Below are 53,538 nucleotides of genomic sequence, written 5' to 3'. Positions count from 1 at the left end.
GGCCGGTTTCTTCTTGCCCCGCGCCGGCTTTTTTTTCGGCCCCGCTTCCGGCTTCGATTTGGCCGGTACAGCCTTGGGCTTTGCGGTCGGCTCCTTCACGCTCGACTTGGTCTTGATCACCGGACCACTCGCGCGTGTGAGTGTTCGCATTGTTCGGGATGGCCCTTTTTTTCGCTCCCCAAATCCCACCCCATGTAGACCGGGCCGAGAGGGGACGAGATGACTGCGAAACCATCCTGCAAAGCCTTGCCGGGCTTGGCGTTGGTCAACCAGCGCAAATGCGCAAACTGACCGAGAATGCTTGCTGTTGCGACCATGCTAACCACCGACACTGCGTTACACACACACGAATGCATGCCGATCACACGAACAGGACGCGTGCGAGACACACGAGGAAGCCGAACGCGAACAGTGCGCCGACGATGATTGCGGGCGTGGCGGAAGCGGGCGCGGCCGGCGTTGCGCTGGGCTCGGAGAACGCGCCGCGCAGATTGGGAAGCTCATGCCGCATCAGGTTTGTCCTCCGCTTCGGCTTCGAGTTGATCGAGCCGCTCGCCGGCCAGGCGCGCCATGGCTGCGAGAGCAATGCCCGAGTTGACGATGTTGAGCCCCTGCTTGGTGCGCACGATGGTGTCGAAGAAGTCGTCGAACCTCGACTGCGGGGCGGCATGAATGCGGAAGCGCTTCGCCCTTTTGGCGATGGCGTCCATCTCGACCTCGAACTGCACGCGGTCCTCGGGGAGGAAGGCGAACAGCAGCTCGTCGTATTTGATGTTGGCGCCGCCGAGTGCAGCAGCGCCTGGTCCCTTGTCGCCCGAGAGCACGCTGTCATCGAGACCGGAGAACTTCTTCGCATCGATGTCGAGTGAGGCGTAGAGCTGGGCCAGCAGCGACTGGTCGTCTTCGCCGTTGATCGAGTTGTGGCTGAGCTGGATCGCGACCTTGCGCTTTTCGCTCAGATGCGAGGTGATCACGAGCGCGTCGACCAGCGGCAAGCCGGCCTCAATCGCGGCGGCGGTGCGGTGATGTCCAGACAGGATCTCGAGAGAGCCGTCCTTGTCCTGGCACACCAGGACCGTTGTGGTCAGTCGGCCGTCGATTTTGACGTTCTCGACAAGGCGCTTGAACATGGCAGGCGCCATGTAGTGCGCGTTCTTCTCGCGGCGCCGGAGCGCTTTCGGATCAACCTGCCGCGCCTCGACGTCGAGAGACTTCCAGTCAACGGTTGAAGTGCTTGCCATACCACCACTCGAACGCTTGTTGCGGCGTCTCATCGATGCGGGCGCCGACGTAATGCAGTCTGAATTTGCCTTCCGGCCCGTCGATCTCTTCGCGCTTGGTCTGCTCGAAGATGCCGCGATATTTCATCGAGACCGGATGCTCCGAGAACGCTGACGTTTGCACCTTGTTGAAGCGGTCGACGAAGCGCTTGCCCATATCGCGCAGGATCTCGCCGTTGCAGGCGAGCCTGGTGACAAGCTTCGACAGCCTGCCCTCACGCGAGATCGAGAAATCCGACAGCAGGTAGATCGACTGGCGCGCGAATTTGTCGAGGTTGTAGATCAGGCCGCCGACCAGCATGTCGTCGACGCGCACCAGGTAGTTGACCATGCCGGGCGTGTGGGTGATGCCCTTTTTCAGGTAGACGTCCTTGAGGAACGTCATCTGGGCGGCATCGGCCCGAGCGATCGTCACCACCGAATCCGGCTTGATCTTCTCGACGTCGATCGGCTTGTAGCGGAAGGGAGCCGAGCGCGGCACGAGCTGCAGGAAGGACGACTTGCCAGTCGACACGTAGCAGTAGTGCGGGTGGCCCCGGCCGGAGACGAACTCCAGCTCCGGTTTCAGATCGTCGTAAATCTGGTCCGAGAGGATGCAGTAGGGGACGCCAGCCTGCCGCACGCGCTCGATGAGACCGCGCAGCGCCTTGGGGTCGAACAGCTCATATCGGGGAGCGTCCCATTTGATGTTCTCGGCCAGAAACTCGAACATCTTTTCGTAGCCGCCCTTGTAGAACGGCGGGTAGGAGAAGATCGCGGCCTTTCGCTCGATCGCCTCGTCCAGATGCTCGATCCAGTCGCGCGGCGAATAGCTCTTGATCGGTATCATCCCCGGCAGCTTGCGGACCTTTTCCAAGGTGCGCTCGACATAGCCGGCGAAGTTCGCAACCAGGTGGTTGCGGTGGCTGGTCTTGTAGACGTTGGCCTTGCCACCAGCGAAGCGGCCGAGATTGAAGGCGACGGCCAGCGCTGCGAGGCGCTGATCAGGTTCCCTGAAATCGAACTCGTTCACGAAGTCGAGCGCGCCGTGGAATTCGTAGTCGATCGGCTTGCCCAGCACATAGCCGGCAATCGCCGAGGAGTAGAGGCTGACGTCGTTGGAGTGCATCTCGACGCCGGGGAAAGTGGCCAGCGTGATCTGCTCGAACCGGAACGTCCCGGAACAGCAGTTGTAGACGCGGCCCCACTTGTCGACCTCAGACACGCGAAGGATCTGCGCGATGCATTCCTTCGGCACAACACCCTGAAACATACGTCCGAAACCCCGATTTTTTTCTTGCAATAGGGGTGTAACCGCATAAGTTCACCTTGTAACCAAATCGGTTACATCACTTCTGCGAAGGACACCCGCCATGAGCTTGGTCGCAATCACCGAAGGGCTTCACAAGAAATCCGGGTTCACCGGACCTCGCCTCCAGGCCGTCACGTTCGCGACGGCTCTTGCCATGGCCGACTATGCCGGCTCCGAGCATCAGGATTACTTCCGTCGCCGCTTCCGCCAGACCTTGGAAACGCTGGAGAGTGAAGGCGTCAGCGACGTCGTCGGCTTCATCGCCGGCCAGCTCGGCATCAAGCCGGGACCGATGGAAAACGCCATCTGATTTGGGGGAGCAGCCCGACGCACACAGAAGAATCAGGCTGCATGTTTTTTGCCTCGCCCCCCCGGCTTCTGTCAATAGACTTTCTGCAACCATTTTGACACCACCCCTACCACGGAGACCAAAGACCATGGCCAGCTACCTATCGCCAACGGGCAGCCCGATCACCGGAACCCTGGAGCGCCTCACCGGGCGTGCGCACCTCCTCGATATCGATCCGGAGACCGGCGAGCCCGAACACTCGGGCGGCACCGAAATCTTCTGGAACGACCAGGAGACGGCCAAGCGCGACGGCAAAATCGTGTTCCTCGACGAGGACGGCGCCGAGTGGACTTTCGACCAGCTCGTTCGCGAAGACGCGGATGAGGAAGACGAGGAGGCCGCGTGATGGCTCGCTACCTCATCACATGGGAGATCGACTACGAAGGCGAAGGCGATGCCGAAGCCGCTGCCCGCTGGGCGTGGGATATCCTGCGCAAGCCGCACTCCACCGCCAACGTCTTCACGATGATCGACGAAGCCGGGAACGAAACCAAGCTCGACCTGGCCGAGATCGACGAAGAGCGGCTTGAGACGTCCATCACCAGCGTCGGCGACGTGCTGCGCAGACTGACCGGGGAGCCCGTCGATGCCCATCGGTAGTCATCATTCCGCTGCGGCCGGCACCGACGTCTGGCTGACACCTCCCGCGATCCTGGCCGCGCTCGGCGGTGCCGAAAGCTTCGACCTCGATCCCTGCGCGCCGCTCGATCGGCCGTGGGACATGGCGCGCCAGCACTACACCATGGCCGACAACGGTCTGGCCCGGTCCTACACGGCCGCCTGTGGCTCAACCCGCCATCCCGCTAGCCCACATTATGAGAGTATTGCTAGCTATTCGCTTTGCAGATGATAACGTTGATCTATCGAGCAGCAATCTAGCCGGAGGAAAAGCGGCATGAAGCGTTCCTGGGCATGGTTGGGAGCCAACGTCAATCAGCTAACGTCTATCGCAGCCGCCGTCGGGGTGGTTGTGGCGGCAGTCGGATTTGGGATCACTTGGTATCAACTGGCCGCGACAACTGCGGCGCTAAAAGCTGCGAATACCTACACCATTCAAAATGATGGTCGGGAATTGCTCGATACTTTAGAGCAGCGCGGCTTTGTTCGCGATCTGGTCACGGGCAAACTGACACCCGAAAATGAAAAGAGCGCCAAATTCGATCTCTGGAAGATGTTTAATTTCTATCTCTCCGTTTATCGTCAGTCGAAAGCTGATGGCATAACCGACGAATTCCGAACATCCTTTATCGCGGACTACTGCGGGTTTGTCGCTCTCCCAGCTGTCGACACCGCATGGAAAAAGATGGTGGCTGACAAGTCCTTGAATGAGGAGCAAGCCAAAATGAGGGGACAATGGTGTGCATAAAAACAAGCTGATTTTCATGCTGACCGCGGGGCTGCTGTGCTGCTCCTCAGCCCACGCCGCCGAATTTGGAAACATCTTTGGCAGCCCTGAGACTGAACAGGCGTCCCGGGCGGCGAGCGCAACCGCCCTTGAGGCGATTTCAGAACTGATGAAAGGCCTCCAGGCCCGCGAACTGCGGAGCAGCGACGGCAGTGAGTCATTCCAGGCTGCGGCTCAGGCGTTCGGGAATGCAGCGGACAAGATGGACAAAATACTCCTCGACATCCCTGACAACCCATTATCCGACGCCCAGATCGCAAGCCTGAAGTCACGGTTCATACCCGGCACAGAAGCCTATGCATTTGTACAAGGGTCGAAGTCGGTACGAGACCTCTATCAGGGGTTCGCCCGCAAGACGCGGCAACTCGGGTCCATGGTGGCCGGCTTGGCCGGACGCTCAAATGCCTTCGCTGCTATTTCTCCGGTGTTGATTGAGTACTTTGCGCTCGCCGATGGGATCGTCGCTGCTCGGGCCAGCTGATGTCTTGGACCGCAAAAGCCGTTGAATCGCGTCCGCTTCGGGGCCGGATGACTTGCGGCACGGCATAGCGATCGGAGGTGGCGAGGCGGAATTCTAGCGGTCATCCTTCCGGGCTTCGCGAAGACAAAGGCCGGTCGCCCCCCGGAAGCATCGCATGCCGGCTTCCGCAGCCCGTCTCGTGGGGCGGGACGGGCTGTTCGAGCTGTATCATTGGGTGGCGCGAGGCTTAGGTGGCGTCTTCGGTCACCATTTCCAAGAATCTGATCTTGTTAGTGTCAAAGGTAGCCGTTTCGCCGTCGAAGGGCTCGTGGCCGGTTCGGAAGATTTCTCGGATGCCGGACGTATAGCGAGCGTGGCCACCCGTTGGGAGGCCGTAGTAAACACAATAGGCCACCATCGGTCGAATACGGCTTTCGTCGTCTTCGGCTATCCCGTGCAGGATGTCATCCCTGGTTACGGTGAGAGTCCACTTTTTAGAGCGGGGAACGGCGGGGAACAATGTTTCTCCAAACATATTCACGACCATACTCTTGGCCATGCCTTCCATTTTGTTTCTCCACTCGATTGCCTTCTGAGTGCAAACAAAAAATTCGACGTAAGGTTCGGCTCTGATGGCCGGCGACCGCCCATGATTAGTAATCGTCATCGCCAATTTGATGCTGCAGTTATCGGCGGTGAAAACCAAAGGGCCGACGATGTCGAGATCGACCCCCACCCATGGCCGATCATTCAAGATCATGGTGCGTTCGGCGACTTCGGCGGATCTACCAGCGGCTTTGGCAGCGTCTTCCGCAACCTTGATAGAGGCCTTCATGTCGATGGATTGCTGCGCAGCGTTTTTCTCAATCACTTTCATCTGCTTTTCGCCCGCCAGCCAGAGCTTGTTGGTGGAGCGCCAAAGCAGGCCGGTGAATACGCAAAGGACAAAGGTGAAGAAGGCCACAGACCAGTCCGGCGCGTGTTCAATAAGGCTTTCGCTCCAATCTTTTTTGCCGCCGCCTTGCTCGCCAACGTCGGACCTCTCGTCGGCGACAACCTGCCTAAGCTCCGGCGCGACAACTGGGGCGCTTTCTTTTGGACCTTGGTTTTCAGTAGCAGTTAGTTGCGGGGGTCGGCTGTGCTGATCTGGTTGGGCCTCCTGTGACCAAGAAACGCCTCCACAAAGCGACAGACATGCCAGCACCACAAAAGGCGACCAGTGGAAGCAAGGCCTGCGGATGGTCATGACGCAAAAGCGGATGAGAGCCGCGCCCAATGTACCTGGCGCAACAACCCCGATTAATCGCGCCAACCGTTTCAGAGCACCCCCCAAAGCCATCCTCTAAATACGTAGATATTCTGAAAGATACGCCTTCGCGACCAATTGCAGCAAGTGAGGCAAGGAACAATTGCGCAGGCATAGTTGCGCGGCCGACCGCTTCCACCGCTACGCATCTAGGCGCCCAATAGCTTTTTCTTTGTAACCCACTTGTAACCATTTTGGTTACAAGCTAAGTTCTTGTGGTTACAACGTAATTTCTACCACGGAGTCTTAGATGTCCTTTTACTGCAACGAATGCCTTGAGCCCTGTCGCTGGCACGATTCCGAGCTTTGCCCCAACTGCCGCGAGCGCCGCGCCGAACGCCTCGCGGCCGAAGAAGCGGACTTCGCTTTCGATCTCAACGAAACTCGCAAGGGAAAAGCGATGCACGACAGGGCCGAGAAAAGACACCCCTTTTGATACGTCGGCGGGAGTCGTCCCGCCGACCGTCCCTAGCCCCTGCCACAGAGACCTAGACCAATGACCAAGCCAACCGAATACGAGTTCACGCTGCCCGATGGCAGCAAGCGCTACGAGATCGTGATCGATCGCAAAGACGTCTTCGCCTTCCAGAAGATGCACCGCGCCGTCAGCGCCAAGCCGGTCGAGGCGAAGCAATGAACGCGCTGATCCCCCGCAACACCGTCGAGCAGATCGTGGCCTATCGCGATGCAGCGGTGGCCGCCTATCACGGCGCATTCGCCTCGATCGAGCAGGCCGATCGAGAGTTGAAGAAAGCCGCGTCGCTCTGGAAAGCGGCCGCCGGCGATCATGCCTCCTCTCGCTACGGCGAGCGCGACAACCACGAGGTCAGGGCCTTTTTCGAGGCAGTCGATCTGCCAGACGCCGAGCAGTGGAAGCGGACCGCCATCCGCCTGATCGACATTTCGTGCTGGAATTATCTGGTCAAGATGACGGACCTGGAAGTCCTGATGGACAAGCAGGCCAAGGACGAGCTGCGCGACACATTGAAGTGGGTGCCGGAGCGCTACAATCATCGGCACGGCGACGGCAAGGAACTGGTCAATCTCGACGAGATCATGGGGATCCCGCCGGTCACGGTCGACAACGTGTATGCCACCATCGACAAATGGGCCGGCGAATCCGAAATGATCTTCCGGCGCGGCATAGCGACGGCCTTTTCCAAGCTCGACCGCCGTTTCCGCTCCCACGACGGTTTCAAGGTCGGGAGCCGAATGATCCTGACCTATGCCTTCGACCGCGACCATGGGCACGTGTCGTATGGTGGCACATGGGAGACCGTTCGCGATATCGAGCGCACCTTCTCGGTCCTGGACGGCAAGAAGCCGTCGTACAACAGCATCGAGAACGTGGTGCGCGCCGAGCGCAAGGGATTTGACCCCCAGCAGTCGGAGCATCACGGCGAATATTTCAAGATCCTCGCCTACAAGAACGGCAACGCCCATCTGTGGTTTACCCGCGACGACCTTGTCGTGAAGGTCAACAAGATGCTCGCCGAATACTACGGCGAGGTGATCGGCGACGGGCAGACCCAAGAGCCCGATGACCTGTTCCGCAACCGGAAGACCACGCCGGCGCGGAACTTCGGATTCTTCCCGACACCCGACGGCGCGGCCGAGGAAGTGCTTAAGGGCGTGCCCCTGTTGCAGCCGATCGAGAAGCCGCGGCTGACCGTCCTCGAGCCCAGCGCCGGCACGGGCAATCTGGCGCGGCGCTGCGTCTCCAGCATCAAGGACTTTTCCGACCATTACGGCTACGGCCAAGCTGACCGGATGGACCGGTGGCGCAAGGAATACCGCTTCGACAACCAGGTCGATTGCGTCGAGCTGCAGGCGCCGCTGGCCGCAGCGCTCCAGGCCCAAGGCATTTATCGCAAGGTGTACGCCACCGACTTCCTGTCGCTGCGCCCATCAGTCACCGGCCTTTACGATCGGATTGTGATGAACCCGCCCTTCGACATGGAGCGCGATATCGATCACGTCGTCCATGCCCTCGACTTCCTGAAAGACGACGGTTGCCTTGCCGCCATTATGTCAGCCGGAACCGAGTTCCGCGAGACCCGCAAGGCCATCGCCTTCCGCGCGCTGATCGAGAAGCTGAACGGCAGTTTTCACGATCTGCCTCACGGCTCTTTCGCCGAAGTCGGGACCTACGTGAACACAGTCACCGTGAAGGTCTGGAAGAACGGCCGCCGAAATCACTTTTAGGTTGGCCTAATTGTAACCATTTTGGTTACACTATAGATCATATTTGGCACCACGGAGACTTGCCCCATGATCCCCCTACGAACCCCACCCGAAAGCGAGGAGGACCGGCGGCGCCGGCTTCCTTCCATCACGCAGGCCCTCGATATGTGGTCCTCGTGGCACTGCGACTGGTCGCCTCTCGGAGCCACCGGCATTTACAGCCTAGACATGCAGCTCGGCGACGCGTTTCGCCATCTGCTCTACCGGCCCGTGCTGCGCGACAGGCTGGCATGGATTGAACGCCAGCTGCGCCGGCCGCGTCGCCGCGATCGGGACGATCGCTACCAGGCCGAGCTGATGAAATGGTGGCTCGACCTTTTCGAAGCCGAGAAGGCGCCTGCCATCGATCGGCGTTCGAGCGCCAGGAGGTTGCAATGCGCTTTATCCTGATCGACGCCGGCATTCGCAAGGTCTTCGACATGATGACCCCGCACCGCATAGACCAGAATTTCATCGCTCGAGCCCTGCGCCGCGATACCGTGGAGCGCGTCGAATTGGCCGATGATCTCGATCTGTGGGTGTCATCCGAGCCGGTCAGACAACGGTTCCGATTCTTCCACGACGGGCCGGAATATGTCGGGAGCGGCATGCTCACTGGTCGCACATGGCTCGGGGACTTCAAGAGCCTTCCGCGCTGGTTGACCTATGAGGCAATCGACGGGTGGGTGGTTTGGCCGCGCTGCTACGACGTCCCCCAGGCACGCCGGAAAATACAACGGCCGACCGGGTTGCCCCTGATCGGCCTGCCTCTCGACCCCTACCACAGAGTCTTGCCCGAAAGCGCGAGAGATAACCTCTACCTAATGCAGATGTACGGGTAGAGCAACGCACCAAATCGGCAACAAACTGGTCTATTTTTGGTTGCTGCAGAGGTTCCACAAGTTTACAATTGGTCCTGTCCAAACCCCTACCACGGAAGGCGATTAGATGCGCATTTTTACCTCAAGCTGGTTCCACCCACTGCCCAGCACCATCCAGAAGATCGGCGTTTCGAGGGGAACCCCGCGCGGCTACCCCGCCGGCTATCGCAAGATGCCGGAGCTGGCTCCAGGCGAATGGTTCAAGACCGCCAGCGAACGAGATTATAAGCAGCTCTATTTCGAGAGCCTCGCCAAGCTTGATCCCGGCCGGATCGTCGCCAAGATGGAGGATCTCTCGGCCGGCAAGGATTGCGCGCTGCTCTGCTACGAGGCCCCGACGGACAACCAGTATTGCCATCGCGCCTACATCTCCGTGTGGCTGAAAGACCGGCTCGGACTCGAGGTCTTCGAATATGGCTTGGAGGCCCAGGGTTGCGCCTGGCAGCATCCCAAGCTGCCGGCGCAATACCGCCAGCGCGAGAAGCCCCAGCCTCTCCATGTGGCCGCCTACCTCGGCGCCATGGCACCCGACGCCCAAGGCCGCACATGGACCGTGATCGGCGTCAATCCAGAGCATGTCGACCAGGCGCTGGTGCAGTCGGGAGACGACAAGCGCTCGATCTCCGTTGAAGTCCTGCAGAGCCGGTTCCAGCCGGTCAGCTAAAACCGCGAAGTGGTTGAATTTATTGTCTTTTTTCAGTTGGTGCCACTTGTAACCGATTTGGTTACAAGCTAAGTTATTGAAGTAACTTAGAAATCTGGACCAATGTCGCAAAGCCGCTTCCTTTCACCACTGCAGTCTTTGTCAAAACAACCCGACGAATGCGGGCTGGCAACTGGTGACTTCTCGCTCATTCATCCGGCGGCCGAAAGCCGCTCGGGAGCGCGGGCCGGGCTTAGCACAAGCCGCATGCGCGACGTCGGTTCATCCCCTACCACGGAGACCGGAAATGATGACCCCGACCACCACCAGGATCGACTACATCGGCGAGCTTTCAGAAGCCCTCGCCGACAACCCGAACAACATCGCGATCAAGATGCATCTTCGCTCGGTAAGCGCCATGGACGACAGGGCTTTCGCGGCGCATCGGGCATCCATGATCGCCGCCGCACCGCAGCGCTCGCAGGCGGCTCGTAGCCTGGTCCTCCAGCTCGTCCGCTGATCAATCCCTACCTCGGAGACCAGAACAATGTTCATCGTTACCGTCAATCACAACGGCGAGAAGTGGCCGTTGCGCGGCACCGTCTGGGCTTACAGCATGGACCGGGCCGAACAGTTCCCGAGCGAGCAGGCGGCGCAGACCGCGCTCGACAAGGCCAAGAAATTCATGAAGCCGGCCATTTTCAAGAAGGCCCGTATCGAGCCGGTGGCGGCATGACCGCGGCCCGGTTCCACAACGCGCTGCGCATCCTGCTCAGCCTGGACGGATACGACCTGATCAACGCCGGCGTCGCCGACCAGAATTGGGGAACGGCCGAGGCCTCCGAGCGCGACCAGATGGGGGCGTTCCTGGAGGATCCTGCCCGGGAAGCGCTCCGCATGCCGGATGCGAATTTCGACCGGCTCATGGAGCTGGTCGAGAGCCGCCAGCCGCCGGCGCCGGTCGCCACCAATCGCCCCGGCGATCAGGCCTCCGTCTATGCCGAAGAGACCGGCATCGACTACGCGACCGCGCTTGTTCACTGCAACATGGATTGAGAGAGCTATTGGCAAACAACAAAACGTTACGCGCACCTAATAGACGGCCGGACCAGGACGGCAGTAGACCTGATCGCGTCAGGCGTCCGTAATGAAGATACCAGCGGGCATCGATCAACAGCAGAGAAAGTGCTCTATCGCCATGAAACTCATGAAACTCCCAGCTCTTCTCCCCGCCAGCCTTCTGGTACTGGTGCTTGCATCGTCAGCGCACGCGGACTCTTGCCCATACCGACTGCGTTTCAATTTCGGCGCAGACGCCACCGGCAGCGGCATGGCCCACAGCGGCCAAAAATGTGTATTCCCCATCTTCGTCCATGGCTCTGGCAGCAACTCAAGTATGAAAATCATTTCCGCGCCTGAGCATGGCGTCGCCACAGCGCCGAACCGCTCAAGCATCACCTATCATTCCCAAAGCGGCTACAAGGGTGCCGACACCTTTGTTTTCGCCGTTACGGGCAAAAACGCCGAGCGCTCTGGTACCTCGAAGATTACCATGAATATCACGGTTGATTGAACCGGGGTGCGATCAACGCGAATTTCACTGCGCTGTTAGAGAAAAGAGGCGGCCCGTTGCCGCCTCTGATCGGCTCCCCAACCATCACACCTTTTTCTGGGCGCCATCGTGGAGAACATTTCCTTGTAACCCACTTGTAACCGTATTGGTTACAGGCTAAGTTATTGTTGTTACAAAGGAAACTTCCCTACCACGGAGACCAGGCCCATGAAAAAGCGCATCCCCCTCGACCAGGTTATCCCGAACCCCGAACAGCCGCGCAAACACTTCGACCCGATCAAGCTTCGCGAGCTGGGGGAATCGATCCGGGAGCGCGGCCTTATCCAAGCCATCACGGTTCGCCCGGTCGACGGCAAATTCATGATCGTGGGTGGTGAGCGCCGCTGGCGCGCTCACCAGATGATCGAGGCGGCCGACATTCTCTGCGAGGTCGTCAAGATCGACGACAACGAAATGGCGCTGCAGGCGATCGTGGAAAACCTAGCCCGTGCCGACATCAAGGCGATGGAAGAGGCCCGCGCGTTTCAGGCGATGCTTGACCGCGGCTGGACGATCGAGAAGCTGGCGAAGGATATCGGCGTGCAGCCGGCGCGCATCACCGCCCGCACGGCGCTGCTCAATCTGGACGAGACCATCCAGTCTCTGGTCGACAGCAACCAGTTCCCGCTCGGTCACGCAAACTATCTGGTCGACCTCCCCAAGCGCGATCAGCTCCAGATCGTGAAGCTGTTCACCAGCGGGAAGCTGAAAGACTGGTCGGGCGTGAGAGCTGCCGCGCAGTCCGCACGCGACCGCGAAGAGCAAGGCGGCATGTTCGACGGCGAGCAGCGCGCCGAGCCGTCGAAGGACGATATCGCTGCCATGAGCAGGATGGAGAGGACGGTCGAGCGGATCATCACCGCGATTTCCGGCGGCTTCAAAGACGGCGAGTGCGTCGCGCTGAAATCGGTCGACCCGACCAAGGCCGACAAATGGGCCGACACGCTGGCGGCAGCGTCGCGCACCATCCGCACCATGGAGGCTCAGCTGCGCCAGGCGCATGCCCGCTCGATGTTGATGTAGGATGCCGCCAACTCCTGACAATCAAGGGTTTTCTGCGGTTGCTAAATCAGAACGTTCACCGATCATTTCGTGAACGAAAGCCTGCCGCAGCTAGTGAGAGCGAGCGACGGGCCTCAACGGCTACACTCCGAAAGGAGATCGACCGTCAATGACACAACTCACGCAGGCGTGATGGGTTGCAAACCTAACCATGAATCCGCTCCGCCGGCGGCTGTGGTAGGGAGGGGCAGCGGATTGGTCTCCGCTGCCCCATTTTATGTCGAGTGTAGAGGCACCGCCAGCGCGCGTTTGTCGCCCGCCTTCCCGTCACTCATGCGACGGTCGTATCGCTCGTCCTTGCCCGCCTCTCGCGGCGCAGCGTTCCCTTTCGAGAGTTCCTTATCTCTCAGCTTGGCGCAACGCTCGCAGCACTGCGAGTTGATCTCCGGCGACAGCCAGCCCGCCGGCGCGTCCTGGGCACCGCAAAGCGAGCGAGCGAGTCCAACTCCAATGCGGCGAAAATAGTGAGGAGTCCCGGCGACGCCCCTCTTTGCCCACCCCTCGGTGAAACCTTTTTTGTCAGTCATGGCTATCGATGCTCCACCGGAATCATCCTGCCTTTTCGAAAGATGCGCTCGGCCGCGTCGCGGGCGCTGGTGATGGTCTCGCCATCGCGCCGCAAATGCCCATTGAAGTAGCGCAACAGGTTCTCAGTGACGGCCTTCCACGCCTCCAGCTCGGTCGGGAAAACTCGAGGCGCGCCACAGGGGCCAAGCACCGGCTCCGCTCGACCATCCTCGGCAAAGCGCAGCATGGCGTGATGACCGCCGACGACCGGCGTGGTGAAGCCCGCGAAATGATTCAAAGCATGCTCTCCTGGCGGACAGAGTTCGGGTGTGCGGGAACGATCTTTCGATCGACGAAGATGGGCTCGTCAGCCTCGGCGAACGTGCGGGCGCGGAGCTGCTTGCAGACGGCGCGCTCGATCTCTCGGCCGTTCATCAGCTGCGAGAGGTCTTTCGCCAGCTTCGACCCAGACGTTTTCGACGTGCAGGCGATTCGATGCTCGCCGGCAACGGAGCGGATCTCGTCGCTCCAGAGCAGGTGAAGCATTCGGTGGTACCAAGGCACCTGGACGGAAAAGGGTGCGCTCCAGTGGCGCCCGCTGTTCAGCACCGGCTCGGGATAGGTCCAGAGGTCGTACAGCCGACGGCTTACGCCCGTGAGAGAGTCGTCAATCTTGCTCGGAATCGTCGTGCGGTAGCCATGTTTCGGGTGCGGCTCCGACATGCCGGGGCTTGTCGTCCATTTCGCGTGCGCGGCGATGATCAGGCCGTGACAGGAAGGCCCGAAGAACTTCACCTGGTCGGGCAGCCGTGAGAGCGTGTCGCGCTCGGATTTGATCTCGCAAATCCAGACCCGGTCAGGCTGAACTGCGACGACGTCAGCGCGCGCCGCGCCGCCCTCCACGTTCATCTCGTGAATGATCCGGGCGTCGGGCCACAGCTCGCGGAATCGAGCGACGACCTTCTGGCGGATTTCGATTTCGGCGAGGGACCGGGTGTGCTTCATGCGGCAGCTCCCGGCTGATAGTCCTTCCAGTCGACGCGATTAATGACCGTCGGACCGGCATATTCGCCGACGAGGTTCTGCTCCCAGACGAACCAAGCCGTATTCATCCGGCTATTGGCCTCGTTTCCGTCCCAGCCGTCGCGATGCATCATTGGCAGGCGGCGGGAGAAGACGTGGACGCGCGCCGGCATGCACTCGTCCATGGCGTAGTTGCGGTCCGGATCGTCGAAGCCGCAGAGGAAATTCAGGTTGAGCAGCAGCGCCATTTTCGGCGGCCGATGGACGCGCAGCGCGTGCGCGACAAAAGCGTTGAGTGCCGAGCCGTAGGGCGGGTTGGTGGCGATATCGTCGCAGTCGTCGCCTGCCTCACTGGTGACGAAGTCCTGCACGGTCTGCAGGACGCCATGGCGATCGTGCGTACCATAGTCAACGAGATCGGAGAGTACGACGTCATAGCCGGCCGCCTCCAGCATGCGCGAGATCGCGCCCCGGCCGCACGCCGGTTCCTTGATGCGACCGCCGAAGGTCTCCAGCGCCAGGAGTGTGTGCATGGCTTCCGGGCAGGTCTCGTAGAGATTGTTGCCGCGCTCGGCGCCGCTGGCGCTGTCCGTGCCGATCGCCACGCGCAGGTTTGCCCGGCTCGGCTCGAGTCCAGCAGCGACACGGCCGGCGATGGCGCGCTCGACGATGCCAGGATCCCGGCGTTCCGCGTCGGCCAGCTTGCGGGCCTCGTGGATTTCCCTTCGCGTCAGTCCTGCCTCGGCCGCTGTAAAACCGTTCTCAGATGGAACGGTTTTCTTCGGTCGCCCGCCCTTCGACGCCTCGCCCGATTCCTGAGCGGCCGACCATTCGGTGGCGATCGTGATCTTGGCGCGGGCCTCGATGATCAGCGCGTCAGCCTGGAGCCGCCGCGCCTTGGTGATCAGGTGTTCGCCGGCATGAAAGCGCGTAGCATAGCTGCCTGCCGCCTTCGCCTGGTCATAGGCTCCAGAGGCCAGCATGCGCGCCGATGCGACGTCGCCGTCGTCGAACAGCATTCGAGCTCGCTCGATCACCTGAGCGAGTCCGGAGGCGTCAAAGGGGACAACGGCATCCATGGCTTATGCCATTTCCGCCAGCTTGGCCCGGGCGGGATCGAGTACCTCGAGTGTCGTCCTGATCTGGTGAAGATCGGCATCGGTCTCTTGGTGGCTATTGTCGCGCACCAGTTTCGCCTGAGCGATGACGCGCTCGAACTCAACCGTCGCGGCGGCCTTGACCGCCTCCAGCTCGGTTTCCTTGGTGCGCATCTGATCGACAAGGCGTTTCAGCGATATGCCGGTGTTGGCGATCATGTTGCGAACAGTGGGCTTCACTTCGCTCGTGTCGCGGGCCAATTCCTCGTCGACGGCCTGCGAGAGGTCTTGCTCCACTTCCAGCACCTCGCTACCGGGAATTTGTACGGTGGGCATATTGTCCATGTCAGTTGATCCTCAGGTGAATGCCGCGACACGAGACGCGCGGAATTGCGCGGCCGCGAAGACGGCGGATGAAACGGGAGAGGCGGACGATCATCGGGCTTGCTCGCCGTATTGCTCGGCGACGACGGCGCCGACGATCTCGTCGATCCAATCGTCACGCCACCACGCGGTTTTGCGGTATGTCGGAAGGTTGCCAGGCGCAGCCGCCATCCCTTTGCCGTAGCCGCAACATCTGGCGATCCCGATCTTACGAGCGTCGGGGAACGCTTCGGTCAGAGCTGCGAAAGCCAGATGCCGCCCGCGCGCCTCGCGCTGCGCGACTTGGCCGAGCGCCGTCAGGACTGGACTCGTCTCAGCAAGCCGGCAGGCCGTGACGATGGCCAGGGCGATCTGATCAGCGGTCGGGAACATCAGATGACCCCCGCCGCAAACCGGTCAGCTTCACGATCGGCCTGCGCCTTGAGACGTGCGAGCAGCTCGGCATGGGACCAGACGGTCGAGCGGAGCGCGGCAGCCTCGGCCAGGAGCACGGCGGTGAGCGTTTCGAGGCTGGAGCGATACCAGTGCTGCCCGAGATGGACGTTCGCGAGGAACCGCTCGGCCGCCAGCACAAGGGTGCGCGCCACCGGCAGACCCGGCGTCCAGACGACTTTCGCGAAGTGAAGCCTCTCCCATCGGCCGGGTTGCAGCTGGGGGAGAAGTGCTTCGATATTCTCGGCCGGGGCGAGACGGAACACACCAGGATCGGCATCGAAGCCGACGGCACAGACCGCGGCATAGCCGACGTTCTTGCGGCGCTCCACCAGGTTGCGTGGCATGGCGATATCAACCGGCATTTTCTTGCGCCTCGCGCCGGCGACGGTTTTCCTCGCGCTTGCGCTCCTTCCGGCGCCGCTCGATTTCCCGGACCGTCAGACGACGGAAACCACGGCTTGTGCGGACCAGCCCGAATTCCTGCTCGATGCCGGCGAGGATCTGCCCCAGAACCCGGCTCTTGATGTCGTGCAGCGACTGCCTCGACATGATGTCAACGCGGTGCTTATCCCAGACGCGGGTGCAGAACTCCGCGCCATTGCCGCCGGCATGAGCCAGGAATGTGCGCTTGTAGCGCAGCGCGTCCTGGCCCTGCCGCCCTGCCCGCACGAAGCGCAGCAGGTCCATGATGTCGACCATCCGGTCGGCGCCCGACTGGTGAACCACGATCCGAACCTCGGAAGTGTCGTATTGGGGCATGCCGTCTTCAAGGCGCGACCGTTCCCGGATGAAGGCTTCGCCCTCGGTCTCTCTCGATGAAGGCATGGCCGACCCGACCCGCGACACCATGCGACGCTCGACGTTCTGCATCTGGCGTTGCGTGTCGACGGCATCGGCGAATAGCAACCAGAGCAGGTCGCGAGGCGATGGCAGGCCTCGCTTGTTGCTGGCGAAGAAGACGCCCTCGGCGTGCCGCATGTGCTCGATGAAGCGGTCGATCCGCTTCTCCATGTCCGCTGGGGTATCGAGAAAAAGACGTCCCATTCAATCAACCCCGATCTGCCGAAGCAGGTGTCGTTCCAGTTACAGATGTTGCCATTTCGGTTACACTTTGGGCAAGCGAAAGATCGCTCGGCCACCGTGTTTTCCGCACCAAGCGACGATGCATAACGGTGCTTTCCACCCCTCTGTCGCCATATTGACGACGGATCGAGCCCAGCCATTCTCCCCACTCGGGCCGGTCAGGCGTGATGACGAAATCGCCGTCCTTGTCGATCGGCGGCCCGCCATGAAATTCGAGGAACAGCTGCCTTTTCAGGAAAGGGATCATGTGGGGCTTTTCCTTCCGTAGGATCATGGCCGTTCGATAGGTCTCAGCTGTCGCAATCGCCATCGCCCTGTCGTCAGCTCCAAGGTTGGCGAATGTCTTGGCAGCCGCTTCCCGGCTATCCGGGCGCATCTTCTCCGGCCATGAATCCCACAAAATATCGAAATCCGCCCCGCCTCGCGCGTCAGCGCGCCCTGGAGGTTCTCTTACTGGTTCTCTTACAAGGTTAGTGTCCGGAATCCGGACACGGCTATTGGCATTTTCCGGACACGGCTTTGCCTCCTTTCCGGACACGGCCCCGTGTCCGGATTCCGGACTCGGCACCACCACATCTTGTGCCGGCTCGAACGAGAACCGGTAGCGCGTGTTCTCCTGCTGCTTGGTGCGGGGGTTGATATTCTGCTCGCGGCGGATAAGGCCGATGCGCTCCAGGATCTTGAGATGCTCGTTGAGAGCAGAGCGCGACATCTCGCAATCGTAGGCAAGTTTGTCCTGGGAGGGGAAGCAGCCAAGATCGGGGTTGTGGCGGTCGCAGAGGTGCCACAGGACGACCCTGGTCGCAGGCTTCAATCCGCGCTGAGTTATGGCCCAATTCGTTGCAGCGTGGCTCATGCCCCGGCACCATGGGTGGACGGCGCGCAGGCATATCCGCAGCGCCGCCACGGATTACCTGACCCTGCTTCTTTTTGTTTTTCCACGTACATGTCGCTCTCTCAGCGTGAGGAGCGGCAATGCCTACAAGTTACAAATGGTATTGCCGTTCAGTGTTATTTCAGTGTCTACCCAATTGACGCAATCACAGCCGACAGGATTTGCTTGGTGATAGCAGGGCCGACGGTCTCTCCGAGATATGCCGCTGCAGCCACCAGTTGCACCGTTGCCGCCCGCTCCGCTGCGGCGCTTCCGATACTTCTGGCCGTGGTGCAAAATTCGGCCATCACAACCTTTATTTCGCCGTTCAACCGAGGCCCGACGTCCGTCTGCTGCATTTTATTTAATTCCTCTCCAAATGTTTCGGCTTGAAACATTGGCGCGACTGCATAGGGCCAAGTTATTCCGGGAGGAAATCAACAGTGCGTCACTCGGCTTTCGCCGTCGTCCTCGTCGCATCGGCCAAGGGATCGTTAGCCGGCACCAGCGTGGAACCTGCCTTCTGGCAGAGCCGGTTGTACCTACCGAGAAGTTCGAAAATGGCTTTGCCGTTCCAGTTGGAAGCATTGCCATACCAGGCCTCTCGCACGCGCCAATGGCCGCGCGGATAGCCCAGGTTGTCGCAGGCGGCATTGATCTGCGCTTTTATGCCCATGCCCGGTTTGATCGGACCCGCGGCCTTGAAGACCACGTCTTGTAGTTCAGCTGCAATGTCTTGCATCGATTCCTCACGAACAACAGGAGAAGGAACGACGAACAGTCGGGATTCTCGGATGCCCTGTCGGACACCTCCAACGATTTCCGCGTCATAGTTGCCCCCGGTGTAAGGAGGCTGCAGATGAGCGACGAGGACGATACCTGGATACCCATAGGCCTCGCGGCCTGGGGCGTGGTCGAGAATGCCGACCGGCTTCGGACGGATAGAGGCAACTTGTTGATTGTATCTCGGGCTAGGCCGAAGCCTGTCGCTTCGCAACGACATCAGCAGCCTCCTTGCCCAACCAGTCGCTTGCCGTCACCGCCCCGTCGGTCATAACGACGATGCGGTCCAGATATGGTTGCTTGGGCATCCTGCCGCTTTCGTAGCGGTCGATGGAAAGTCGGGTACAACCGATTTTCCGCCCAACCGCGGCAGCACTCAGATCGCGCTCGACGCGCCACTTCTTCAAGGGATGATCAGCTTCCATGTGCTCGACTTCGCACCAATCTGGTTACACGTCAAGGTTTGTAACCAGATTGGCACAGTTTCGCCGCCAATTAATTTGCGGTACCGACTCGGTATGAGCAATGGCATCAGGCATTTCCGCGAGAAGAAGGGCATCAGCAAGGCTGAGCTTGCGCGACGCGTTGGCGTCACCCGTCAGCACCTCGGCCGCATGGAAGAGGATGAGCGGAAACTGTCTGCAAAGTGGGCTGAGAAAATAGCTCCATATCTCGACTGCACGCCGCAAGAGCTGTTGTTTCCGGAGCTTGCGCAGATTGATCTGGCTAAGTTCAACAGCGTGTTCGAGATCCTCAAAGGCAATGAGCCAAGGCCGGAATCACCCGCGCTGGCAATCGACACCAACTTCCTGGAGCGGATGGTGCCAGACGTGTCGGCGCACAACCTCCGATTCATGATGGTCGACGCGTACCAAGCCAACGGACTTGTAACCAAAGGGGATGCGCTTGTCATCGATACGGATGACAAACAGCCGAATCGACCGGGCCTTTATGCCCTCGATATTGCCGGCGTAGTGCAGTGGCGGTACCTCTCCCCCATGACTTCTGGCACCGTACAGGTCCACAGCGACACCAGCGCTGCGAACAATGAGACCGTTAATCCGACGGATTTGAAGGTCGTTGGCCGCGCCCGCCTCAGGATTTCTACGTTGTGATCTGATTTTTTTGCCTGCGTTGTAACCATTTTGGCTACAACCTCTTGCAAAGCGCACCAAATCGGTTACGATCACTTCACGCAGAAGGATCGCTAGACCGATGGCCCAGTCCCCCCTGGTTGTATTTCTCCATCATGGCTCGCGGTCTAGTGTCGAGTATCTGCGTGTTCCCGGCCGGGTTGGTGCCCTCACCCCCGCATACCACGATCAGCACCAACTCGGTCGGGTCTCCCCAATCTGACCGCAGACCGCACCCACGACCGCTTTGCTGCGCCCAAAGTGGTGCCAATATGGTTTCACGTGTAACGCAAAAGGATACAAACGGATGACGGCGGACCAATATGCATGGTGGCGTCAGGCTTTGAAACTGGCCGGCGGATATCGCGAGCTGACCCATGATCAGCTGCTTCTGCTCGCCCCCTCGGCCGATAGCCCGGAGTCAGGATTTTTCAGGAACCGTCCGTACAAGGACGCGCCCCTGGTTCCCGTTGCCATCTGGCGCGACGCGTCGGGCAAGGTCATCTGCCTGCAGGGCGACAAGGAAGCGGAGGCCGACAAAGTCTGGAACTATGCCTGCCGCAACCCGATCACCGAAACGCTCTATCATTCGGTGTTGGCCGGTGGCGCATGGCCAGATGAGCCGCCGTCGGTGGCGAAGGATCACAACCTTCCGGCCAAGACCGGGGACCTGCACAAGGACCTGGCCGCTGAACTCTCGGCCGAGAAGGAGACGGTCGAAGGTTTCCTCAAGAAAGCGATCGCCACTCAGGAGCAGGCCGATCAGGCCGGGGTTTGGGCAAAGCGCCTCGCCGGCATCGCCACCAAGGCCGATGAACAGTTCAACGTCGAGAAGCGCCCTTGGCTGGATGGTGGCAACGCCGTCGACGACAAATGGCGCGACGTGCGCACCGATGCAAAGGAACTCGCCAAAAAGCTGAAAAAGCACGGCGAGGCGTGGCTGAAAGAACTGGATCGGCTGGAGCAGGAACGCCAGCGCAAGGCCCGTGAGGATGCCGACCGCGTCCGGCGCGAGGCCGAAGCGGCAGCGCAGCGCGTGGCGGATGCCGCCCGCGCCGCCGAGGAAGAAAGCGCGCGGCGCAATGCCATCGCTACGCCGCCCGGCCTTGCGGCTTCATTCGAACAGGAGAGCCAGCAGGAGGCCGACCTTATCGCAGCCGAGGCCGAGGCCAAGCGGCTGATCCAGCGGGTAGCAGACGCCGATCGTGAAGCGCAGGCCCGTCCGGTCTTCTCCGGCAGGACCGGCGCCAAGGTGTCGCTCCACACCTTCTGGGTCGCGAACATCACCGATTACGACGCGCTGGTCGCGGCCTTGAAGGACGAACCAGAGGTGCGGGAGGTGGTCGAGAAGATCGCCGGCCGCATCGCTCGCAACAAAGACGCCATCCTGCCAGCCGGCATGGATCGCATTCCCGACAAGAGGGCAGCATGACCGACCAGAAGATCGTCGCCGTGAAATTCGGCGAGAGCGACAAAACCTATGATTTCTTTGCCGGCGCCTTCGACGTCGCCGTCGGACAGCGCGTCATGGTCCCCATGCGCGGCCGGGAAGTCAGCGTCACGGTGGCCGAGGTTAAGGACCACTCGGACATGGCAAAGGTGGCAGTCACCCGCCCCGACGTGCGGACCGACGAGCAGCGCACGGCCAAGCATCCGAACGGCCAGCACCAGTGGTCGCCCGACGGCACACTGCTCGACGAGAACGGCAACCGGTCGATCTTCGACGACGTGGACAAGTAGCCATGAGCTGGGTGCGCCTCGCAATCGTCGCCCTCTGGCTGCCGGTAAGCCTCGTGGCCTTCTTCGGGACGCTACAGCGCGAAATCCGGTCCGCCCTCTGGTTCGCATGGAACGCCGTGCGGATCGAACACGACGCAATGGGCCGCACCTGGCGCGTCAACCACTGGAACCCAGAGGATTGGAAATGAACGAACGGGCACAGATACCGGCTCTTATGGTCGGCGGCGCGATCAGCGCCATCATCCCTCAGTCGATCGAGGAAACGTGGCGTCTCTCGACCATGATCGTTGAGGCCGGGTTAGCACCACAGGCGCTTGTCGGCAGAGAGCCGGCCGAGGACGCCGGCGACGACGCCTGGAAGCGTTGGGGCAAGAAGGGCACGAGCGCCGTCGCGATCGTCATCATGTCGGGCGCGGAACTCGGCCTGCCGCCAATGGTGGCGCTTCGGTCCTTCACCGTCATCGGCGGCAAGCCAGCGCTCTACGGCGACGGGCTGATCAACGTCGTTCGCAAGTCGGGCAGAGCGAAGTCGGTGGAGCTGGGCTACCTGCGCGACGCGACGAAGGAAGCGCTCCTCAATCTCGGCCTGTCGAAGGACGTGGTCGCGCAGATGAACACCGTCGACGAACGAACGATCGGCTGGTGCAAGGCGGTGCGCGCCGACACCGGCGAAATGAAGGTCGAGGCCTATTCAGTCGCCGACGCTAAGCAAGCCGGCCTTTGGGACGAGCGCCCGACCCGTCGCGGCACCACATGGATCGACGGCAAGAAGGTGTGGGGCGAGGTCCCCAACGATTCCTCGTGGTTCCGCCATCCCAAGCGGATGAAGCAATGGCGAGCTGGTGGCTTCTGTCTGCGCGAGCTATTTGGCGACGTTCTTGGCGGGGTCCGCGACGAGTTCGAGGCCCGCGAGATCGCCGGCGATCTGATCGAACACGACGACGAGCCCGCACCCAAGGCGAGGCTCATACCGCCATCGCCTCCCAAGCCGCCGAGCCCGGATGCGCCCACCGGCATCGACACCATTCCCGACAACGGTTTCGACAAGGACGTCGAGGGGATGCACGACGGCGCCGAGGTGGCGGAACGCGAGCCATTCGACTACGGCCAAGGCAAGGCATTCAATTACGGCAAGTTCTTCGAGGACTTGCAGATCGGGCTCATCAGCACCCAGAGCGAAGCCGAGGTCGAGGATATCTGGACCGAGTTCGACGTGGAAGCTCGCTTCCAGAACGACGCGGACAGCCGCAGTTTGGCGGACCAGATCAAGGCGCGTCGCCTGACTGCCATCTCCTCGCACGGCGGCTGACATGGCCGGCCGCATCGCAACCCTTGCCGACCACGGCGCCCAGGTTCTCGGTCCTCCCGTGAAGTGGCGGCCGCGGCAACTTACGACCAAGGAAAAGCTAGAGATCGTCGTGCGCCAGTTGGGCAAGGAACCCGGTGGCGCCCGGCTCAATCCTCTCGACGGCGTTCAGTTCGATCACGATCCTGCGCTCCAACGGCGACGGTGGGACGAGCAGGCCAAGGATACGATCCCGCCATCGTGCGCCCTGGATTTCATCATCGCCCTCAACAAGCCGACCCACGGCATCAAGACAGCCAAGGTCGACGTGCCCGAGATCGCCAAGCTCAAGCGCCTCGAGGGGCGCGCCGGCCAGAAAAAGCCGAAGAGGAAGATCCCCGGTCAAAAGCTGCGGTCGAGGCCACTCCTTAAGCTCAATCGAGGGTTCCGGTGATGCGCTCCTTTCCGGCGATGCTGGCATGAAGGTGATCGACTTTGCACGGCGCTGCGCCGGCATCTCCCTGGTGCCCCCCTGAAATGGTCGCACGACACCTTGTCGACGGCTCCGGTGGACGTCGACCAGAAGGAAGACCCAGACACCGTCACAAGGTTCATCGCCGAAATGCGGGAACGTCTCAACTACATCGAGGAGAAACTGAATGGCTGACCAAATCACGCATCCCCCGCGCCTTTCCGACCTGCAGATGCAGATAGTTCATGCGCAGACGCAGGCGAAGATGGACCTGCTTGAGCGCACCAACGAGAAGCTGGCGAGCCACCTGCAAGCGATCTTCGACGGGATCGGCCGCAACGAGCAGGTCGAGCTGGTCTATCCCGGTGGCGAGCTGGTGCTGATCACCAAGGCCCGGCCGCGCAGGCTTGGCGAGGGTGGCGAGTGATGCCCGTCATTTCTCTTGTCGACGAGAAGACGGCAGCTACATGCGCTCTATTTCGACCGAGAAAGGCCGGTCGATCGAGGAGCTTGCAGAGCGCGCAGTCTCCGAGGCCGCGCTCGACTATTTCAGGCTCGCGCCCCTCGCCTCGGATCCTGGTCGCGCCGACGGCGGCGCGAAAATCGTCACCACTCACACCAACATCGCGGGGCAGTGATGGATAGCGCAGTTGGACATGTCCCAAACGCAAGTTGATCCCCGTGACGTGGCGTTGATGAAGCGTTGGGTGAGGCGGACATAAGTCCAGGGGTAGCCAGAGAAGGCCGGGCCGCGCGTGCCTTCCGGTTCGAGCTTTCCCTTGTGGCTCTCCGGCAGGTAGGTCTCGAGCAGGCCGTTTTTCTTATCCAGCAACGCCGTTATGGCTCTGGCGATCACCGGGTTGGCGGACGCCTCGAAGCTGCTGAATCGGCCCTCGCGTTGGATGCGCTCAGGGGTAAACTGCTTTCGCGGGATTTCATCATGCCCGACTGACCACACATCGACGAAGAACATTCGGCAGACTCCCGTTGGTGTCAGCGCCCGAAAGCGCCCGGCTGGTCGGCAAACATGATCTCGATTCGCCGATGTCGAAGCAGCCTGTGCGCCGCGCGTCGAAGCGCCTGCAGGCACTTTTGTTCGAGCCATGGCCTGTTCACCAGGTTTTCCGGAAACCGAGGATCACTATGGACGGCGAGCGCCGGCGCTTCGATCAAGCTGGACCCTTCGGGATAGAAGGTCTTTGTCTGCACGCAAAGGGCTGGGATCAACTGGTAGGATTTCAGACTGGTGGCAATTCCGCAGGCGGGGTTGAATTTCACATGATCAACCGCATCCGAGAATACTCTTGTGACCGCCAAGAGGCGCTCGGCCGCCGCTCTCGAAAGAATGTATCCGCCGGAGCCAAAATGAAAGCTGCGCAGAAGCGCCAGTTTGAAGGCGCCGGTCAGGGGAGATACCACGCGGTCAAGCCACACTCTTCCGCCGACTGTTTCAATCTTCACAATGTCCGCGTCCCGGGGAATCCAATCGGTGCCGCCACCAAGAAACAGAGCGGCTTGCTTGGATATCAACATGTCGTCTTCGAAAACGCAGCCGTAGGCGTCCGTGCCCGATACGATCCGCTCCCAGCACTTGCGGTGGCTCAGGAAGCAGCCGACCTCTTCTGGGGTCATCGCGGCCGCACCAACGACGGGGCTGTAGACGTCCGATACCTCGGCTTCGCTGAGGAGACGTCCGTCCACCGCCGGAACCCGTTCGAAGTCCGCTCCAATTGAGTAGAGGCGGTCAGCCATCCGCTGCATCCTGCCGGGGCTGCGGTCCAGGTTGATGATGTAGGATTTCATGGAATTTGTTGATCGACAGCTTTGCTGGCCGATCACTTTCTGTGAAGCACTTTTGGTCTCGGGGATTATTCCTGGAAGGCGGGCAGCCGGGTTAAAACCAGCACCGTCAATCAAGACAACTTGATTGGTTTTCCGCTACAAACATGTGCTCTGTCGGCCAGCATGAGCATGGTAGCCATCGACGCCATTAGCAAAATCTTGCTCATTCCGGTCTTTCGTAAGCGGGTTTCTGTGCTTCATTCACAATATTACGTGCACCATCAATACATGGAGCGCAGGGTAGGTCTACCGCCTTCAAAGCGCTTCTCGCAAATGTGACTGATGGGATAGCCCATCCAGGATTGAACTGGTTTTAGGGCAGACATAATCATCCCGTAGATCTTGCCACTGGAAGTTCGGTTCATGGGTTGCTCCTAGCGATGAGTTTCGGTTTCAGCTTTCCGCGCTTAGCCTTGTTCTCAACCGCGATCGGCACGCCAGGGCGCTGCGCGAAGATGGTGGCAAGCACGGTCCGCACCTAATCAGCACCAGGCGCGCCGGTGGCAAGGATCATCAGCGCCGCATCGGCGAGCACCTGATTGATGTTGGCAGAGGTTGCGGCGACAGAGGGGGTGGCGCGCACCTTGGCCCGGTTACGCTGGCGGGCCACGCGGAAGTATTCCCGCTTCTGGTCCTCGTCGAGGCTGATGAAGCTGCCGGGCTTCGGTGCGTTGCGCGCAGCCAGGAGGTCGTGCAGCATCGTGCTCACCGTGCTTGGCATGGTCGCTCAGATGCAGCGGCGGTTCATTAAATGCGCCAGCGTGATGGTATCGAGCAAGCTAAAGCCGAAGGTGTCTACAAAGGCGGAAAGCAGCGGTTTGATAGAATTAAGGTATGTCCCTTTGTAAGGAAGGCCAGAGCGCCACCCAGATCGCGAAGCTCTTGGGTTGTTCATATGCAGCTTTATCGAATTTGGCAGCTAAGCCCTGAGGTAGTTAAGCTCAGCGGCAATTAAGCTTTAACGCGCGGGCAGAAGGCGCGAAAGCAATTAGCGCCCCAGCGGGAATCCTACTAGGGATATGACAGGTGTGAAAGGGCAATCCTTCACTGGAGCGTGGCGCGCGCCAGCACCCAATAGGAATTCAGTCGACTACCTGGGACTTGATAAAAACAATGATTTGCGCCAGCCCCTGTCGCGCCGTCAGGCCCCACCACGGAACCGATTTCTGCTTTGCCACCGAGAGGCGTAAGCATCGCTTTACCGAGAAGCTGAAATGGAATCCCCAGCAATGGCTTGGACACAGGATCGACCGGAATGCACCATAGCTGGTTGCCGGGCGCTCCGTCGTTCGCTGCGCAAATCTCGGTCACTGCACCGAGCGGTGCCGTCAGCAGACGGTTCTGGTATTGTGCGTTGACTATTTTGAAGACACCGATCTCGTCTGTGGGTTTGAATATCCACACTGACGCGAGGTGCGCGGCATAACGGGTGTCAAATAAAACGCGCCTGTCTAAATCGGTATCGAGGTTTGGCGATGCGATTGACTTACCGTGAGAACAGTTGAACAAAATGTAGCTATCGGCGGGGACGTTATCCATTCGAAGTGTCACTTTCTCAGGCCACTTGCCGTTTGGGGATGTCGCGGGTATCTCAATGTATTTGTTAAATGGCGCTTTCTGAGTGGCGCTTGGAGCCGAGGAAACGACCGGCGTCCAGTCCTTGAAATTGTTTGGATCGCGGGCGGTGTACCCGATGACCCGCATTGACCGATGCTCAGGATCTAGCTCAAGGACTACGAAGGTCATTTGCGAGGGCGCTCCGCACCGGTAAACTGGAACATCGTACTCACCGGCAGATTTAGCTGCAATAGAGCGCTTTAGACCATGATCCCAATGAATATGGCCACACAGTACGGCGGAGACATTGTATTTCAACATGATATTATTAAATTTGATTAATTCATCCCCATATAATTCTTCCTCGCCATACTTATGGGTAAAAACAATCAACGCGTCGCCTAAGCTGTAATGCCTTTGTAAGTCGCGCTCCAGCCATTCGAATGACTGCGTTATATTGTATGTTGGATTTAAGGAATCTATCAGGCTAGATTTTGGATCCCAACTTGCAGAATAGGCTGGATTGTTATGAAGTATAACAAAATGAACTCGGCCGACATTGAAAGAGTATGAAAGGCTTCCAGTGAATGAAACGGCAGAGCCGGAATATGCGGAATTCCAAGACGAATATTCTGGCTTTCCATCAAAATCACATAATAAAGACTTATTGTCTTTTGCCCACGATCTAATGTAATCAACCATAGTAGTTGGGCCGCGATTTAAGCCAGTACCTCCTTTCTCGGGGTCTAGATTCGGAAGGTTGTTCTGATAGTCATGGTTGCCAAGAGCAGGGTATATAGGGGCGGGTAAAAGACCAAGAAGTGGACCTCCAGCGGGCACTGACATTGAGAAAAGATCTGAGGCGTCATGACGCCCCGTCATCATAAGTTTCTCATCAGGGTGCCCGTATGACGTCAGGTCTCCGTTAATAATGACACCCGACAAAGGACGAAGTTGCTTTGCAAACGTTGCTGAAAGATCTTTAATAAAGCTGAATTGTCCAGCGATCTGTAATTGTGAAATGTACGGATATACTTCGCCCCAGTCGGAGGCTCCCGTCTTCTGGTCAGGAGGAAAGCCGCGATACACGCCGTCGGGGGTTTTTGTGTTGTCATACCAAGGGTATTGCGGGTCAGACGGCACGGCGATGGTGAACTTCCCGGTCAAGTTAGCACCCTTATTTCGAGCCGATATGTCGAAGTGCTAACATACCCTCCAGTCTGTTAGCAATGTCGAATGGGACGGGTCTTGGGACGGCTTTCATCGGGCGCGCTCCGCGCGGCAGTCATAAAGCTTCTCAATCAAATCTACCTTTGAGCTAGCGCGCATCGCTGGCACGCGATGTCGGCAAGGTTGTGCTCGACCAACATGGGAGCTGGTTGCTGGCGTGGCGGTTGTAGGAAAGAGCTGAATGGTTGAGACCGGCACGGCGAGATACTCGCGACGTGCTCAACCTGATTTATAACTAGAAACGATAGTTTAGACCGACGCGGACAAGTTGCCCATCATTGCTGAAATTGTAGGTGCCAATTCGCTCTTGCGGGTTACCGACCCCATAAGACAAGGTTGTCATCGTGGTGTCGGCTAGGTTGTAATAGAGGTATTCGCCTTTCAGCGAGAGCTTGTCTGTCAGGGCGTATTCTGCACCGCCGCCCACTGTCCAGCCGACCCGCGTCGAACTTTCCTCATTGCTGAATATTAAAGGGGCTCCGGCGAACGTAACATCGAGATGGTTGCGGACCCTTCCAAAGGCCAACCCTCCCGTCGCGTAGATCAGTGTGCGGTCGAATACGGCTCCTACGCGCCCTCTTGCGGTGCCCAGCCATTCGAGTTCGGACGACGTGGTTGCAGTGACAGGAAGATCGCAGCCAAGTACGCCTATGCAGGTAGTGTCGGTTGCTCCACCCGATCCTACTTGGAAATCAAGCTCCCCACCAATGACGAAAGTACCGGACTGGACGTTGTAACCGATCTGGCCTCCACCCATGAAACCACTTGGGTTGGAATCGGCCACCCAGTTGCGTTCAGTCAACGCGCTGTTCGCTATCAGGACGCCGAGACCGCAGCCGGGCTCGTCACAGATCGAGACATCAACCTTGCTGTTTATTCCCCGATAATATCCAGCTTGGGCGCCGACATACACGCCTGACCAGTCGTGGGCGTTGTCGGCGACCACGATCTCAGCAGAGACATCATCAGCGGCAATTGCTGGAAAAACCGCCACGAAAAACAAGGCAGTCGTAAGCAGGTGAATTTTCATCGAGCCCCCCAGATTATGCGCCATGTGTATCATGCTGCGAGTGTGACGCAACGGCAACCGGGGACGCGAGGGGCGCTCGTATGAGGCGGCTGATCGGTGGAGAGAGGAGTTGCCCCTGCTCGACGAACCGACCTATGATCCGCGACGGGGTGGGTTCGGATCACACAAGGTCATAGCTAACAGCTGTCTGGCCGATCGGAATCGGCGGCTGGCTGGTCCGGGCAGGCATGAACCGTGACAATGCCCGGCTCAACAGCTACGCGCTTGGTGGTGCCGATGCTCGTCATCATCATCTACCCGCGAACGCTGCAGATCAACAGGATGGATTTGGCCGTGAAACGAAGCCGACCGGGTATTTCGTTGTTCGATTTCGACATACTCTCCCGGGCTCTTACGTCAGTAGTCAGGGCCGGCGCGTCATTGGCGCCGGCGCACCAAGACCTGATCACGGATAGACAGTTTTTACTTGACTTCATTGTAACCAAAATGGTTACATCGCGCATCGATTTGGCCACAATAGAGAACCAGAAATGAACGGGTTGCCCACAATCGTCGTCGCCGGCTTAGGTCGATGCGGGACATCGTTGATGATGCAGATACTTCACGCCGGCGGCGTGCCCTGCGCTGGCGACTGGCCAGACTTCGAGACGAACGACAGCATGTCTGGCCGGTTCGATGCCAAGGCATTCTCGGCACTTCGCGGCAAGGCGATCAAGCTGATCACGCCGGCAGACCTGCCAATCGGTCCGATGCCGCGTCATGTCGTCATCTGGCTCGACCGAGACCCGCAAGAGCAGGCCAAATCGCAGTTGAAGATGCTCTACGGTATCGGCGCGCCGGTGGCAAACAATCGGAAATCCATGCGCGTCTTCGTCGGCGGCCTGCGCCGCGATCGAACCTTGAACATGGCGGCGGCAGGCGTCGGGCGGCTTCCCAATCTGAGGCTTAGTTTCGAGGGCCTTATCACGCGGCCTGCCAATTCCGTCAGTGCGCTCGAGGCGTTCCTGCTTTCGCACGGATACGACACCGTCGATCGCCGAGCGATGCAGCAGCAAATCCGTCCGCGCTCGGCCGCCTGCTATCCGGGCATGATGGAGGTCGAGCTTCTCAATTCGCCAAGCTTCGAGCGGCAACGCTCGCAACCAGGTCGCCCCGGGGCTTTCTAAGCCCTGGGGCGCCAACCCCTACCACGGAGTGTAGAATGGAAGACAAGAGCCTACGCCTCATTGAACTGACTGCCGGCATTGTGTCGGCCTATATCGCCAACAACCCGGTTCCAGTCGCCCAGCTGCCCGACCTGATCGCCAGCGTGAGCGCATCAGTGCGCAAGCTCGATGGCCCGGAGATCGTGGCCGCGACCGTCCGCCAGGAGCCGGCCGTCAACCCGAAGAAGTCGATTTTCCCAGACCACATCATCTGCCTGGAAGACGGCAAGCGGTTCAAATCGCTCAAGCGCCACCTCCGGACCGACTTCGGCCTGACCCCGGACGAGTATCGCGCAAAATGGGATTTGCCGTCTGACTATCCGATGGTGGCTCCGAACTACTCGGCCACGCGCTCGGCGCTGGCGAAGCAGACCGGCCTTGGCCGGCATACGAAGGCAGTGCCTCTCCGCGCCAAGGCCGGCGCGCGTCGCGCTTTCCAGTAGGGCACGGCAATGAACGTCCGCACCGTCGTCGAACGGCTCGCTAAGGGCGATCACCTCCACCTCGGCTTCTCCAGTGGCCAGAGGCGTTGGTGGTTTGAAGGGCCTTTCCAGGCCATCCCCGAGCATGTTGTTCACGCGGCGGTGCGTGATGGGGCTGTCGCTGTGGTGGAGGCCGGCGACAGCCTTTTCGGCTTCAAGGGAAATTCGCAGACCTGGTTGGTCGAGGATCGCTCGGATGCTCGGTGATCCCTGGGCCAGCTACGACGCATGGAAGACGACACCGCCTGACTGGAGCATGCCCTATTGGCTGGAGCCCGACGCGGACGAGCTGGCGCGCATGCACCGCAACTACGACCTCACGCCGTTCTTCGACGGCGACGAGAGCCGATACGAGTGGCTCTGCGAAGAACGCGACGAGCTTGCGCGCATTGATGCCCACGAACGGGCACCCGAGGATGAAGATTTCGAAGATGTCGAGAGCAAGCTCATAACGGCGATCGACGGGCCGGGCCGCTATGGGCTCTGCTTCGAGGCATCATGAACGACCAGCCTCCGGAGTTGCTGACCGTCGCCCGCACGCCAGAATACTGGTCGTCGCTTTTTCACGACAAAGGGTTGCGTATGTCCGCGAGGTCGTTGCGCGAGAAGGCGATCAAGGCCGGGCTCTGCTACCATGTCGACAAGCAGATACTGATCTCGCCTCGGCAGATCGACGAGTTGTTTTTGTGGAGTAAGTCATGCCGCTCACCATCTACAAGCGGGGCCGGTTCTGGTGGCTCACTGGCACCCTCAAAACCAAAGAGGGCGAGAAGCGAGTTCATGAAAGCTCAGGCGAGACTGACGAAACCAAAGCGGACGAAGTCAGGCTCAGCCGGGAACTAGAAGAGCGCGAAATTCGCCTCCTCGACCCGAAGCAGCTCTTCACATTCGCCGCTGCCGTCAATGCGTACCTGGATGCCGGCAAGGGCGATCAGTATCTCGCTCCGCTGCTGGCGAAGTTCGGCGAGACCAGGATCTCGGCAATGACCGGCGCGATGATCCGTGGCGCCGCGAAGGAAATCTATCCCGACGCGGCGTACACGACATGGAACCGCCAGGTCATCACGCCGGCGAAGGCCGTCATCAACCTGAGTGCCGACGCCGGCGACTGCCCAGAGGTGAAGATCAAAGGGTTCTCGAAGCGCGACAAGAACGTGCGCCTACCCTCGACCGCGCCGCGGCGAGCCGTCGACCGGTCCTACATCAACACTTTCCGCGCCTACTGCGAGGAGGACCGGCTGCGCACTCTCATGCTTTTCATCTTCCAGACCGGGGCGCGGATCGGCGATGCGATCAAGCTGGAACCGAAAGACCTCGACCTGCCGGCGCGCAAGGCGACGTTCCGGAACATGAAGAACGGCGAGGATGGCCAAGCCGATCTGACGATAGAACTGGTCTACGAACTCCAGCAGCTCGAGGCGCGCAACGGCCGCGTCTTCGGCTTCCTGCATCGCTGGTCGGTCTACAAGCTGATCAAGGCCACATGCACCCGCGCCGGCATTCCCTACCTTGGCACCCACCAGCCTGGACGGCACAGTTTCGCGACCGAGATGATCGTGAAAAACCGCGTCGACATCAAGACGACGGCCGACAAGGGGAACTGGAAATCGCCGCAAGTTTTGATGAACAACTACCCGCACGCGGACACCGGTCCGGCGGTGATCGACGAGGTGTTTGGAACCGAGCCCGGGAAGAAGTCGGGGCTGGCTGGTTCCAATCTGGCCACTTTGGTTACAAGAGGTACACCAGCCCGAAATCCAGGACTGATTAAGTGGTTGGAAAATAAGAAGAAATAGTAGGTGCCAATTTGGCTCTACCCCCTTACCAAGGGAGTGCTCTACCACTGAGCTACCGCAGCCGCTGATGGCGGGGCTTCTGCCATATCGAACCGGCAAGCGCAAGGCCAAGCGCAACGCTTCTGTGAAAGCCTTTGCCGGATAGCTTTTAATGACATGGCAGTGCCACAATGTTGGCTATCCCTGAACAGCAAGCTGGTGGGTCGCCGGCGGGGACGGGGCGATGGACGACAAGGCAATTCCAGTGAAAAAGGATGGTCCACCGAAAAACAGCGCAACAATCCGCAAGGATCGGCTGGCCGAGCAATTGCGCGCCAATCTGCAGAAGCGCAAGGCGCAGTCACGCTCGCGGCGGACCGGCGATGCCGACGAGCGGCCGGACGGGCTCGCTGCATCGAAGGAAATACAAAAAGATTAACTCAAATCGGCCACTCTTGGCCCGGGGTGGGCGAAATCCCATTTCTTGAACCAGCGTAATTCTTGAACCAGATTGGCCAATGGTCTAGACGGGCCGCTACTCAAACGATTGAACCGGCCCTTTTTGGCCGAGAGGGACGTCTTCCATGGATCGCATCAGAATTGTCGGGGGCAACAAGCTCTCCGGAAGCATTCCGATCTCGGGCGCGAAAAACGCGGCGCTGCCTTTGATGATCGCCTCGCTTTTGACCGACGACACGCTGACGCTGGAAAACGTGCCGCATCTGGCCGATGTCGAGCAGCTGATCCGCATACTGGGCAACCACGGCGTCGATTATTCGGTCAATGGCCGCCGCGAGAAGCAGAATGAGGGCTATTCGCGCACCATCAATTTCTCCGCCCGTAATATCGTCGACACTACGGCGCCTTACGAGCTGGTGTCGAAGATGCGCGCCTCGTTCTGGGTGATCGGCCCGCTGCTGGCCCGCATGGGCGAAGCCAAAGTGTCGCTGCCGGGCGGTTGCGCCATCGGCACGCGGCCGGTCGATCTGTTCCTCGAGGGCCTGCAGGCGCTGGGCGCCGATATCGACGTCGACACCGGCTATGTCATCGCCAAGACAAGGAATGGCCGGCTTGTCGGCAACCGCTACATCTTCCCGAAAGTCTCGGTCGGCGCCACCCATGTGCTGATGATGGCCGCGGCGCTCGCCAAGGGCGAGACGGTGCTGGATAATGCCGCCTGCGAGCCAGAGATCGTCAACCTCGCCGAGTGCCTCAATGCCATGGGCGCGAAGATTTCCGGCGCCGGCACCCCGACAATCACCATCGACGGCGTCGAATCATTGTCGGGCGCGCGCGTGCGCGTCATCCCCGATCGCATCGAGACCGGCACCTATGCCATGGCCGTCGCCATGACCGGCGGCGACGTCGTGCTCGAAGGTGCGCGTGCGGATCTGCTGCAGACGGCACTCGACGTGATCGCGCAGACGGGTGCGGAGATCACGCCGACCAATTCCGGCATTCGTGTGAGGCGCAACGGCGCCGGCATTTCGCCGGTCGACGTGACGACGGCGCCGTTCCCGGCCTTCCCGACCGATTTGCAGGCGCAGTTCATGGGCCTGATGACGATGGCCAAGGGCAAGTCGCGCATCACCGAGACGATCTTCGAGAACCGCTTCATGCATGTGCAGGAACTGGCGCGGCTCGGCGCTCATATCACGCTTTCGGGCCAGACGGCGATCGTCGACGGCGTGCCGAAGCTGAAGGGCGCGCCGGTCATGGCGACCGATCTTCGCGCCTCGGTGTCACTGGTCATCGCCGGCCTGGCGGCGGAAGGCGAGACCACGGTCAACCGTGTCTACCACCTCGACCGCGGCTTCGAGCGGCTGGAAGAAAAACTGTCCAACTGCGGCGCGGTGATCGAACGGATTTCGGCATAGCCCGCCACCTCGGCTCCTCTCCAGCAACGCAGGAGATTGGCGAGATTCTTCGCGGCAGCGTCCTTCTCCCCGTCACTATACGGGGAGAAGTGCCCGGCAGGGCGATGAGGGGCAGCGCAGACCTGCAGCTGTTGGTGCGGTTGCACCGATCGCCAAGACCGCCTAACAGAAGGCTGAACAATCAACCTTCAGGTGCGAAATCCGCATGACCGGCCTTAAGCTTATCGCGCTCGACGATCAGGATCTGAGCATCGTTTCGGCTCATGTCCAGGATGCCGTGCTGAAAGTCAGCGACCTCGAATTCCTGCCCGCGGCCAAGCGTTTCCTGCTGACCATGAACCGTTTCGTCTGGGAGGCAAAATCCGGCCTGTTTCGCCAGCACAATGAGCGACGGCAGGCCGTGCTGCATTTCGACCGCGTGCTCGGCGCCAAGACCAGCGGCATCGACCGCGACAAGCCTGCGGAAGTCCTGTCGCTGCTGGCGATCAGCTTCATCGAGATCAGCAAGCCGGCCGGCATCGTCGAGCTGATCTTCTCGGGCGGCGGTGCGATCATGCTCGACGTCGAATGCATCGAGGCCCGCCTTGCCGACATCGGCGGGGCGTGGGAAGCCACCTCGCGCCCCATCCACAAGGCCTGAGCGTCCGATGGCCATCACGCTTCGTCAGTCCGACGCCGATTTCGAACAGCGTTTCGCCGCCTTCCTGTTGACCAAGCGGGAAGTGTCCGCCGACGTCGATGCAGCGGTGGGCGCCATCATCGCGCGCGTGCGCGCCGAGGGCGACGCGGCGCTGATCGACTATTCACGGAAATTCGATCGCGCCGATCTGGCTGGACTGGGCATCGCCGTTTCGAAGGACGACATCGCCCAGGCCTACAAGGCCGCCGACCCAAAGACGATCGAGGCGCTGGAATTCGCGCGCGACCGCATCCGCTCGCATCATGAGCGGCAGCGACCAAAGGATGAGCGCTATACGGATGCCGCCGGCGTCGAGCTCGGCTGGCGCTGGACGGCGGTCGAGGCGGTTGGGCTCTATGTGCCGGGCGGCACGGCGAGCTATCCAAGCTCGGTGCTGATGAACGCCGTGCCGGCCAAGGTGGCCGGCGTCGAGCGCATCGTCATGGTCGTACCGGCGCCGGGCGGCATCATCAATCCGCTGGTGCTGGTGGCGGCCGACATATCAGGCGTGTCGGAAATCTACCGTGTCGGCGGCGCGCAGGCGATCGCCGCCCTTGCCTACGGCACCGAAACGATCAGGCCGGTCGCCAAGATCGTCGGCCCTGGCAATGCCTATGTCGCGGCGGCCAAGCGCCAGGTGTTCGGCGCCGTCGGCATCGACATGATCGCCGGGCCGTCGGAAGTGCTCGTCGTGGCCGACGGCAGCAACGATCCGGACTGGATCGCGGCCGACCTGCTGGCCCAGGCCGAGCACGATGCATCGGCGCAATCGATCCTGGTCACCGACAATTCAGCCTTCGGCATCGCTGTCGAACAAGCCGTCGAGCGCCAGTTGCAGAGCCTGCCACGCGCCGAGACGGCGGCGGCGAGCTGGCGTGATTTTGGTGCGGTGATCCAGGTGTCGACCATCGACGCCGCGCTGCCGCTGGTCGACCGCATCGCCGCCGAACATGTCGAACTGGCCATCGACGATGCCGAGGGCTTCCTGTCGCGGATGCGCAACGCGGGTGCGGTCTTTCTCGGCCGCCACACGCCGGAAGCCATCGGCGACTATGTCGGCGGCTCCAACCATGTGCTGCCGACGGCGCGCTCGGCGCGCTTCTCGTCCGGTCTGTCGGTGCTCGATTTCGTCAAGCGCACGTCGATCCTCAAGCTTGGACCGGAACAGTTGCGGATCTTGGCGCCGGCGGCGATTGCGCTGGCCAAGGCGGAAGGCCTTGACGCGCATGGACGCTCCGTCGCCATACGGTTGAACATGTAGGCGGCGATGTCTGGCCCCGATCAAACCCGCGCCAGGCTGATCGATGTCGAACTCGATGAATCGATCGGCCGGTCGACACCCGATGTCGAGCATGAACGCGCGGTGGCGATCTTCGACCTGATCGAGGAGAACAGTTTTCAGCCCGTCAGTGACAGCGGCGACGGCCCTTACCGGCTGAAACTGTCGCTGGCCGAGCAGCGCCTGGTGTTTGCCGTGGCGCGCGAGGATGGCACCGCCGTCGTCACCCATATCCTGTCGCTGACGCCGCTCAGGCGCATCGTCAAGGATTACTATATGATCTGCGAAAGCTACTACGACGCCATCCGCTCCTCGACGCCGAGCCACATCGAAGCGATCGACATGGGCCGCCGCGGCCTGCACAATGAAGGTTCGCAGACGCTGATGGACCGGCTGTCCGGCAAGATCGACATCGACTTCGATACGGCGCGCCGGCTGTTCACGCTGGTCTGCGTACTGCACTGGCGGGGCTAGCCCTGGCACCCGGCGCCCTGCCCCGTTCGATCCTGTTCCTGTGCGGCATGAATGCCGTGCGCTCGCCAATGGCGGAGCAACTGGCGCGCCGCATGCTGCCCGCCACCGTCTTTGTCGCTTCGGCAGGCGTTCGCGCCGGCGAGCGCGATCCATTCGTCGATGCGGTGCTTGCCGAAGACGGTCTCACGCTGGGCGGGCGTCACCCAAGGACAATGGACGATCTCGAGGACGACTATTTCGACCTCATCGTCACGCTGGCGCCGGAAGCGCACCACGCCGCACTTGAACTCACCCGCTCGCTCGCTGTCGAGGTCGAATACTGGCCGACGCCGGACCCGACCGACGCCAGCGGCACCCGCGAACAGATCATGGCTAGTTATCGCGATGTGCGCGAGCGGCTGAAGGTGCGCATAGGCCGACGTTTTCTGCTTCCAGGAGCAAAAAACGCGACGGATTAAGCGTGTTCACAAGCGGACGATTATCATATAGGTTCCGCCGAAATTCCGGCCAGGGTGCTGGAACTACCATCCAAGCAAAGGTATCGAATGCCGAAGGAAGAAGTCCTCGAGTTTCCGGGTGTCGTGACGGAATTGTTGCCGAACGCGATGTTCCGGGTAAAGCTCGAAAACGAACACGAAATCATCGCCCATACGGCCGGCCGCATGCGCAAGAACCGCATCCGCGTGCTGACCGGCGACAAGGTTCTGGTCGAGATGACGCCATACGACCTGACCAAGGGCCGCATCACCTATCGTTTCAAGTAAGCAAAGCCCGACTGGTCCGCGATGAGCATTTTGCAGAAGCTGGTGCTTGCCTCGGGTTCGCCGCGCCGGATCGAGCTCTTGCAGCAGGCCGGCATCGAGCCGGACCGCGTGCTGCCGGCCGATGTCGACGAAACGCCGTTGCGTGCCGAGCATCCGCGCTCGCTGGCCAAGCGGCTGTCGAGGGAAAAGGCCGAGAAGGCGTTCGCCTCGCTGCAGACCGAAGCCGACTACGCGCCAGGTTTCGTGCTGGCCGCCGACACGGTGGTTGCCGTCGGACGGCGCATCCTGCCCAAGGCGGAAACCCTCGACGACGCTGCCAACTGCCTCGGGCTGTTGTCGGGCCGTTCGCACCGGGTCTATTCCGGCATCTGCCTGATCACCCCGGGTGGCAAGCTGCGCCAACGGCTGGTCGAGACGCGGGTGCGTTTCAAGCGGCTGCCGCGCGAAGAGATTGACGCCTATGTCGCCTCGGGCGAATGGCGCGGCAAAGCGGGTGGTTACGCCGTCCAGGGCCTCGCCGGCGCCTTCGTCGTCAAGCTGGTCGGCTCCTACACCAATATCGTTGGCCTGCCGCTCTATGAGACCGTCGCGCTGTTGAGCGGCGAGGGCTTCAAGGTGCATGGCGGCTGGCTGGCGGGACCCCGGCTGTGAATTCCGATCCCAAAGTCACGCCCTTGCGCCCGAAGCGCCCCTGCCCCGAATGCGGCAAGCCCTCGGCGCGCGACACCTTCCCGTTCTGCTCGACGCGCTGCAAGGACATCGACCTCAATCGCTGGCTGAAGGGCGCTTACGTCATCAAGGCTCGCGACGACGAGGAAGAAACGGACCCCGACGATTCGAAATGAGCCGGGCGCCGCCGATCAGGCGGCGGCCTCGCTCTTGCGGTTCGTCCGCGCCCAGGCAGGCAGCCAGTCACCGTGGGCGGCCAGGAGATCATCGACCAGGGACCAGATCTGGTCGAGATCGAGTTCGGCTGATGTGTGCGGGTCCATCATCGCCGCATGATAGATGTGCTCGCGGTTTTCCGTCATCAGCGCCCGCACCGTCAGTTCCTGCACGTTGATGTTGGTGCGCATCAGCGCGGTCAATTGCGGCGGCAGCTCGCCGATATAGGTCGGCTGGATGCCGGAGGCATCGACCAGGCACGGCACTTCGGCGGCACAATCGCGGGGCAGCGAGGTGATGCAGCCATTGTTGCGGACATTGCCGTAGATCACTGACGGCTCGCCGGTCCAGACCGAATTCATGATCGACGAGGCATATTCCTTGGACTGCTCGACTTCGATGCGATCGGCCGAGCGATAGGCCTCAGCCTGTCCCTTCCAGCGCTCGATCTGTTCGATGCAGCGCTTGGGATACTCATCCAGCGGGATGCCGTACTTCTCGATCAGGTCGGGGCGCCCTTCCTTGATGAAATAGGGCGTGTATTCGGCGAAATGTTCCGAGCTCTCGGTGACGAAATAGCCGAGCCGGGTCAGCATCTCGTAGCGCACCTTGTTGGGGCAGCGCGGGTTCCAGCCGGGCTTGGGCGCGCGGCCTTCGCGATAGGCGCGCACGAGATCTGGGTAGAGGTTGCGGTAGGAACCGTCCGGCTGGCGATGCTCGAACTTCAGGTAGAACGCCATGTGGTTGATGCCGGCCGAGCGATAGCGGATTTCTTCGTAGGGAATGTCGAGGTCTTCAGCCAGTTCCATCGCCGTGCCCTGCACCGAATGGCAGAGGCCGACCTGCCTGATGTCGGGATATTTCTCCGATATCGCCCAGGTGTTGATCGCCATCGGGTTGACATATTGCAGCATGATCGCCTGCGGGCAGACGGCGAGCATATCTTCACACACCTTCCACAGATGCGGCACGGTCCGGAGGCCCCGCATGATGCCGCCGACGCCCAGCGTGTCGGCGATCGTCTGGCGCAGGCCGTATTTCTTCGGCACCTCGAAGTCGGTGACCGTGCAGGGCTCATAGCCGCCGATCTGGAAGGCGACGACGACGAAATCGGCGTCGGCCAGTGCCTTGCGCTGGTCCGAATGGGTCTCGGTCTTCGCTTTGACACCGAGCGTCGCGATCAGCTTGTTGACGACGATGGCGCTCTCTTCCAGCCGCTGCGGATTGATGTCCATCAGCGCGATCGTCGCGCCCGAAAGCGACGGCCGCTGCAGCACGTCGCCGACAATGTTCTTCATGAACACCGTCGAGCCGGCGCCGATGAACGTGATCTTGGGATTTCTTGTCATGCTAACCTCCGGCACATTTTCAGGCCACGTCGAAAGCGGCCCTGACGAGCCGTTCGGTGTAGGCGGTCTTGGGATTGGACAGGACGTCGTCGACGGGACCCTGCTCGACGATCTTGCCGTTCTGCATGACGATCACGCGGTGGCACAGCGCGCGCACCACCTTGAGGTCGTGCGAGATGAAGAGGTAGCTGAGGCCGCGCTCGTCCTGCAGCTTGCGCAGGAGGTCAATGATCTGCGCCTGGACGGAGAGGTCGAGCGCCGATGTCGGCTCGTCGAGCAGGATGAATTCGGGTTCGAGCGCGATGGCCCGGGCGATGGCGATGCGCTGCCGCTGGCCGCCCGAGAATTCATGCGGAAACCGCGACAGTATATCGCCCGGCATGCCGGCGCTGACCAGCGCGTCGCGCACCCGTTCGACCCGCTCGCGCCGCGTCGCCCCTATGCTGTTGACGATCAGCCCTTCCTCGATGATCTGGCCGATCGTCATGCGCGGGTTGAGCGAGGAGAACGGATCCTGGAAGACGATCTGCATGCGCGAGCGCAGCGGCCGCATCTCGGCACGCGACAGGCCATGGATCGGCTTGCCGTCGAAATGGATCTCGCCGCGCTTGGCGTCGATCAACCGGAGCAAGGCCTGGCCGAAGGTGGTCTTGCCGGAGCCGGATTCGCCGACCAGCCCCAGCGTCTCATGGCGACAGAGTTTCAGGCCGAGATCTTCGACAGCGACCAACTCTCGCCAGTCCGGTTTCAGGAAGGTGCCGTGGCGCAGCATGAATGAGACGTGCACGCCGCTTGCCTCGAGGATGGTGCCGCAGCCCTCCGGAAGGGGTTTCGGCTGGCCATGCGGCTCTGAAGCCAGCAGCCGTCTCGTATAGGGGTGCTGTGGGTTGGCGAACAGCCGTTCGGTGACGTTGTGCTCGCACATTTCGCCATGCTGCATGACATAGACGTAGTCGGAGAACTGGCGCACCACGGTCAAGTCGTGGGTGATCAGGATCACCGCCATGCGCAGCTCTTTCTGCAGGCTGCGGATCAGGTTCAGGATCTGCGCCTGGACGGTGACATCGAGCGCTGTGGTTGGCTCATCGGCGATCAGCACATCGGGATTGTTGGCCAGCGCCATGGCGATCATCACCCGCTGGCGTTGCCCGCCAGAGAGCTGGTGCGGGTATTGCTTGAGCCGCGCGGCGGGATCGGGAATCTGCACATGCTGCAGAAGTTCCAGTGCGCGCGCCCAGGCCTGTTTGCGGCTGACCTTACGATGCACCCGGATCGCCTCGACGATCTGGCTGCCGACCGTATAGATCGGGTTGAGCGAGCTCATCGGCTCCTGGAAGATCATCGAGATGCGGTTGCCGCGCAGCTTGCGCCGGGCGCTCTCGGGAAATTTCAGGATGTTTTGCCCGTCATAGCAGACGCTCGATCCGGGGGACACGGTGGCGCGCCGCGATAGAAGGCCCATGACGGTGCGCGCCGTCACCGACTTGCCCGAACCGGATTCACCGACGATGGCGATCGTCTCGCCGCGATAGAGCTGAAACGAGATGTCCTTGACCGCGTCGACGACGCCATGCTCGACCTTGAAGGCCACGGCGACGTTGCGGGCATCGATGATCGGCTGGCCCTGGCGTCCGTCATGGTCGTGACGGACGGTTGGTGCGAAGGATTCGGCGAGCGCGACGGTCATCTCAGCACCTCAATAAGGGTCGACGGCGTCACGCAGGCCGTCGCCAAGCGCGTTGAAGGCAAAGACGGTGACGAGCACGAAACCGACCGGCGACAGGATCCACGGATAGGTGCCGATGACGGAATAGGTCGCGGTGTCCTGCAGCATCAGGCCCCACGAGATCAGCGGCGGCTTGACGGCGAAGCCGAGGAACCCGAGGAAGGATTCGAGCAGCACCACGGTCGGGATCGCCAGCGTCACGGCGACGATCACGTGGCTCATCACATTGGGGAAGATGTGCTGCATGATGATGCGCCGGTCGGTGGCGCCGACCGCCATGGCGGCGCGCACATACTCGATCCGCGCCAGCGCCAGCGTCTTGCCGCGCACCTCGCGCGACATCTGCGCCCAGCCCAAGGCCGACATGACGATGATGACGAAAGCCAGGAAGACGTTGGTGGGAGCGGTGACCGGGATCAGCGTCGTCAGCGCCAGATAGAGCGGCAGCTGCGGGAAGGCGAGCACCAGTTCGACGAAGCGCTGCATCCAGACATCGAACCTGCCGCCAAAATAGCCGGAGACCATGCCGACGGTGGTGCCGATGACGGTGATGATGAAGACGACCGTCAGCGCGATCATCAGCGAGACGCGCGAGCCATGGATGGCGCGCGACAGCACGTCACGGCCGAACTTGTCGGTGCCCAGGAAATGCACCGGCTGGCCGTCCAGCGAGCCGAACAGATGCCGGTCCGCCGGTAGGAGCCCGAACAGCTTGTAGGGCGCGCCATGCACGAAGAAACCAAGCAGCCTTGGATGGTCGTAGTCGGGACCGACGACGGGCTGGAAAGTGACCGGATCGAGGTCCGCCGAATCGGCCAGCGCATAGACCCTCGGCCGCGCGACGAAACCGCCATCTCTGTCATGGAAAACAGGCACCTGCGGAGGCGCGAAGCCGACATCCGTGACCTTCGGGTCCATTGGCGCGATGAACTCGGCGAACACGGCCATCAACAGCAGCAGCACGACGAGCCAGAGCCCGGCCATGCCGGTCCAGGAGCGCTTCAGCCGGCGCCAGACAAGCGCGATGTAGCTTTCGTTGCCATGCGCCGGTTTGGCGACGATGGGCCCTTCGGCCGGCAGCGGTGGAGGGGATGGATCGCGCGCCAGCATCTCAGCGCTCCCCGAACTGGCGCACGCGCGGATCGAGCAGGACGAGCAGCATGTCGGCGATGATGTTGCCGACGATCAGCGTCGCCGACAGCACCATCATGAAGGTGGCGGTGACATAGACGTCGCCGACAGCCATGGAGCCGACGATCGCCGGGCCGACCGTCGGCAGCGCGAAGATGATCGCCGTCTCGATCTCGCCGGTCAGCATGTAAGGCAGCACCACACCCTGATACATGATGAGCGGGTGCAGCGCGTTGGGTACGGCGTGGCGCATGACCACGGCGCTGCCGGTCAGCCCCTTGGCCCTGGCCGTTTCGACATATTGCGCGTTGAGCGTATCGAGCAGGTTGCCGCGCATGACGCGCATATTGTAGGCGAGCCCGCCGAAAGTCGCGATCGCCACCACCGGCCAGACATGCTTGACCAGGTCGACGAATTTGGCCCACGACCACGGCGCGCCACCATATTGCGGCGAGAAGAATGAGCCGATCTCCGACACGTTGAACTGGAACACCAGGAGATAGACGATGATCAGCGCCATCAGGAAGCGCGGCACCGTCATGCCGAGAAAAGAGATGGCCGACAGTGTCGAGTCGATCCAGGTGTATTGCCGGGTCGCCGCCCATATGCCGAATGTGATGCCCAGCACCGAGGCCAGCAGATGGCAAACCAGCGCCAGGAGAAGGGTGCGCGGCAGGCGCTCTCCGACCACGTCGGCGACCGGTTTGTTGTAGTACAGGCTGTAGCCGAAATCGCCGCGGGTGACGATGCTACCGATCCAGTTGAGATACTGGAGAGGCAGCGGCTTATCGAGACCATGCTCGATGCGATAGGCCTTTGCCTGCGCGTCGGCCTCGGCGAAGGAGGCTCCACCCTGGTTGATCGCCTGCGAGCGGATGTAGTCGGCATAATCGCCCGGCGGCGCCTGGATGATGGCAAAGGTGGCCAGGCTCAAAATGGCGAGGACCGGGATTGCCGACGCTATGCGCGTGAGCAGGAATCGCAGCATGGACGGTTCGTTTCCTTGTCTCGCCGATCGCGCCCTTGGTTGCGTCCGGAGGTTGGTTTGTCCGGCCGCGCCAGCGGCGCGGCCGGAGGTCTCTCAGTCAGGGAGGTAAACCTAATTCATCGGCCCCTTCTCTCCGGGTTTGCCGGGCAACTCCTCGGGGAACAATTCGTATTTCGCCTGCTTGTCGGCCGCGACAAAGACCCTTTCGCGGATGATCGAATCTTCGGCCCAGTTGAACATGAAGATCGGCGTGCCCTGCGGAATGTTCGAGAAGCGCTTGTTGACGATCAGCGCGCCGGGATATTCCGTCAGGCCGACATTGTAGACGTGCTCCGTCGAGATCTTCTGGAATTGTTTCATCAGGCTGGCACGCTGGTCGTTGTCCTGCGTCGAGACGAACTTGTTGACGATATCGACGAGATCCTTTTCGAACGGCATCACATCGACCTCGCCGTTCTCCGGCGCCCGATGGTCCCAGCTGGTGCGCGGGCCGACCGGGGCAAGCTGCACGGTGTTCTGCACCACCGACGTCAGTTCCTGTTCGTTGCGCCGGACCAGCCAATCGAAGCGGCCCGAATATTGGGAAGCGTCGCGCTGGGTGCCGTTGAGGCCATTGAGCACGACCCGAAGCCCGAGCTTTTCCATCTGGGCGACGACGCCTTCGGCAAGGCTCTTGTCGGTCGTGTAGTCGTTGTTGACCAGCATCACGATCTCGACATTCTTGCCGCCGGCGGTACCGTAAGGAAAATTCACGAAGCCGTCGCCATCCGTATCCTTGAGGCCGGCCTTGGCGAGTTCCGCCTTGGCGCCCTCAAGGTCGAAGGGGTAGTAGACCGTCGAAGCGCGGTCGTAGAAGCTGGTTCCTGACGAGAGGCCGCCGGGATAGATGGCGGTGAACGGCCCCTTGACCAGCGAGTCACCGAGCGCCTTGCGGTCGAGCGCCATGGTGACGGCCTTGCGGAAATCCTCGTTGCGGTTCAGCTCGCGGATCGCCTGGCCGCGTTCGTCCGGATTGCCCCAGCCATTGGCGGAAAAATTAAAGCGCAGATTGTAGCCGATGAGCCGCGGGCCGAAAGCAAGACGGGCCGGTGCGTTCGCCTCTGCCGCACGCTTCAGCGAGGCGACGAAGTTTTCCGGCTGCTCCAGATTGGAAAAATCGGCCGCGCCGGCCACCGCCTGGACGTCGCGATCGGCCCAGGTCGACAGCTTGTAGTGCAGTTCGTTGAGATAGGGCAGCTGGTTACCCTTCTCGTCGACCTTCCAGTAATAGGGATTGCGGCGCATGACGATGATGTCGTCCGGCCGGTATTCGACCGGGACCCAGCCACCCATCACCGGCATGTTCATGAATTCCGGCGGGAAGGCATTCTTGAACTGATCGTAGGTGTTCTTCGAGTATTTCGGATGCTGCGGCTTCAGGATGTGCGCGGGGCCAGGACAGAAAGTGCCGTAGGCCATGGCATACAGATACTGCTTCGGGAAGGCATCGTTGAAGGTCCATTCGACGGTGTAGTCGTCGACCTTCTTTAGCGTCGTGCCGACGCCGAAGGTTTCCGGCGTGGCGCCGTTCAGCGGCGAGACGTTGGGATCGACCACCTCGTCGTCCCAGTAGAACATGACGTCGTCGGCATTGAACGGCACGCCGTCCGACCACTTCGCTCCTTCGATGAGGTGCATGGTCAGGTTGTGGCCATCGCTCGACCAATCCCAGCTCCTGGCCAGGTTCGGCAGCGGCTCGGTGTCCTTGGCCTCGACCTGGAACAGCGGGGCGGTGCGCGTCAGGCATTCGGAGAGGCCGATGTCGATGCCGCCCCAGCCTTGCGTCTGACCGGCGCCGTAGTTCCAGCCTTCCGGCCGCCCGCCGATGACGTGGCGCATCGTATCGCCATAGACCCCGATGCCGTCCTGCATGTTGCCCTTCTTGAAGACCAGCGGCTCCTTCGGCAGCCTGTCTTTCACCGGCGGCAGCTTGCCGGTCTTGACGTATTTCTCGGTGACCCAGTCGGGCTCGTGATATTCGGGGAGCGCCTTGAACTCCAGGATCGAGTCTCGCGCGACATAGTTGATCTTGCCTTCGGCGGGAAACGGTGTCGGCGCCGGCGGAACCGTCGGTTCGGAAGCGTAAGCACCGAGTGCCGAGACCGAGACGCTCAGCGTCAGTCCGGCAGCAAGGCCGATATTGCGGAAATTCCTCACGGTCTCTCTCCCTCTTGTTTGTCCGGAGCGTTTGCACCCGCTCCGCCTCTCCTCGAATTCAAACGGCTTCGTGGCAGTGGATCCGCCTCCCATGGATCCACCATCACCGCATGAATTTCCAGCCGGCCCGTCTCAGCCGGCTCGTCTCAGCCGGCTTGCTTCAGCGCGGCTTGTTCGGCGCGTAATTCCTCGATCGAGCGAACGCTGCGCCGTGCGGCGCCCGCCCACTCGCGGGTCTTCACCTGAGATGTCGACAGCCGCTCGCTGGCGGCCGGGACCGCATGGGCATATTGCGGCAGCCAGGCCGCCTGGGCGACGACCATTTCGTCGACCATCTGCCAGACCTCCTCCGGCGTCGAAACCGCGCCGACCAGCGGGTCATGCAGCACGGCGAGCTTCAGAAGATCGATGTCGCCTGATATCGCGGCATGCACCGACATGCGCTGGACGTTGATCGAAGCGATGCAGGTGGCGGCGCAGGCCTCCGGCAACGTGATGCCGGCGGCCATGTTGATGCCAAAACGGTCGACGAAGCCGGGCGACTCGATGATGGCATCCTGCGGCAGGTTGGTGATCACGCCATTGTTCTTGACGTTGAAGTGGCCGCGATAGACCCGGTTGGTCTCCAGCGCCTCCAATATGTGGCTGGCATGCTCGTTGGAGCGCTTCGCCCGGTCGATCGGCTTTGACGCCGCTTCGAGGAACTGCGGATATTCCGTCTCGAACCAGTTGCGGGTTTCGGTGGAGTAGCGCAGATAGCCGCCTGTCTCGCCGTGAATCCAGTCGGACATATCGATCCAGCGCGTGATCTCGTCGGGACGTTTGCGGTACCAGGGCAGATATTCGGAAAGATGGCCGTTGCTTTCGGTCGAGTAGACGCCGAAGCGCTTCAGAACGTCGATGCGCAGTTTCTCCTGCTGCGAATAGACCGGATGCGCCTCGAAGGCAGCCACCAGTTCGTCCTTGCCAATGGGGCGGCCGTTCAGGCGCAGGTCGATGAACCAGGTCTGGTGGTTGATGCCGGAACAGACATAATCGAGCTCCTGCGTGGACTTGGCGCCCAGCACCTCGGCGATCTGTTCGGCGCCGTGCTGGACGCCGTGGCAGAGCCCGACAGTGTCGACCTTGCCGTATTCGATCGCCGCCCAGGTGTTCATCGCCATCGGGTTGGCGTAGTTCAGGAATTTGACGTTCGTCTCGGCGACCTCGCGCATGTCCTTGCAGAAATCCAGGATCACCGGGATGTTGCGCTGGCCATAGAGAATGCCGCCGGCGCAGATCGTATCGCCGACGCATTGGTCGATGCCGTATTTCAGGGGAATGCGGATATCGTCGGCATAGGCTTCGAGACCGCCGACCCTCACGCAACTGATGACGTAGCGTGCGCCTTCGAGCGCCTTGCGGCGGTCGGTCGTCGCCGTCACCCTGGTCGGCAACCTATTTGCCTCGACGATCCTGTCGAGGATCGCCTTGATCATCTGAAGGTTGTGCTCGCTTACATCGGTGAGCGCAAATTCGATGTCCTTGAATTCGGGCACGCACAGGATGTCGGTGAACAATTTCTTGGTGAAGCCGACACTGCCGGCGCCGATGATAGCGATTTTGAAACTCACCAGCCGCACCTCATTCCATTTCGAATTGCAGGCAAGGAATGACAATGGGAAGCTGTTGCCACATGCCGTGGCATGTGTGCAGGACAAGCCGGAAACCGGCTCGCCAACCTCCCTGTCCGCTCCTCGACTGCGGATCTCTCTCGCTTTTCGACGGCGATTATGCGCTTATTCGCGAGCGCGACCAGAGAAGGATTATGCTTTCAAGGGTAATTTTGTGCTGCAGGATTTGATAAACAACGGACAGTCGATGCGCACGATCTCGCTGCCGCGCGGCCGCCAGCGCCTGCACGCCATGCCGACGAGCACGGGCTATGAAGTGCGCGAGGACGAGATCTACGACTGGGATGGGCGCAGGCGCGGCCAGACGCCGTTCACCGTGCTCCAGCACACGATCAGCGGAACCGGCCGGCTGCGCTACGAGAACCGCAATTACCGCCTGCAGAAGAACGACACATTGCTGGTGCTGGTGCCGCACAACCACCGCTACTGGCTGGCTGGAGACGAGCGCTGGGAATATTTCTGGATTTCGATGAACGGCGAGGAGGCGCTGCGCATCCACAAGTCGATCCTCAGCGTCTCGGGTCCTGTATTTCGGCTGCAGCCGGCAACGATCGATCATCTTGCCGATTGCAGTCTGCGCCTGATCAAAGGCGCTGCTTCGCCGGGTGCCGCTTCGGCGGTCGCCTACGAGGCTGCGATGGCGCTCTATGACGATGTCTTCGGCTCCCATGCCTTTGCCGAAAAACAGAGCGCCATGCAGCCGGTCATCGATCACATCAATGCCAATCTCGACAGGCCGCTGCCGGTGGCGGACCTGGTCCAGATCAGCGGCCTCAGCCGGGCCCATTTCTCACGCTGTTTTGCTGAAAGCGAAGGCTTGCCGCCTGCCGAGTTCGTGCTGCAGCAGCGTCTGCAACGCGCGGCGAAGCTGCTGACCAAGGCGGATTTTCTGCCGGTGAAGGAGGTCGCCATCCTGTGCGGCTTCGAGGACGCGAACTATTTTTCAAAAGTCTTCCGCCGCTGCTACGGCATCACGCCGAGCCAATTCCGCACCACCGGCATGTATGCCAATTTGCGGACACCGGCGAGGCGTGGCGTCAGGGCGCCTGATGACGAGACCTGACGCCGCGACGGTTAAGCCGGCAGCCAGCTAGGCAGCGCGCCGACTGCCGCCATCCAGCCATTCGAGATCGGCTTGCGACAGCGTGATGTCGAGAGCGCGCAGGCTGTCGTCCAACTCGTCCAGCGTGCGTGGCCCGATTAGCGGGATGGATGGGAAGGGCTGAGCGAGCACATAGGCCAGCGCAATATGAATCGGGCTCTTGCCCAGTCTCGCGGCAAGTTCGACCGCCCGGTCGCGGCGGCCGAAATTCCGCTCGGAGTACCAGACCCGCACCAGTTCCTCATTGTCTTGCTTGTCTCGACCTGCGCGATCGGTGAAGAAGCCGCGCCCCTGACTCGACCAGGCGAAATTCGGCATCTGCCTGGATGTCAGCCAGGCCTTCCATGGATCCGTGGAGGACGTGACGCAGCCTGCCCAGATCGGCTCCAGCATTTCAGCCAGCGAGAAATTGTTGGACAGCGCGCCGGGCTTTTGCTTGCCGGTACGCTCGGCATAGGCAATTGCCTCATCCATGCGTTCCATCGTCCAATTCGAGCCGCCGAACGGGCCGCGGATGCGGCCGGCCTTGACCTCACGATCCATCGCATCGACGAATTCGCCGACCGGCACATCGGGATTGTCGCGGTGCATGAAATAGACATCGACATGATCGGTCTGCAGGCGTTCGAGCGTCTGGTCGAGCTGCTTGCCGATCACATCGGGATAGCAGAGCGGCGAATGCGCGCCCTTGGCGATGACCACCGATTGCGCGCGTACGCCACGGTTTTTCAACCACTCGCCAAGCAGCTTCTCGGTATAGCCGCCGCCATAGACATAGCCGGTGTCGAAGAGATTGCCGCCGGCCTCGAAAAAGGCATCGAGCAGGATCGAGCCTGAGGAAAAGGTACGGAAATCCTCGAAGCCGAGCGCCACCACCGATGCCGGCTTCGACAGGCCAGGAATGGTGCGCTTGGCGATCGCCGTGCCGCCGGACCGCAAAGGCCGGCCGGAGATGGTGTTGGTGCGCTGCGCGGCTTTCTCGATCCCGTATTCCAGGCCGGCTGCCGCCCGCCATTTGTCCAGCACGCGCAAGGTGCCGAGGCTTTCCGCCCACGCCATGCCAGGCCATGCGAATTCTTGGTCGCCGGCACGGATGGCGTCGCCGGCTGCGTCGACCTCGAAGGAATAGACATGGCGCTTCTCTTCGACGCTAATGGTCTCGCGCGCGCCGGTGGATGCGATGATGTCGATTCGGCCGAGGCCGACGTCGCGGTTGCCGCCGGCGAACCAGAAGTCCGGCACTTCGATACGGCCCTTTGTGCCCAGGACGCGCAGCACATTGTCCTGGTTGAGCGAAATGCTGCAGGAGACTTCGGCGACAATGCCGCCTGGGAAATGCAGCAGCGCGGACGCCCATTCGTCGACGCCGGACTGGCCCAGATGGGCGGTGCCGACCACCTTGTCCGGCTCAGCGAAAGGTTGTCCGAGCGCCGCGCCGGCAATCAGCCGAACCATCGAGACGGGATAGCCGCCGACATCGAGAATGCCGCCGCCGGCGAGATCGTTGGCATAGAGCCGGTGCTGCGGCATGAAGCCCGGCATGGCGAAGCCGAAGCTCGATTTGATCATCCTGATCTCGCCGATGACACCGGACCTGATCAGGTCCACCAGCTTCAGCGTCTGCGGGTGCAGCCGGTACATGAAGGCTTCGCCGAGGAATGTGCCGGCCTTGCGCGCGGCATGCATCATGGCGTCGGCTTCGAAGGCGGTCAGCGCAAGCGGCTTTTCGCACAGCACATGCTTTCCGGCCTCAGCCGCCTTGATCGCCCATTGCGCATGACCGGGATGCGGTATCGAAATGTAGATGGCATCGATGTCGGGATCGGCGAGCAGCGCGTCGTAGCCGTCGAGAATGCGGGCGCCAGGAAAACTCTCGGCGAGGCCGGGCTTGGCGGGATTTCGCGCGCCGATGGCGACCAGCTTTCCGGTGCGCGAAGCGGCCACGCCACCGGCAAAGGACTGGGCGATGCTGCCCGGGCCGAGGATGCCCCAGCGAATGGGCGTGGTTGCAGTCATTGTCATTCTCCTTGAAGGCTGGAAAGGGCCGGCGGTCAGCGCAGCCGCAGTCCTTTTTCGTCGAACAGGTAGGATTTGCGGATGGAAACGGTGATCTCTGATGTGTCGGGAACCTTCGTCGCGTCGCGCTGGATCACCACGTCGTCACCGTTGGCCGTTCTGGCGTAGAGGAAACTTGTGCCGCCCAGGTGCTCGACCACGTCGATGGCAACCACGAGGTCGGCGTCGCCCTCTCCGGCATTGCCGAAATGTTCGGGCCGCACGCCGACAATGACCTTGCTGCCGATTTTTGGGCTGCCCATTTCAGGTGCAGCGCCGGTCAGCGGTTGCGTGATGCAGGTCTTCTCCTGACCCGCTAGCTCGACCACGACACCACGCGCATCGTGCCCGACGACCCGGCCTTTGATGAAGTTCATCTTCGGCGAGCCGACAAAGCCCGCGACGAACTGATTGTCGGGGTTGTCGTAGAGATCGAGCGGCCGGCCGATCTGCTCGATATGGCCGGCGCGCATCACGACGATCCTGTCGGCGAGCGTCATCGCCTCGGTCTGGTCGTGCGTGACATAGATCATTGTCGTGCCGAGCTCCTTGTGCAGCCGGGAGATCTCGACGCGCATCTGGACGCGCAATTCGGCGTCGAGGTTGGAGAGCGGCTCGTCGAACAGGAACACCTGCGGTTCGCGCACGATGGCGCGGCCGATGGCGACGCGCTGGCGCTGTCCCCCGGAGAGTTTTTTCGGGCGCCTGTCCATCAATTCGCTGATGCGCAGGATCTCGGCCGCCCGCTTCACCCGCCGTTCGGTGTCGGCCTTTGGATTGCCGGTCATGCGCAAGCCGAAAGAGAGGTTCTGTTCGACGCTCATATGCGGATAGAGCGCGTAGGACTGGAACACCATGGCGATGCCACGGTCGGCCGGCTCGACATCGTTGACCATCTTGCCGCCGATGGCGATCTCGCCGCCGCTGATGTCCTCGAGCCCGGCGATCATCCTGAGCAGCGTCGATTTTCCGCAGCCGGAGGGCCCGACGAAGACGACGAACTCGCCGTCCTTGATGTCGATGCTGGCGCCATGGACGACCTCGAAGACACCGAAGCGCTTGACGACATTGTTGAGCGTGACCGTTGCCATGCTGCCCCTTACTTGACCGCGCCGGCGGCGATGCCGGCGATGAAATGGCGCTGCAGCAGCACGAAGACGACGAGCATCGGCACCGTCAGCATCACCGCGCCCGCCATGATGCCGCCCCATGACACCTTGGTGAGGCCGATCAGCGTGCCGAGCGCCACCGGCGCCGTCATCGAACCCGGCTGGCTGTTGATCAAAAGCGGCCACAGATAATTGTTCCAGGAGGCGAGGAACAGGATGATGGCGAGTGCGGCCAGCATCGGCCGCGCCAAAGGCAGCGCGACGAAGAGGAAGATGCGCCATTCCTTGACGCCTTCGACGCGCGCAGCATCGAAGAGGTCGTCCGGCATCATCGAAAAACTCTGCCGCATGAACAGCACGCCGAGCGAATTGAACAGCGGCGGCACGATCAGCGCCACCCAGGTGTTGGCGAGCTTGAAGTCGCGCGCCACCATGATGAATTGCGGGATCAGCACGACCGCATAGGGAAGCGTGATGGTGCCGAGGATGATGGCGACAACCACGCCCTTGCCGAAGAACTGGTAGCGGGCCAGCGCCCAGCCGGCCATCGACGTCAGCAGCACCGACAGGATGGTGTAGGTCACCGCCACCGAGACCGAAATGCCGATGGCGCCGACGAAGTTCGTGTCACGCTGCAGATTGTTGAAATTGTCGATGAAATTGCCGTGCGGCAAAAGCTCGATGCCGGGGCTGAAGATGCCGTTGTCCGGCATGGTCGAGAACACCACCATCATCCACAGCGGAAACAGCCAGATCAGCGCCAATGGCGTCAGGAACAGATGCAGAGCGATGCTGCGTCCCAGTCTGGCGGAGGAGCGCGAACTCATTTCGGTTCCCTCGTCAGCCACAGCTGCGCCAGCGTGATGGCGATCGCCAGCCCGGCCATGGTGTAGGCGACGGCCGACGCATAGCCGAAATTGAGCGACCTAAAACCCTGGCGATAGAGCAGCAGGCCAAGCGTCTCCGTACCGCCGCCAGGTCCGCCGCGTTCGGTGATCAGGAACGGCTCGGTGAACAGCTGCATGGTGCCGATGATCGACAGCACAAGACAGAATACGATGACCGGCTTCAAGAGCGGCAGGGTGATGTAGAAGAACTGCTTGAGCTTGCTGACGCGGTCGAGCGTCGCCGCTTCGTAGACATCTTCGGGAATGGACTGCATGCCGGCGAGCAGGATGATGGCGTTGTAGCCGGCCCAGCGCCAGGTCACCGCGATCATGATCAGCGCCATCGCCGGCGTGACGTTGGAAAACCAGTCGATCTTGGGCAGGCCGATGCTGTTCAACAGCTTGTTGATGATGCCGAAATCGAGGTTGAACATCAGCCGGAACACCGCCGAATAGGCGACCTCGCCGACCACCACCGGGGCGAAGAAGGCAAAGCGGTAGAGGCCGCGCGCCTTCAAGAGCGGCGAGTTCAACAGCACCGCCATGACAAGCGCCAGCGAGATCATCACCGGCACCTGGATGACAAGGATGAGCAGCGTGTTCTTCAGGGCGTTGAAGAAGGCCGGATCGCCGATCAACCGGCCCCAGTTGAAGCTCGGCGCGAACCGCCACGGCACGGTGCGCGTCGCCTGGAAGGAGATCATGAAGGAGCTGATGATCGGCCACACCCAGAAGATCGCGAAGATCAGCAGATAGGGCGTGAGGAAGCGATAGGCCGTGGCGTTGCGATTGCGCATTTTTGCCTCCTTCCCTTTTGCTTTCCGCCCGTTCGGGTGGCCTGTCGGTATTCAATCTTCGAGGTCTGCGCCGCCCCTCACCTGCCTGCCGGCATCCTCTCCCCGTATAGTGACGGGG

The 53,538-nt window shown here is 61.1% G+C and carries 70 protein-coding genes and 1 pseudogene (1 of these 71 only partly in view); 40 read left to right on the top strand and 31 right to left on the bottom strand.

From position 1 onward, the window contains the following. The 4 genes from EOB80_RS17125 to EOB80_RS17115 form a co-directional block, all read right to left on the bottom strand. Positions 1-120 carry the start of a helix-turn-helix domain-containing protein gene (locus EOB80_RS17125; protein ID WP_164762643.1) on the bottom strand. 522 nt of this gene lie to the left of the window's left edge, so 120 of the gene's 642 nt are visible here — the first part of the coding sequence; the start codon lies at positions 118-120; its stop codon lies off the left edge, out of view. A gap of 241 nt (positions 121-361) precedes the next feature. Next, positions 362-511: a hypothetical protein gene (locus EOB80_RS34555; protein ID WP_164762642.1), complete on the bottom strand. Its 150-nt coding sequence runs from the start codon at positions 509-511 to the stop codon at positions 362-364. Next, positions 501-1,241: a ParB/RepB/Spo0J family partition protein gene (locus tag EOB80_RS17120; protein ID WP_050596290.1), complete on the bottom strand. Its 741-nt coding sequence runs from the start codon at positions 1,239-1,241 to the stop codon at positions 501-503. The genes EOB80_RS34555 and EOB80_RS17120 overlap by 11 nt, the downstream gene beginning before the upstream one ends. Next, complete coding sequence (locus EOB80_RS17115; protein ID WP_127328708.1) at positions 1,219-2,484, bottom strand: hypothetical protein; 1,266 nt, start codon at positions 2,482-2,484, stop codon at positions 1,219-1,221. Before EOB80_RS17115 ends, EOB80_RS17120 begins: the two co-directional genes overlap by 23 nt. 148 nt (positions 2,485-2,632) lie before the next feature. On the opposite strand from EOB80_RS17115, the gene EOB80_RS17110 reads away from it, so the two are divergent. From EOB80_RS17110 to EOB80_RS17085, 6 genes are all read left to right on the top strand, one after another. Next, a complete protein-coding gene (locus tag EOB80_RS17110; protein WP_127328707.1) occupies positions 2,633-2,881 on the top strand; it encodes a hypothetical protein in 249 nt (82 codons plus the stop codon). Between the two features lie 127 nt (positions 2,882-3,008). Next, positions 3,009-3,266, top strand: coding sequence for a hypothetical protein (locus tag EOB80_RS17105; protein ID WP_127328706.1), 258 nt, complete (start codon positions 3,009-3,011; stop codon positions 3,264-3,266). Continuing rightward, on the top strand, positions 3,266-3,520 hold the full coding sequence (locus EOB80_RS17100; RefSeq protein ID WP_127328705.1) for a hypothetical protein: 255 nt from the start codon (positions 3,266-3,268) through the stop codon (positions 3,518-3,520). The genes EOB80_RS17105 and EOB80_RS17100 overlap by 1 nt, the downstream gene beginning before the upstream one ends. Beyond that, a complete protein-coding gene (locus tag EOB80_RS17095; protein ID WP_206516814.1) occupies positions 3,507-3,770 on the top strand; it encodes a hypothetical protein in 264 nt (87 codons plus the stop codon). Before EOB80_RS17100 ends, EOB80_RS17095 begins: the two co-directional genes overlap by 14 nt. A 45-nt stretch (positions 3,771-3,815) precedes the next feature. Beyond that, positions 3,816-4,286 (top strand): hypothetical protein, encoded by a 471-nt coding sequence (locus EOB80_RS17090; RefSeq protein ID WP_127328704.1) that lies wholly within the window; start codon positions 3,816-3,818, stop codon positions 4,284-4,286. Continuing rightward, positions 4,279-4,806 carry a hypothetical protein gene (locus EOB80_RS17085; protein WP_127328703.1) on the top strand — a complete coding sequence of 176 codons (528 nt, stop codon included), beginning with the start codon at positions 4,279-4,281 and terminating at the stop codon, positions 4,804-4,806. Before EOB80_RS17090 ends, EOB80_RS17085 begins: the two co-directional genes overlap by 8 nt. 226 nt (positions 4,807-5,032) lie before the next feature. On the opposite strand, the gene EOB80_RS17080 is transcribed toward EOB80_RS17085, so the two are convergent. Beyond that, on the bottom strand, positions 5,033-6,031 hold the full coding sequence (locus tag EOB80_RS17080) for a hypothetical protein (RefSeq protein ID WP_127328702.1): 999 nt from the start codon (positions 6,029-6,031) through the stop codon (positions 5,033-5,035). A 556-nt stretch (positions 6,032-6,587) separates the two neighbouring features. On the opposite strand from EOB80_RS17080, the gene EOB80_RS34550 reads away from it, so the two are divergent. The 10 genes from EOB80_RS34550 (at position 6,588) to EOB80_RS17035 (ending at position 12,473) form a co-directional block, all read left to right on the top strand. Then, positions 6,588-6,728 (top strand): hypothetical protein, encoded by a 141-nt coding sequence (locus EOB80_RS34550; protein WP_164762640.1) that lies wholly within the window; start codon positions 6,588-6,590, stop codon positions 6,726-6,728. Beyond that, positions 6,725-8,296: a DUF4942 domain-containing protein gene (locus tag EOB80_RS17075; protein ID WP_127328701.1), complete on the top strand. Its 1,572-nt coding sequence runs from the start codon at positions 6,725-6,727 to the stop codon at positions 8,294-8,296. Before EOB80_RS34550 ends, EOB80_RS17075 begins: the two co-directional genes overlap by 4 nt. A gap of 207 nt (positions 8,297-8,503) precedes the next feature. Continuing rightward, positions 8,504-8,725: a hypothetical protein gene (locus EOB80_RS17070; RefSeq protein WP_127328700.1), complete on the top strand. Its 222-nt coding sequence runs from the start codon at positions 8,504-8,506 to the stop codon at positions 8,723-8,725. Next, complete coding sequence (locus tag EOB80_RS17065) at positions 8,710-9,156, top strand: hypothetical protein (RefSeq protein ID WP_127328699.1); 447 nt, start codon at positions 8,710-8,712, stop codon at positions 9,154-9,156. The genes EOB80_RS17070 and EOB80_RS17065 overlap by 16 nt, the downstream gene beginning before the upstream one ends. 106 nt (positions 9,157-9,262) lie before the next feature. After that, entirely contained in the window at positions 9,263-9,859 is a 597-nt protein-coding gene (locus EOB80_RS17060; protein WP_127328698.1) for a hypothetical protein, read from the top strand. Between the two features lie 286 nt (positions 9,860-10,145). Then, positions 10,146-10,358, top strand: coding sequence for a hypothetical protein (locus tag EOB80_RS17055; RefSeq protein WP_127328697.1), 213 nt, complete (start codon positions 10,146-10,148; stop codon positions 10,356-10,358). A 27-nt stretch (positions 10,359-10,385) separates the two neighbouring features. Further along, positions 10,386-10,574 (top strand): hypothetical protein, encoded by a 189-nt coding sequence (locus tag EOB80_RS17050; RefSeq protein ID WP_127328696.1) that lies wholly within the window; start codon positions 10,386-10,388, stop codon positions 10,572-10,574. After that, positions 10,571-10,894, top strand: a complete 324-nt coding sequence (locus tag EOB80_RS17045; RefSeq protein ID WP_127328695.1) for a hypothetical protein — start codon at positions 10,571-10,573, stop codon at positions 10,892-10,894. The genes EOB80_RS17050 and EOB80_RS17045 overlap by 4 nt, the downstream gene beginning before the upstream one ends. A gap of 91 nt (positions 10,895-10,985) precedes the next feature. Continuing rightward, positions 10,986-11,411, top strand: coding sequence for an Ig-like domain-containing protein (locus EOB80_RS17040; protein WP_127328694.1), 426 nt, complete (start codon positions 10,986-10,988; stop codon positions 11,409-11,411). 207 nt (positions 11,412-11,618) lie between these two features. Beyond that, positions 11,619-12,473, top strand: coding sequence for a ParB/RepB/Spo0J family partition protein (locus EOB80_RS17035; RefSeq protein WP_127328693.1), 855 nt, complete (start codon positions 11,619-11,621; stop codon positions 12,471-12,473). A 568-nt stretch (positions 12,474-13,041) separates the two neighbouring features. Here EOB80_RS17035 and EOB80_RS17030 read toward each other — a convergent pair. From EOB80_RS17030 to EOB80_RS16980, 11 genes are all read right to left on the bottom strand, one after another. Further along, positions 13,042-13,317 (bottom strand): hypothetical protein, encoded by a 276-nt coding sequence (locus tag EOB80_RS17030; RefSeq protein WP_027163394.1) that lies wholly within the window; start codon positions 13,315-13,317, stop codon positions 13,042-13,044. Next, positions 13,314-14,024 carry a hypothetical protein gene (locus tag EOB80_RS17025; RefSeq protein ID WP_127328692.1) on the bottom strand — a complete coding sequence of 237 codons (711 nt, stop codon included), beginning with the start codon at positions 14,022-14,024 and terminating at the stop codon, positions 13,314-13,316. The genes EOB80_RS17030 and EOB80_RS17025 overlap by 4 nt, the downstream gene beginning before the upstream one ends. Then, on the bottom strand, positions 14,021-15,121 hold the full coding sequence (locus EOB80_RS17020; RefSeq protein ID WP_127328691.1) for an SAM-dependent methyltransferase: 1,101 nt from the start codon (positions 15,119-15,121) through the stop codon (positions 14,021-14,023). Before EOB80_RS17020 ends, EOB80_RS17025 begins: the two co-directional genes overlap by 4 nt. Before the next feature lie 3 nt (positions 15,122-15,124). Next, a complete protein-coding gene (locus EOB80_RS17015; protein WP_127328690.1) occupies positions 15,125-15,484 on the bottom strand; it encodes a hypothetical protein in 360 nt (119 codons plus the stop codon). Positions 15,485-15,574: 90 nt separating this feature from the next. Continuing rightward, positions 15,575-15,895, bottom strand: coding sequence for a hypothetical protein (locus EOB80_RS17010; RefSeq protein WP_127328689.1), 321 nt, complete (start codon positions 15,893-15,895; stop codon positions 15,575-15,577). After that, complete coding sequence (locus EOB80_RS17005; protein ID WP_127328688.1) at positions 15,895-16,320, bottom strand: hypothetical protein; 426 nt, start codon at positions 16,318-16,320, stop codon at positions 15,895-15,897. Before EOB80_RS17005 ends, EOB80_RS17010 begins: the two co-directional genes overlap by 1 nt. Further along, complete coding sequence (locus EOB80_RS17000; RefSeq protein WP_164762639.1) at positions 16,310-17,002, bottom strand: hypothetical protein; 693 nt, start codon at positions 17,000-17,002, stop codon at positions 16,310-16,312. Before EOB80_RS17000 ends, EOB80_RS17005 begins: the two co-directional genes overlap by 11 nt. Before the next feature lie 4 nt (positions 17,003-17,006). Continuing rightward, a complete protein-coding gene (locus EOB80_RS16995) occupies positions 17,007-17,897 on the bottom strand; it encodes a helix-turn-helix domain-containing protein (RefSeq protein ID WP_127328686.1) in 891 nt (296 codons plus the stop codon). Between the two features lie 167 nt (positions 17,898-18,064). Then, a complete protein-coding gene (locus EOB80_RS16990; protein WP_127328685.1) occupies positions 18,065-18,313 on the bottom strand; it encodes a hypothetical protein in 249 nt (82 codons plus the stop codon). Between the two features lie 50 nt (positions 18,314-18,363). After that, positions 18,364-18,918, bottom strand: a complete 555-nt coding sequence (locus EOB80_RS16985; protein WP_127328684.1) for a hypothetical protein — start codon at positions 18,916-18,918, stop codon at positions 18,364-18,366. Further along, positions 18,887-19,123, bottom strand: coding sequence for a helix-turn-helix transcriptional regulator (locus EOB80_RS16980; protein ID WP_127328683.1), 237 nt, complete (start codon positions 19,121-19,123; stop codon positions 18,887-18,889). The genes EOB80_RS16985 and EOB80_RS16980 overlap by 32 nt, the downstream gene beginning before the upstream one ends. A 93-nt stretch (positions 19,124-19,216) precedes the next feature. Between EOB80_RS16980 and EOB80_RS16975 the strand changes: the two genes are divergently transcribed. The 8 genes from EOB80_RS16975 to EOB80_RS34545 all read left to right on the top strand — a co-directional run bounded on the left by EOB80_RS16975 (position 19,217) and on the right by EOB80_RS34545 (position 23,966). Beyond that, positions 19,217-19,813, top strand: a complete 597-nt coding sequence (locus tag EOB80_RS16975) for a helix-turn-helix transcriptional regulator (protein ID WP_164762638.1) — start codon at positions 19,217-19,219, stop codon at positions 19,811-19,813. Between the two features lie 325 nt (positions 19,814-20,138). Further along, positions 20,139-21,263 (top strand): hypothetical protein, encoded by a 1,125-nt coding sequence (locus EOB80_RS16970; protein WP_127328681.1) that lies wholly within the window; start codon positions 20,139-20,141, stop codon positions 21,261-21,263. Then, on the top strand, positions 21,260-21,571 hold the full coding sequence (locus EOB80_RS16965; RefSeq protein WP_127328680.1) for a hypothetical protein: 312 nt from the start codon (positions 21,260-21,262) through the stop codon (positions 21,569-21,571). Before EOB80_RS16970 ends, EOB80_RS16965 begins: the two co-directional genes overlap by 4 nt. A gap of 2 nt (positions 21,572-21,573) precedes the next feature. Then, positions 21,574-21,759 (top strand): hypothetical protein, encoded by a 186-nt coding sequence (locus EOB80_RS16960; protein ID WP_127328679.1) that lies wholly within the window; start codon positions 21,574-21,576, stop codon positions 21,757-21,759. Positions 21,760-21,785: 26 nt separating this feature from the next. After that, on the top strand, positions 21,786-22,880 hold the full coding sequence (locus tag EOB80_RS16955) for a hypothetical protein (RefSeq protein ID WP_245466368.1): 1,095 nt from the start codon (positions 21,786-21,788) through the stop codon (positions 22,878-22,880). 1 nt (position 22,881) lies between these two features. Next, positions 22,882-23,310 carry a hypothetical protein gene (locus EOB80_RS16950; RefSeq protein ID WP_127328677.1) on the top strand — a complete coding sequence of 143 codons (429 nt, stop codon included), beginning with the start codon at positions 22,882-22,884 and terminating at the stop codon, positions 23,308-23,310. Positions 23,311-23,515: 205 nt separating this feature from the next. After that, the gene (locus tag EOB80_RS16945) at positions 23,516-23,755 is read left to right on the top strand and encodes a hypothetical protein (protein ID WP_127328676.1); all 240 of its coding nucleotides are present in this window, start codon (positions 23,516-23,518) and stop codon (positions 23,753-23,755) included. Positions 23,756-23,795: 40 nt separating this feature from the next. Beyond that, on the top strand, positions 23,796-23,966 hold the full coding sequence (locus tag EOB80_RS34545) for a hypothetical protein (RefSeq protein WP_164762637.1): 171 nt from the start codon (positions 23,796-23,798) through the stop codon (positions 23,964-23,966). Here EOB80_RS34545 and EOB80_RS16940 read toward each other — a convergent pair. From EOB80_RS16940 to EOB80_RS16930, 3 genes are all read right to left on the bottom strand, one after another. Further along, positions 23,942-24,301, bottom strand: a complete 360-nt coding sequence (locus tag EOB80_RS16940) for a hypothetical protein (RefSeq protein WP_127328675.1) — start codon at positions 24,299-24,301, stop codon at positions 23,942-23,944. The genes EOB80_RS34545 and EOB80_RS16940 overlap by 25 nt on opposite strands. Before the next feature lie 20 nt (positions 24,302-24,321). Next, positions 24,322-25,131 (bottom strand): glycosyltransferase family 25 protein, encoded by an 810-nt coding sequence (locus tag EOB80_RS16935; RefSeq protein WP_127328674.1) that lies wholly within the window; start codon positions 25,129-25,131, stop codon positions 24,322-24,324. 517 nt (positions 25,132-25,648) lie between these two features. After that, the gene (locus EOB80_RS16930) at positions 25,649-25,870 is read right to left on the bottom strand and encodes a hypothetical protein (protein WP_127328673.1); all 222 of its coding nucleotides are present in this window, start codon (positions 25,868-25,870) and stop codon (positions 25,649-25,651) included. Here EOB80_RS16930 and EOB80_RS35330 point away from each other — a divergent pair. Continuing rightward, positions 25,869-25,996 (top strand): annotated as a pseudogene (locus tag EOB80_RS35330) (recombinase family protein); the annotation flags it as partial. The gene EOB80_RS16930 and the pseudogene EOB80_RS35330 sit on opposite strands and share 2 nt — an antisense overlap. Positions 25,997-26,214: 218 nt before the next feature. Here the strand turns inward: EOB80_RS35330 and EOB80_RS16920 are convergent. Further along, entirely contained in the window at positions 26,215-27,894 is a 1,680-nt protein-coding gene (locus EOB80_RS16920; protein WP_164762636.1) for a metallophosphoesterase, read from the bottom strand. A gap of 298 nt (positions 27,895-28,192) precedes the next feature. Continuing rightward, a complete protein-coding gene (locus tag EOB80_RS16915; protein ID WP_206516813.1) occupies positions 28,193-29,011 on the bottom strand; it encodes an outer membrane protein in 819 nt (272 codons plus the stop codon). A 563-nt stretch (positions 29,012-29,574) separates the two neighbouring features. On the opposite strand from EOB80_RS16915, the gene EOB80_RS16905 reads away from it, so the two are divergent. From EOB80_RS16905 to yacG, 14 genes are all read left to right on the top strand, one after another. Continuing rightward, the gene (locus tag EOB80_RS16905; RefSeq protein ID WP_127328669.1) at positions 29,575-30,153 is read left to right on the top strand and encodes a hypothetical protein; all 579 of its coding nucleotides are present in this window, start codon (positions 29,575-29,577) and stop codon (positions 30,151-30,153) included. 35 nt (positions 30,154-30,188) lie between these two features. Then, positions 30,189-30,635 carry a MucR family transcriptional regulator gene (locus EOB80_RS16900; RefSeq protein ID WP_127328668.1) on the top strand — a complete coding sequence of 149 codons (447 nt, stop codon included), beginning with the start codon at positions 30,189-30,191 and terminating at the stop codon, positions 30,633-30,635. A 9-nt stretch (positions 30,636-30,644) separates the two neighbouring features. After that, positions 30,645-30,881 carry a hypothetical protein gene (locus tag EOB80_RS16895; RefSeq protein ID WP_127328667.1) on the top strand — a complete coding sequence of 79 codons (237 nt, stop codon included), beginning with the start codon at positions 30,645-30,647 and terminating at the stop codon, positions 30,879-30,881. After that, positions 30,871-31,176, top strand: coding sequence for a hypothetical protein (locus EOB80_RS16890; RefSeq protein ID WP_127328666.1), 306 nt, complete (start codon positions 30,871-30,873; stop codon positions 31,174-31,176). Before EOB80_RS16895 ends, EOB80_RS16890 begins: the two co-directional genes overlap by 11 nt. Before the next feature lie 196 nt (positions 31,177-31,372). After that, entirely contained in the window at positions 31,373-32,470 is a 1,098-nt protein-coding gene (locus EOB80_RS16885) for a tyrosine-type recombinase/integrase (protein WP_127328665.1), read from the top strand. A gap of 223 nt (positions 32,471-32,693) precedes the next feature. Beyond that, on the top strand, positions 32,694-32,888 hold the full coding sequence (locus tag EOB80_RS16880) for a hypothetical protein (protein WP_127268678.1): 195 nt from the start codon (positions 32,694-32,696) through the stop codon (positions 32,886-32,888). 145 nt (positions 32,889-33,033) lie between these two features. Further along, positions 33,034-34,326, top strand: a complete 1,293-nt coding sequence (murA, locus tag EOB80_RS16875) for a UDP-N-acetylglucosamine 1-carboxyvinyltransferase (protein WP_127328664.1) — start codon at positions 33,034-33,036, stop codon at positions 34,324-34,326. Between the two features lie 205 nt (positions 34,327-34,531). After that, positions 34,532-34,966: a DUF2948 family protein gene (locus tag EOB80_RS16870; protein WP_127268680.1), complete on the top strand. Its 435-nt coding sequence runs from the start codon at positions 34,532-34,534 to the stop codon at positions 34,964-34,966. A 7-nt stretch (positions 34,967-34,973) separates the two neighbouring features. Beyond that, on the top strand, positions 34,974-36,266 hold the full coding sequence (gene hisD / locus EOB80_RS16865) for a histidinol dehydrogenase (protein ID WP_127328663.1): 1,293 nt from the start codon (positions 34,974-34,976) through the stop codon (positions 36,264-36,266). A gap of 6 nt (positions 36,267-36,272) precedes the next feature. Next, positions 36,273-36,758, top strand: a complete 486-nt coding sequence (locus tag EOB80_RS16860) for a UPF0262 family protein (RefSeq protein ID WP_127271901.1) — start codon at positions 36,273-36,275, stop codon at positions 36,756-36,758. Then, positions 36,746-37,216 carry a low molecular weight phosphatase family protein gene (locus tag EOB80_RS16855; protein ID WP_127272356.1) on the top strand — a complete coding sequence of 157 codons (471 nt, stop codon included), beginning with the start codon at positions 36,746-36,748 and terminating at the stop codon, positions 37,214-37,216. The genes EOB80_RS16860 and EOB80_RS16855 overlap by 13 nt, the downstream gene beginning before the upstream one ends. Before the next feature lie 87 nt (positions 37,217-37,303). Next, entirely contained in the window at positions 37,304-37,522 is a 219-nt protein-coding gene (gene infA / locus EOB80_RS16850) for a translation initiation factor IF-1 (protein ID WP_006200926.1), read from the top strand. A 21-nt stretch (positions 37,523-37,543) separates the two neighbouring features. Next, positions 37,544-38,173, top strand: a complete 630-nt coding sequence (locus EOB80_RS16845) for a Maf-like protein (RefSeq protein WP_127319552.1) — start codon at positions 37,544-37,546, stop codon at positions 38,171-38,173. Next, the gene (gene yacG / locus EOB80_RS16840) at positions 38,170-38,367 is read left to right on the top strand and encodes a DNA gyrase inhibitor YacG (RefSeq protein ID WP_127269085.1); all 198 of its coding nucleotides are present in this window, start codon (positions 38,170-38,172) and stop codon (positions 38,365-38,367) included. Before EOB80_RS16845 ends, yacG begins: the two co-directional genes overlap by 4 nt. Before the next feature lie 15 nt (positions 38,368-38,382). Here yacG and EOB80_RS16835 read toward each other — a convergent pair whose 3' ends face one another. The 6 genes from EOB80_RS16835 to EOB80_RS16810 form a co-directional block, all read right to left on the bottom strand. Further along, positions 38,383-39,756, bottom strand: a complete 1,374-nt coding sequence (locus tag EOB80_RS16835) for an alpha-glucosidase/alpha-galactosidase (protein ID WP_127328662.1) — start codon at positions 39,754-39,756, stop codon at positions 38,383-38,385. 19 nt (positions 39,757-39,775) lie between these two features. Continuing rightward, positions 39,776-41,443, bottom strand: a complete 1,668-nt coding sequence (locus EOB80_RS16830) for an ABC transporter ATP-binding protein (RefSeq protein ID WP_127328661.1) — start codon at positions 41,441-41,443, stop codon at positions 39,776-39,778. Between the two features lie 9 nt (positions 41,444-41,452). After that, entirely contained in the window at positions 41,453-42,592 is a 1,140-nt protein-coding gene (locus EOB80_RS16825; RefSeq protein WP_127328660.1) for an ABC transporter permease, read from the bottom strand. 1 nt (position 42,593) lies between these two features. Beyond that, positions 42,594-43,601 carry an ABC transporter permease gene (locus EOB80_RS16820; protein WP_127328659.1) on the bottom strand — a complete coding sequence of 336 codons (1,008 nt, stop codon included), beginning with the start codon at positions 43,599-43,601 and terminating at the stop codon, positions 42,594-42,596. A 111-nt stretch (positions 43,602-43,712) separates the two neighbouring features. Continuing rightward, entirely contained in the window at positions 43,713-45,797 is a 2,085-nt protein-coding gene (locus EOB80_RS16815; protein ID WP_127328658.1) for an ABC transporter substrate-binding protein, read from the bottom strand. A 146-nt stretch (positions 45,798-45,943) separates the two neighbouring features. After that, positions 45,944-47,410 (bottom strand): alpha-glucosidase/alpha-galactosidase, encoded by a 1,467-nt coding sequence (locus EOB80_RS16810; protein WP_127328657.1) that lies wholly within the window; start codon positions 47,408-47,410, stop codon positions 45,944-45,946. Positions 47,411-47,657: 247 nt separating this feature from the next. Here EOB80_RS16810 and EOB80_RS16805 point away from each other — a divergent pair, with 247 nt between their 5' ends. Further along, positions 47,658-48,533: an AraC family transcriptional regulator gene (locus tag EOB80_RS16805; RefSeq protein ID WP_127319538.1), complete on the top strand. Its 876-nt coding sequence runs from the start codon at positions 47,658-47,660 to the stop codon at positions 48,531-48,533. Between the two features lie 27 nt (positions 48,534-48,560). Here the strand turns inward: EOB80_RS16805 and EOB80_RS16800 are convergent, their stop codons facing one another. Genes EOB80_RS16800 through EOB80_RS16785 form a run of 4 tightly spaced genes read right to left on the bottom strand, consistent with a single transcriptional unit; the run spans position 48,561 to position 53,420 of the window. Further along, positions 48,561-50,588, bottom strand: a complete 2,028-nt coding sequence (locus EOB80_RS16800; protein WP_127328656.1) for an aldo/keto reductase — start codon at positions 50,586-50,588, stop codon at positions 48,561-48,563. A gap of 35 nt (positions 50,589-50,623) precedes the next feature. After that, on the bottom strand, positions 50,624-51,718 hold the full coding sequence (gene ugpC, locus EOB80_RS16795; protein ID WP_127328655.1) for a sn-glycerol-3-phosphate ABC transporter ATP-binding protein UgpC: 1,095 nt from the start codon (positions 51,716-51,718) through the stop codon (positions 50,624-50,626). 8 nt (positions 51,719-51,726) lie between these two features. After that, positions 51,727-52,563 carry a carbohydrate ABC transporter permease gene (locus EOB80_RS16790; protein ID WP_127256867.1) on the bottom strand — a complete coding sequence of 279 codons (837 nt, stop codon included), beginning with the start codon at positions 52,561-52,563 and terminating at the stop codon, positions 51,727-51,729. Further along, positions 52,560-53,420, bottom strand: a complete 861-nt coding sequence (locus EOB80_RS16785) for a sugar ABC transporter permease (RefSeq protein ID WP_127328654.1) — start codon at positions 53,418-53,420, stop codon at positions 52,560-52,562. The genes EOB80_RS16790 and EOB80_RS16785 overlap by 4 nt, the downstream gene beginning before the upstream one ends. Positions 53,421-53,538: the final 118 nt, after the last annotated feature.

The sequence above is a fragment of the Mesorhizobium sp. M7A.F.Ca.MR.245.00.0.0 genome, from assembly GCF_003997415.1.
Lineage (GTDB): Bacteria > Pseudomonadota > Alphaproteobacteria > Rhizobiales > Rhizobiaceae > Mesorhizobium.
The sequence above is the reverse complement of the archived record's forward strand: the minus strand, read 5'-3'. Positions and strand labels throughout refer to the sequence as shown.

Coding starts and splice junctions, on each gene's coding strand:
- EOB80_RS17060 (WP_127328698.1), top strand. CDS start 9,263: ATGCGCATTTTTACCTCAAGCTGGTTCCACCCACTGCCCAGCACCATC.
- EOB80_RS16945 (WP_127328676.1), top strand. CDS start 23,516: ATGGCTGACCAAATCACGCATCCCCCGCGCCTTTCCGACCTGCAGATG.
- EOB80_RS16825 (WP_127328660.1), bottom strand. CDS start 42,592: ATGCTGGCGCGCGATCCATCCCCTCCACCGCTGCCGGCCGAAGGGCCC.
- EOB80_RS17000 (WP_164762639.1), bottom strand. CDS start 17,002: ATGGGACGTCTTTTTCTCGATACCCCAGCGGACATGGAGAAGCGGATC.
- EOB80_RS16830 (WP_127328661.1), bottom strand. CDS start 41,443: ATGACCGTCGCGCTCGCCGAATCCTTCGCACCAACCGTCCGTCACGAC.
- EOB80_RS17080 (WP_127328702.1), bottom strand. CDS start 6,031: ATGACCATCCGCAGGCCTTGCTTCCACTGGTCGCCTTTTGTGGTGCTG.
- EOB80_RS17065 (WP_127328699.1), top strand. CDS start 8,710: ATGCGCTTTATCCTGATCGACGCCGGCATTCGCAAGGTCTTCGACATG.
- EOB80_RS17075 (WP_127328701.1), top strand. CDS start 6,725: ATGAACGCGCTGATCCCCCGCAACACCGTCGAGCAGATCGTGGCCTAT.
- EOB80_RS16965 (WP_127328680.1), top strand. CDS start 21,260: ATGACCGACCAGAAGATCGTCGCCGTGAAATTCGGCGAGAGCGACAAA.
- EOB80_RS16940 (WP_127328675.1), bottom strand. CDS start 24,301: ATGTTCTTCGTCGATGTGTGGTCAGTCGGGCATGATGAAATCCCGCGA.
- EOB80_RS16860 (WP_127271901.1), top strand. CDS start 36,273: ATGTCTGGCCCCGATCAAACCCGCGCCAGGCTGATCGATGTCGAACTC.
- EOB80_RS16790 (WP_127256867.1), bottom strand. CDS start 52,563: ATGAGTTCGCGCTCCTCCGCCAGACTGGGACGCAGCATCGCTCTGCAT.
- EOB80_RS17050 (WP_127328696.1), top strand. CDS start 10,386: ATGTTCATCGTTACCGTCAATCACAACGGCGAGAAGTGGCCGTTGCGC.
- EOB80_RS16805 (WP_127319538.1), top strand. CDS start 47,658: ATGCGCACGATCTCGCTGCCGCGCGGCCGCCAGCGCCTGCACGCCATG.
- EOB80_RS17010 (WP_127328689.1), bottom strand. CDS start 15,895: ATGTTCCCGACCGCTGATCAGATCGCCCTGGCCATCGTCACGGCCTGC.
- EOB80_RS17090 (WP_127328704.1), top strand. CDS start 3,816: ATGAAGCGTTCCTGGGCATGGTTGGGAGCCAACGTCAATCAGCTAACG.
- EOB80_RS16845 (WP_127319552.1), top strand. CDS start 37,544: ATGAGCATTTTGCAGAAGCTGGTGCTTGCCTCGGGTTCGCCGCGCCGG.
- EOB80_RS16930 (WP_127328673.1), bottom strand. CDS start 25,870: ATGCTGCACGACCTCCTGGCTGCGCGCAACGCACCGAAGCCCGGCAGC.
- ugpC (WP_127328655.1), bottom strand. CDS start 51,718: ATGGCAACGGTCACGCTCAACAATGTCGTCAAGCGCTTCGGTGTCTTC.
- EOB80_RS34545 (WP_164762637.1), top strand. CDS start 23,796: ATGCGCTCTATTTCGACCGAGAAAGGCCGGTCGATCGAGGAGCTTGCA.
- EOB80_RS17015 (WP_127328690.1), bottom strand. CDS start 15,484: ATGGACAATATGCCCACCGTACAAATTCCCGGTAGCGAGGTGCTGGAA.
- EOB80_RS17070 (WP_127328700.1), top strand. CDS start 8,504: ATGCAGCTCGGCGACGCGTTTCGCCATCTGCTCTACCGGCCCGTGCTG.
- EOB80_RS17035 (WP_127328693.1), top strand. CDS start 11,619: ATGAAAAAGCGCATCCCCCTCGACCAGGTTATCCCGAACCCCGAACAG.
- EOB80_RS16885 (WP_127328665.1), top strand. CDS start 31,373: ATGCCGCTCACCATCTACAAGCGGGGCCGGTTCTGGTGGCTCACTGGC.
- EOB80_RS16950 (WP_127328677.1), top strand. CDS start 22,882: ATGGCCGGCCGCATCGCAACCCTTGCCGACCACGGCGCCCAGGTTCTC.
- EOB80_RS17120 (WP_050596290.1), bottom strand. CDS start 1,241: ATGGCAAGCACTTCAACCGTTGACTGGAAGTCTCTCGACGTCGAGGCG.
- EOB80_RS17025 (WP_127328692.1), bottom strand. CDS start 14,024: ATGAAGCACACCCGGTCCCTCGCCGAAATCGAAATCCGCCAGAAGGTC.
- EOB80_RS17055 (WP_127328697.1), top strand. CDS start 10,146: ATGATGACCCCGACCACCACCAGGATCGACTACATCGGCGAGCTTTCA.
- EOB80_RS17095 (WP_206516814.1), top strand. CDS start 3,507: ATGCCCATCGGTAGTCATCATTCCGCTGCGGCCGGCACCGACGTCTGG.
- EOB80_RS16890 (WP_127328666.1), top strand. CDS start 30,871: ATGCTCGGTGATCCCTGGGCCAGCTACGACGCATGGAAGACGACACCG.
- EOB80_RS16905 (WP_127328669.1), top strand. CDS start 29,575: ATGATGCAGATACTTCACGCCGGCGGCGTGCCCTGCGCTGGCGACTGG.
- EOB80_RS17105 (WP_127328706.1), top strand. CDS start 3,009: ATGGCCAGCTACCTATCGCCAACGGGCAGCCCGATCACCGGAACCCTG.
- EOB80_RS16870 (WP_127268680.1), top strand. CDS start 34,532: ATGACCGGCCTTAAGCTTATCGCGCTCGACGATCAGGATCTGAGCATC.
- EOB80_RS16995 (WP_127328686.1), bottom strand. CDS start 17,897: ATGAGCCACGCTGCAACGAATTGGGCCATAACTCAGCGCGGATTGAAG.
- EOB80_RS16955 (WP_245466368.1), top strand. CDS start 21,786: ATGGTCGGCGGCGCGATCAGCGCCATCATCCCTCAGTCGATCGAGGAA.
- EOB80_RS16800 (WP_127328656.1), bottom strand. CDS start 50,588: ATGACTGCAACCACGCCCATTCGCTGGGGCATCCTCGGCCCGGGCAGC.
- EOB80_RS16915 (WP_206516813.1), bottom strand. CDS start 29,011: ATGGCGCATAATCTGGGGGGCTCGATGAAAATTCACCTGCTTACGACT.
- EOB80_RS16935 (WP_127328674.1), bottom strand. CDS start 25,131: ATGAAATCCTACATCATCAACCTGGACCGCAGCCCCGGCAGGATGCAG.
- EOB80_RS17110 (WP_127328707.1), top strand. CDS start 2,633: ATGAGCTTGGTCGCAATCACCGAAGGGCTTCACAAGAAATCCGGGTTC.
- infA (WP_006200926.1), top strand. CDS start 37,304: ATGCCGAAGGAAGAAGTCCTCGAGTTTCCGGGTGTCGTGACGGAATTG.
- EOB80_RS16985 (WP_127328684.1), bottom strand. CDS start 18,918: ATGTCGTTGCGAAGCGACAGGCTTCGGCCTAGCCCGAGATACAATCAA.
- EOB80_RS17020 (WP_127328691.1), bottom strand. CDS start 15,121: ATGGATGCCGTTGTCCCCTTTGACGCCTCCGGACTCGCTCAGGTGATC.
- EOB80_RS16880 (WP_127268678.1), top strand. CDS start 32,694: ATGGACGACAAGGCAATTCCAGTGAAAAAGGATGGTCCACCGAAAAAC.
- EOB80_RS16835 (WP_127328662.1), bottom strand. CDS start 39,756: ATGACAAGAAATCCCAAGATCACGTTCATCGGCGCCGGCTCGACGGTG.
- EOB80_RS16990 (WP_127328685.1), bottom strand. CDS start 18,313: ATGTTTCAAGCCGAAACATTTGGAGAGGAATTAAATAAAATGCAGCAG.
- EOB80_RS16895 (WP_127328667.1), top strand. CDS start 30,645: ATGAACGTCCGCACCGTCGTCGAACGGCTCGCTAAGGGCGATCACCTC.
- EOB80_RS16980 (WP_127328683.1), bottom strand. CDS start 19,123: ATGGAAGCTGATCATCCCTTGAAGAAGTGGCGCGTCGAGCGCGATCTG.
- EOB80_RS34555 (WP_164762642.1), bottom strand. CDS start 511: ATGCGGCATGAGCTTCCCAATCTGCGCGGCGCGTTCTCCGAGCCCAGC.
- EOB80_RS16960 (WP_127328679.1), top strand. CDS start 21,574: ATGAGCTGGGTGCGCCTCGCAATCGTCGCCCTCTGGCTGCCGGTAAGC.
- EOB80_RS34550 (WP_164762640.1), top strand. CDS start 6,588: ATGACCAAGCCAACCGAATACGAGTTCACGCTGCCCGATGGCAGCAAG.
- murA (WP_127328664.1), top strand. CDS start 33,034: ATGGATCGCATCAGAATTGTCGGGGGCAACAAGCTCTCCGGAAGCATT.
- hisD (WP_127328663.1), top strand. CDS start 34,974: ATGGCCATCACGCTTCGTCAGTCCGACGCCGATTTCGAACAGCGTTTC.
- EOB80_RS16975 (WP_164762638.1), top strand. CDS start 19,217: ATGAGCAATGGCATCAGGCATTTCCGCGAGAAGAAGGGCATCAGCAAG.
- EOB80_RS17005 (WP_127328688.1), bottom strand. CDS start 16,320: ATGCCGGTTGATATCGCCATGCCACGCAACCTGGTGGAGCGCCGCAAG.
- EOB80_RS16900 (WP_127328668.1), top strand. CDS start 30,189: ATGGAAGACAAGAGCCTACGCCTCATTGAACTGACTGCCGGCATTGTG.
- EOB80_RS17040 (WP_127328694.1), top strand. CDS start 10,986: ATGAAGATACCAGCGGGCATCGATCAACAGCAGAGAAAGTGCTCTATC.
- EOB80_RS16970 (WP_127328681.1), top strand. CDS start 20,139: ATGACGGCGGACCAATATGCATGGTGGCGTCAGGCTTTGAAACTGGCC.
- EOB80_RS17100 (WP_127328705.1), top strand. CDS start 3,266: ATGGCTCGCTACCTCATCACATGGGAGATCGACTACGAAGGCGAAGGC.
- EOB80_RS17045 (WP_127328695.1), top strand. CDS start 10,571: ATGACCGCGGCCCGGTTCCACAACGCGCTGCGCATCCTGCTCAGCCTG.
- EOB80_RS16820 (WP_127328659.1), bottom strand. CDS start 43,601: ATGCTGCGATTCCTGCTCACGCGCATAGCGTCGGCAATCCCGGTCCTC.
- EOB80_RS16785 (WP_127328654.1), bottom strand. CDS start 53,420: ATGCGCAATCGCAACGCCACGGCCTATCGCTTCCTCACGCCCTATCTG.